Origin of the sequence: Brevundimonas sp. NPDC090276 (assembly GCF_044772165.1) — a bacterium.
Taxonomy (GTDB): Bacteria; Pseudomonadota; Alphaproteobacteria; order Caulobacterales; family Caulobacteraceae; genus Brevundimonas.
Window position 1 is genome coordinate 1 of the sequence record NZ_JBIVYK010000004.1, and the last position, 41,692, is coordinate 41,692.

At 65.2% G+C, this 41,692-nt stretch carries 36 protein-coding genes and 1 tRNA gene; 27 read left to right on the forward strand and 10 right to left on the reverse strand.

Going from position 1 to position 41,692, the window contains the following annotated elements; genetic code table 11:
• The first annotated feature begins 205 nt into the window (after positions 1-205).
• Both ACIQTU_RS15190 and ACIQTU_RS15195 read left to right on the forward strand, forming a co-directional pair.
• Positions 206-1,777, forward strand: coding sequence for an ATP-binding protein (locus ACIQTU_RS15190; RefSeq protein ID WP_400549016.1), 1,572 nt, complete (start codon positions 206-208; stop codon positions 1,775-1,777).
• Positions 1,778-2,086: 309 nt separating this feature from the next.
• Entirely contained in the window at positions 2,087-3,403 is a 1,317-nt protein-coding gene (locus ACIQTU_RS15195) for a hemolysin family protein (protein WP_400549019.1), read from the forward strand.
• Positions 3,404-3,682: 279 nt separating this feature from the next.
• Here ACIQTU_RS15195 and ACIQTU_RS15200 read toward each other — a convergent pair whose 3' ends face one another.
• Together ACIQTU_RS15200 and cydD are read right to left on the reverse strand one after the other, a co-directional pair.
• Positions 3,683-5,344: an amino acid ABC transporter ATP-binding/permease protein gene (locus ACIQTU_RS15200; protein WP_400549022.1), complete on the reverse strand. Its 1,662-nt coding sequence runs from the start codon at positions 5,342-5,344 to the stop codon at positions 3,683-3,685.
• Positions 5,341-6,957: a thiol reductant ABC exporter subunit CydD gene (cydD, locus tag ACIQTU_RS15205; protein WP_400549025.1), complete on the reverse strand. Its 1,617-nt coding sequence runs from the start codon at positions 6,955-6,957 to the stop codon at positions 5,341-5,343. The genes ACIQTU_RS15200 and cydD overlap by 4 nt, the downstream gene beginning before the upstream one ends.
• A 218-nt stretch (positions 6,958-7,175) precedes the next feature.
• On the opposite strand from cydD, the gene ACIQTU_RS15210 reads away from it, so the two are divergent.
• From ACIQTU_RS15210 to ACIQTU_RS15225, 4 genes are all read left to right on the forward strand, one after another.
• Positions 7,176-8,741 carry a cytochrome ubiquinol oxidase subunit I gene (locus ACIQTU_RS15210; protein WP_400549107.1) on the forward strand — a complete coding sequence of 522 codons (1,566 nt, stop codon included), beginning with the start codon at positions 7,176-7,178 and terminating at the stop codon, positions 8,739-8,741.
• A gap of 26 nt (positions 8,742-8,767) precedes the next feature.
• Positions 8,768-9,916, forward strand: a complete 1,149-nt coding sequence (gene cydB, locus ACIQTU_RS15215; protein ID WP_400549028.1) for a cytochrome d ubiquinol oxidase subunit II — start codon at positions 8,768-8,770, stop codon at positions 9,914-9,916.
• A 22-nt stretch (positions 9,917-9,938) separates the two neighbouring features.
• Entirely contained in the window at positions 9,939-10,058 is a 120-nt protein-coding gene (cydX, locus tag ACIQTU_RS15220) for a cytochrome bd-I oxidase subunit CydX (RefSeq protein ID WP_024355286.1), read from the forward strand.
• 169 nt (positions 10,059-10,227) lie between these two features.
• The gene (locus ACIQTU_RS15225) at positions 10,228-10,881 is read left to right on the forward strand and encodes an OmpW family protein (RefSeq protein WP_400549031.1); all 654 of its coding nucleotides are present in this window, start codon (positions 10,228-10,230) and stop codon (positions 10,879-10,881) included.
• A gap of 66 nt (positions 10,882-10,947) precedes the next feature.
• Here ACIQTU_RS15225 and ACIQTU_RS15230 read toward each other — a convergent pair whose 3' ends face one another.
• Both ACIQTU_RS15230 and ACIQTU_RS15235 read right to left on the reverse strand, forming a co-directional pair.
• Complete coding sequence (locus tag ACIQTU_RS15230) at positions 10,948-11,691, reverse strand: Crp/Fnr family transcriptional regulator (RefSeq protein WP_400549034.1); 744 nt, start codon at positions 11,689-11,691, stop codon at positions 10,948-10,950.
• A gap of 67 nt (positions 11,692-11,758) precedes the next feature.
• Entirely contained in the window at positions 11,759-12,142 is a 384-nt protein-coding gene (locus ACIQTU_RS15235) for a hypothetical protein (RefSeq protein ID WP_400549037.1), read from the reverse strand.
• A 98-nt stretch (positions 12,143-12,240) separates the two neighbouring features.
• Here ACIQTU_RS15235 and ACIQTU_RS15240 point away from each other — a divergent pair, with 98 nt between their 5' ends.
• From ACIQTU_RS15240 to ACIQTU_RS15270, 7 genes are all read left to right on the forward strand, one after another.
• Complete coding sequence (locus tag ACIQTU_RS15240; RefSeq protein ID WP_400549039.1) at positions 12,241-12,777, forward strand: pyridoxamine 5'-phosphate oxidase family protein; 537 nt, start codon at positions 12,241-12,243, stop codon at positions 12,775-12,777.
• 136 nt (positions 12,778-12,913) lie between these two features.
• A tRNA-Trp gene (locus tag ACIQTU_RS15245) sits at positions 12,914-12,989 on the forward strand.
• Positions 12,990-13,059: 70 nt separating this feature from the next.
• Entirely contained in the window at positions 13,060-13,359 is a 300-nt protein-coding gene (gene secE / locus ACIQTU_RS15250) for a preprotein translocase subunit SecE (protein WP_400549042.1), read from the forward strand.
• Positions 13,360-13,372: 13 nt separating this feature from the next.
• Complete coding sequence (gene nusG, locus ACIQTU_RS15255; RefSeq protein ID WP_400549045.1) at positions 13,373-13,948, forward strand: transcription termination/antitermination protein NusG; 576 nt, start codon at positions 13,373-13,375, stop codon at positions 13,946-13,948.
• A 199-nt stretch (positions 13,949-14,147) separates the two neighbouring features.
• A complete protein-coding gene (gene rplK / locus ACIQTU_RS15260) occupies positions 14,148-14,579 on the forward strand; it encodes a 50S ribosomal protein L11 (protein ID WP_400549048.1) in 432 nt (143 codons plus the stop codon).
• A 3-nt stretch (positions 14,580-14,582) separates the two neighbouring features.
• On the forward strand, positions 14,583-15,269 hold the full coding sequence (gene rplA, locus ACIQTU_RS15265; protein ID WP_400549051.1) for a 50S ribosomal protein L1: 687 nt from the start codon (positions 14,583-14,585) through the stop codon (positions 15,267-15,269).
• A 129-nt stretch (positions 15,270-15,398) separates the two neighbouring features.
• The gene (locus ACIQTU_RS15270; protein ID WP_400549054.1) at positions 15,399-16,049 is read left to right on the forward strand and encodes a hypothetical protein; all 651 of its coding nucleotides are present in this window, start codon (positions 15,399-15,401) and stop codon (positions 16,047-16,049) included.
• 52 nt (positions 16,050-16,101) lie between these two features.
• Here ACIQTU_RS15270 and ACIQTU_RS15275 read toward each other — a convergent pair whose 3' ends face one another.
• Complete coding sequence (locus ACIQTU_RS15275; RefSeq protein ID WP_400549057.1) at positions 16,102-16,713, reverse strand: NAD(P)-dependent oxidoreductase; 612 nt, start codon at positions 16,711-16,713, stop codon at positions 16,102-16,104.
• A gap of 54 nt (positions 16,714-16,767) precedes the next feature.
• Here ACIQTU_RS15275 and ACIQTU_RS15280 point away from each other — a divergent pair, with 54 nt between their 5' ends.
• The gene (locus ACIQTU_RS15280) at positions 16,768-17,184 is read left to right on the forward strand and encodes a winged helix-turn-helix transcriptional regulator (RefSeq protein ID WP_400549060.1); all 417 of its coding nucleotides are present in this window, start codon (positions 16,768-16,770) and stop codon (positions 17,182-17,184) included.
• On the opposite strand, the gene ACIQTU_RS15285 is transcribed toward ACIQTU_RS15280, so the two are convergent.
• A complete protein-coding gene (locus ACIQTU_RS15285; protein ID WP_400549063.1) occupies positions 17,181-18,347 on the reverse strand; it encodes an aspartyl/asparaginyl beta-hydroxylase domain-containing protein in 1,167 nt (388 codons plus the stop codon). The genes ACIQTU_RS15280 and ACIQTU_RS15285 overlap by 4 nt on opposite strands.
• Before the next feature lie 176 nt (positions 18,348-18,523).
• On the opposite strand from ACIQTU_RS15285, the gene ACIQTU_RS15290 reads away from it, so the two are divergent.
• From ACIQTU_RS15290 to ACIQTU_RS15320, 7 genes are all read left to right on the forward strand, one after another.
• The gene (locus ACIQTU_RS15290; protein ID WP_400549066.1) at positions 18,524-19,180 is read left to right on the forward strand and encodes a DUF47 domain-containing protein; all 657 of its coding nucleotides are present in this window, start codon (positions 18,524-18,526) and stop codon (positions 19,178-19,180) included.
• A 6-nt stretch (positions 19,181-19,186) separates the two neighbouring features.
• Positions 19,187-20,188 carry an anion permease gene (locus tag ACIQTU_RS15295; protein WP_400549069.1) on the forward strand — a complete coding sequence of 334 codons (1,002 nt, stop codon included), beginning with the start codon at positions 19,187-19,189 and terminating at the stop codon, positions 20,186-20,188.
• Positions 20,188-20,625, forward strand: coding sequence for an NUDIX hydrolase (locus ACIQTU_RS15300; RefSeq protein ID WP_400549072.1), 438 nt, complete (start codon positions 20,188-20,190; stop codon positions 20,623-20,625). The genes ACIQTU_RS15295 and ACIQTU_RS15300 overlap by 1 nt, the downstream gene beginning before the upstream one ends.
• A gap of 68 nt (positions 20,626-20,693) precedes the next feature.
• On the forward strand, positions 20,694-21,251 hold the full coding sequence (locus ACIQTU_RS15305; RefSeq protein WP_400549075.1) for a DUF2059 domain-containing protein: 558 nt from the start codon (positions 20,694-20,696) through the stop codon (positions 21,249-21,251).
• Between the two features lie 296 nt (positions 21,252-21,547).
• Positions 21,548-22,063, forward strand: a complete 516-nt coding sequence (gene rplJ / locus ACIQTU_RS15310) for a 50S ribosomal protein L10 (protein ID WP_207826342.1) — start codon at positions 21,548-21,550, stop codon at positions 22,061-22,063.
• Between the two features lie 55 nt (positions 22,064-22,118).
• The gene (gene rplL / locus ACIQTU_RS15315; RefSeq protein ID WP_207826344.1) at positions 22,119-22,499 is read left to right on the forward strand and encodes a 50S ribosomal protein L7/L12; all 381 of its coding nucleotides are present in this window, start codon (positions 22,119-22,121) and stop codon (positions 22,497-22,499) included.
• Between the two features lie 150 nt (positions 22,500-22,649).
• Complete coding sequence (locus ACIQTU_RS15320; protein ID WP_400549080.1) at positions 22,650-23,330, forward strand: type 1 glutamine amidotransferase domain-containing protein; 681 nt, start codon at positions 22,650-22,652, stop codon at positions 23,328-23,330.
• 60 nt (positions 23,331-23,390) lie between these two features.
• On the opposite strand, the gene ACIQTU_RS15325 is transcribed toward ACIQTU_RS15320, so the two are convergent.
• The 3 genes from ACIQTU_RS15325 to ACIQTU_RS15335 all read right to left on the reverse strand — a co-directional run bounded on the left by ACIQTU_RS15325 (position 23,391) and on the right by ACIQTU_RS15335 (position 27,985).
• Positions 23,391-25,370, reverse strand: coding sequence for a M61 family metallopeptidase (locus tag ACIQTU_RS15325; RefSeq protein WP_400549083.1), 1,980 nt, complete (start codon positions 25,368-25,370; stop codon positions 23,391-23,393).
• A gap of 50 nt (positions 25,371-25,420) precedes the next feature.
• Positions 25,421-27,364, reverse strand: a complete 1,944-nt coding sequence (locus tag ACIQTU_RS15330) for a M61 family metallopeptidase (protein ID WP_400549085.1) — start codon at positions 27,362-27,364, stop codon at positions 25,421-25,423.
• 99 nt (positions 27,365-27,463) lie between these two features.
• Complete coding sequence (locus ACIQTU_RS15335) at positions 27,464-27,985, reverse strand: FKBP-type peptidyl-prolyl cis-trans isomerase (RefSeq protein ID WP_400549088.1); 522 nt, start codon at positions 27,983-27,985, stop codon at positions 27,464-27,466.
• A 317-nt stretch (positions 27,986-28,302) separates the two neighbouring features.
• Here ACIQTU_RS15335 and rpoB point away from each other — a divergent pair, with 317 nt between their 5' ends.
• On the forward strand, positions 28,303-32,418 hold the full coding sequence (gene rpoB, locus ACIQTU_RS15340; protein WP_400549091.1) for a DNA-directed RNA polymerase subunit beta: 4,116 nt from the start codon (positions 28,303-28,305) through the stop codon (positions 32,416-32,418).
• Between the two features lie 100 nt (positions 32,419-32,518).
• Positions 32,519-36,715 carry a DNA-directed RNA polymerase subunit beta' gene (rpoC, locus tag ACIQTU_RS15345; RefSeq protein ID WP_400549093.1) on the forward strand — a complete coding sequence of 1,399 codons (4,197 nt, stop codon included), beginning with the start codon at positions 32,519-32,521 and terminating at the stop codon, positions 36,713-36,715.
• Positions 36,716-36,810: 95 nt separating this feature from the next.
• Here rpoC and ACIQTU_RS15350 read toward each other — a convergent pair whose 3' ends face one another.
• Entirely contained in the window at positions 36,811-37,950 is a 1,140-nt protein-coding gene (locus ACIQTU_RS15350) for a hypothetical protein (RefSeq protein WP_400549096.1), read from the reverse strand.
• 378 nt (positions 37,951-38,328) lie between these two features.
• Here ACIQTU_RS15350 and rpsL point away from each other — a divergent pair, with 378 nt between their 5' ends.
• The 4 genes from rpsL to ACIQTU_RS15370 form a co-directional block, all read left to right on the forward strand.
• Positions 38,329-38,703, forward strand: a complete 375-nt coding sequence (gene rpsL / locus ACIQTU_RS15355; protein ID WP_008260482.1) for a 30S ribosomal protein S12 — start codon at positions 38,329-38,331, stop codon at positions 38,701-38,703.
• A 78-nt stretch (positions 38,704-38,781) separates the two neighbouring features.
• Complete coding sequence (gene rpsG / locus ACIQTU_RS15360; RefSeq protein ID WP_400549101.1) at positions 38,782-39,255, forward strand: 30S ribosomal protein S7; 474 nt, start codon at positions 38,782-38,784, stop codon at positions 39,253-39,255.
• A 151-nt stretch (positions 39,256-39,406) separates the two neighbouring features.
• Positions 39,407-41,485 (forward strand): elongation factor G, encoded by a 2,079-nt coding sequence (gene fusA, locus ACIQTU_RS15365; protein ID WP_400549104.1) that lies wholly within the window; start codon positions 39,407-39,409, stop codon positions 41,483-41,485.
• Between the two features lie 112 nt (positions 41,486-41,597).
• Positions 41,598-41,692: GTP-binding protein (locus ACIQTU_RS15370; protein ID WP_132095103.1), on the forward strand; the 95-nt coding region annotated here is incomplete at its 3' end.

Below are 41,692 nucleotides of genomic sequence, written 5' to 3' on the forward strand. Positions count from 1 at the left end.
CTTTCAATCTCAAGCAGCCCGAAGGGCGGCAGGTCGCCAAACAATGATGCGGGCTCCGAGCAATCCGGGCCGTCTGGCCGTGGGGCGGGGGCGGCTTGACCTGGATCAAACTTCACCGCTTTCGGACAATAAAGTGCTGTAAAACGACGATATTAACGAAGCCGCGGTGATATCGGCGCATGGCTTCCCCGCGAAAGGGATGCACATGACTGACATTGACTGGCCGCGTCGCGCGGGCCTGTCCGGGGCGTTGGACGAGGCGGCGATCGTGGCCATCACGGACCGTGCAGGCCAGATTTTGTACTGCAATCAGAAGTTCGTCGATGTCAGCGGCTACAGTCGCGACGAACTGGTCGGTCAGAACCATCGGCTGGTCAATTCCGGCCACCATCCTCGTGAGTTCTTCCAGGCCCTGTACCGGACGATCGCCAGCGGCTCCGTATGGCGGGGTACGATCCAGAACCGCAACAAGAACGGCGAAATGTACTGGGTCGACACCACCATCGTGCCGAATCTGGGCGAGGACGGGCGTCCCGAGACCTATACGGCGATCCGGTTCGAGGTGTCGGATCACGTCCGGGCGTTGAAGGCGCTGGAGATCGCTCAGGAAGAGACGCGGCGCGCCGGCCAGGTCCGCGACCGCTTCTTCGCCAACATCAGCCATGAGGTGCGCACGCCGCTGAATGCTGTGCTGGGGTTGGCCTCGGCCTTGGCGCACACGTCGCTAACGGATCGGCAGACGCAGATGCTGTCGCTGATTACGGGGGCCGGCGACGCATTGCGACGGGTGCTGGACGACATGCTGGACCTGTCGAAGATGCAGGCGGGGCAGTTCCGACTGGCTCCGGCGCCCTTCGACTTGCGAGCTGACATCGCCGCCGTGGTCGAGATGCGGACGGCCACAGCCGAAGCGCGGGACGTGGCCCTGTCGGTAGCGTTTTCCGATGCCGCGTCTGGACGGGTTCTGGGCGACGGCGTGCGGATCACCCAGATCGTCTCGAATCTGGTTTCGAACGCGGTGAAGTTCACGCCGATAGGTTCAGTCGAGGTGCAGGTTGATCTGACGTCTGGCGACGACGGCGACCGATTGCGGATCGAGGTGCAGGACACGGGCATAGGGTTTGACACGGAGACGGCGGAGCGCCTGTTCCAACCCTTCGTCCAAGCTGATGATACGATCTCGCGCGAGTATGGCGGCACGGGGCTGGGCCTGTCGATCTGCCGCTCCCTGGCCGAGTTAATGGGCGGTCAGATCTCTGCGCGTTCGGCGCCGGGGGAGGGTAGTCGGTTCACGGTTGTCCTGCCGATCCAGCGGCTGCCGGAACTGAGTGAAGCTGGTGGTGACGCGAGCGCCCATGCGGCGGCGGGGCCGCTGCGAGTGCTGCTGGTCGAGGACAACCCGGCCAATCAGATGGTGGTGCGCTGCCTGCTGGAGCCGCTGGGCTTTGAGATCGTGACCGCCGATGATGGTCGTCAGGGCGTGGATCGGTTCCTGGACAGCGGCTTCGATATGATCCTGATGGATATGCAGATGCCGGTGATGGACGGGCTGACGGCGATCGGTCTGATCCGGGCGCATGAGGCGACGCATCGGCTGCAGCGGACGCCGGTCGTGATGCTGACGGCCAATACGACGGACGTCCACCAACAGCGGGCCATGACGGCTGGCGCGGACGCCCTGGTGGCCAAGCCAGTGACGCTGGAGATCCTGCTGGGCGGGCTGGAACTGGGCGCTTCGGCCGCCGAGGCCTGGGTGCAGCAGGCCTGCGCCGCATAAGGTTGGGGTTGCGGAACAGTTGGTCATGACTAGCGTTGGATGACGACGTTAAGGAATGGGTAACCATATATGCGACGCGCCATCCGCCTGGGTTTGTTCATCGGTCTCATCATTGGGATGAGCGCCTGTGCGACCGTCCATGACGATGCGGGCCGTCCTTCGTCGGGCGCCTATGGCTCGGTGGGGGTCGGTCGAACCTGGTGAAGCTGTGGCTGGAAGCATGAATTACTGGCGCGACCAGGCGATCAGCCTTACTATTGCCTTGCGGACGCCGGTTGTCGCGCCGCGCCGCGGGTTTCTCCCCTTTCGATGTTGACCATCGCTATCGCCGTCGTGCTGCTGCTTGTGGTGCTGAACGGCCTGTTCGCCATGACCGAGCTTGCGGTCGTTTCATCGCGTAAATCCAAGCTGCAGAGCCGCGCCGAGCGCGGAGATCGCGGGGCCCGGGCGGCCTTGAAGCTGTCCGAGGAGCCGACGCAGTTCCTCTCGGCGGTCCAGGTCGGCATCACCCTGATCGGTATTCTGGCGGGCGCCTATGGCCAGGCGACCATCGCGGGCGAACTGGACCGCATTCTGGAAGTCGCCTTCCCGGCCTTCGCGCCCTATTCGCAATTTGCTTCGACCGCCCTGGTGGTCGTCCTGATCACCTATGTCTCGCTGATCGTCGGCGAACTGGTGCCCAAGCGCCTGGCCCTGATCTTCCCCGAGACGATCGCCTCCAAGATGGCGGCGCCGATCTCGACCATGGCTCTGGTTATGAAGCCCTTCGTGTTGCTGTTGACGGCCTCGACCTCGGGCATTCTGAAGGTTCTCGGCGTCAAGGACCGTGACGGCTCGGACGTCACCCAGGAGGAGGTCGAGAGCATTCTGGCCGAAGGCGCCTCGGCGGGCCTGATCGAGCCCGAAGAGCAGGAGATGATCGAGGAGATTCTGCGCCTGGGCGACCGCACCGTGCGCGTGGCCATGACGCCGCGCCACGAGGTCTTCTGGATCGCTCTGGACGACACGGAAGATGTGTTGCGCGAGGAAATCCGGACCTGCCCTTATTCGCGCATCGTCGTGGCGCGCGAGAGCGACGTCGATAATCCGCTGGGCGTGGTTCACAAGAAGGACCTGCTTGACGCCTTGCTGACCGACGGCTCCTACGACATCGAGAAGCTGGTGGCTGAGCCGGCCTTCATCCCGCAATCGACTTCGGTGTTGAAGGCGTTGGAGATCCTCAAGGGTTCCAAGGTCCACATGGCCTTCGTCGTCGATGAGTACGGCGCCTTTGAAGGCGTGGTGACGGCGACAGACCTGCTGGAAATGATCGCTGGCGACTTCAACGAGAGTCACGACGAACTGGGTCAGTCGATCCGCAAGCGCGAGGACGGCTCATGGGCGGTCGACGGTCAGACCGATCTGGACGAGCTGGGCGACGAGCTGGGCGAGGACTTCGGGGAGCACGAGAGCTTCCACACCGTGGCCGGTCTGGTGCTGCACCACCTGTCGCGACTGCCGCAGGAAGGCGAAATCCTTCAACTGGGGCGCTTCGAGGTCGAGGTGCTGGATATGGATGATCGCCGGATCGACAAGCTGTTGTTCCGGCCGATCATTCCCGGGCAGGGACCGACCGACACCGACTGATCGACGTCGGTCCGCGGCTTTGCAGAAACGACAAAGCGCACGTCCGTTCAGCGGGCGTGCGCTTTTTTCATGGTTGGCGTCTGGGCCTCAGTTCTTGGCCTTGTCGCCCATGTTGCTCCAGACAGAAGCGAAGCCGAGAGCGGCCATGAAGACCAGGAAGGCCGAAACAATAGCGGCGATGACAGGAACGGCGTCTGCGGGCATGGGGTATCTCCTTTGATCCCAGCAAAGCCCTTTCCGGGGGAGCGCGCCTTGATGGAGATCAAAGGATTGGGAAGATCAGGCTGCGGCCTGCGTTTGCGTTTGCGACATTTGAACGGCGCCAGACGCAGACAGGCCCGTTACGGCCAGGCGCAGGTCGCACAGGGCCAAGGGGGCCGGACGGTGGCTGACCAGAATCAGGCCCTGACCTGTGCGCTCCAGGCGACAGGCCAGACGCTCCATCACCCGCGCCTCGGTGGCGGCGTCCAGACCCTCGGTCGGCTCGTCCAGCACCAGCCAGGGGGTGGGGCGCAGATAGGCGCGGGCCAGACCCAGACGACGGCGCTCGCCGCCTGACAGCCGCGCGCCGTTCTCGCCCAAGGGAGCGTTCAGACCGGCGGGGGCGGCGCGGACGCGATCGGCCAGATCGGCGTCCTCAAGCGCGGCCCACAGGGCTTCGTCCTCGGCGCTGGGCAGGGCGAGTTTCAGGTTCTCGCGCACGGTGCCGGCCAGCAGCACGGCCTGTTGCGGGGCATAGGCGAACAGGGCGCGGGCCGTGTCCGGGGAGATCTCGGCGAGATCAACGCCGCCCAGGGTCGCCTCGCCGGCAAAGGGAGAGCGCAGATGCATCAGCCGTTCGATCAGGGTGGTCTTGCCGGCGCCGGAGGGACCTGTGATGGCCAGACGTTGTGTCGGCGTCAGGCGGAGGTCCGGCCCCGATAGGCCGATGACCGGCGCGACGGGCTGAGTGGGCGCCGTCGTGGGCGCCTCCAGCAGATCGCCCAGGCGCTCGACCGCCGCCTTAACCGCACCGTTATGGCGGAAGGCGGTCAGCAGGGCGCCGGCGCTTTCGACCGTGGTCACGGCGGCCAGGATCGCCAAAGCGATCAGGGGCGGAGAGGCGGCGCCGGCGGTGGCCATCACCCCGATGACGGCCAGGGCCATGGCGGCCGACTGGGTGAGCATGATCCAGCCCCCGGCCGAGGCCAGACGCTCGGTCGCGCGCTCCAGATCCGAGCCGCGCTCGGCCAGACGGTCAACGGCCCAGGCCTTGACGCCATAGGCTTGCAGTTCGGGCGCGGCGGCGGCGAAGGCGGCGAACTCGGTCTTCAGGTCGCCCGACGCGGCCTGCACCGCGCGTCCGGCCGGCTCCGCCAGCCAGCGGCCGACGAGACCCGCGGCCAGCATGCCTAGGGCGCTGGCGGCGGCGATGGCCAGGGCGGTCGTCCAGCCGGTCAGCAGGGCCAGGCCGAGACCGGCGAACAGGCCGGCGACAGCGCCCCAGGGCGCGGACAGGCGCACGAAGCGGTTCTGGATCGCGTCCACGTCCTGCACCATCCGCGACGAGGCCTCGCCGCCCGCCAGGCTCAGGGCGCGCGTCGCGGGGCCGCGCGCGATCCCTTCGAACAGCTGAGGGCGCAGGGCGGCGAGCGCCTTGAGCGCGGCGTCATGGCCGGTGACCCGTTCGGCGTAACGCGAGCCGGTGCGGACAATGGCGAAGAAGCGGATCAGAGCGCTGGGCACCATGAAGTTGAAGCTGTAGGCAGCGGCCGATCCCGCCAGCCCGGCCAGGGCCGAGGCGGTGATGAACCAGCCGGATACGCCCAGTAGAAGCACGGCGGCGGCCGACACCAGGGCGGCGGTGACGGCGGCGGTCAGCAGGCGCGCACCCTGCTGGCGCTCCTGGGCCCGGATCAGGGCCTTGAGGCGGGCGACGCCGGACGGGCTCGGACCGCTCACAGGCGCACCACGACGTCGGCCAGTTCGGCGACGGCCTCGGAATGGGTGGCGATCAGGGTGGTGCGTCCCTCAGCGGTCGCGCGAATGACGGGCAGCAGGGCGGCCTCGGACGAGGCGTCCAGATTGGCGGTGGGCTCGTCCAGCAGCAGGATGGGCGCGGGCTTGAGGAAGGCGCGGGCGAGGCCCAGACGCCGCCGCTCGCCGCCTGACAGACCGCCGCCGCGTTCGTCGATGACCCGGTTCAGGTCGCCCGTGAAGCCGGCGCGGGCGGCAGCCTCCATGACGCGCCACGACGGCGCGCCGCGCCAGGCCAGGGCGATGTTCTCGCCCAGGGTCCCGGGCACCACGACGGGCGCCTGACCGGCCCAGGCGATCCAGGCGGTCAGGTCGGGATGTTCGGACAGACGGAAATCATCGACTTCGACCTCGCCGCCGCTCAGCGGCGATAGGCCGAGGAAGAGATGCAGCAGGCTGCTCTTGCCTGAACCGCTGGCGCCCAGCAGGGCCACCGTGGCGCCGGGGGCGACTGCCAGATTGAACCCGGTCAGGATCGGCGCGCCTGCCTCATAGGCGATGGCCACGTCGCGAAAAGCGATAGCGGGCGCGCTGGCGGGAACCGGCGGAGGCGCGGCGACGGGCACGGCGCTCTCGGTCAGCTTCCTCAGGCTGGGCACAGCGGATTCGGCGGCTTGGCGGTCGTGATAGGCGGCGGCCAGGCGGCGCATGGGAGCATAGACCTCGGGCGCCAAGGCCAGCAGGAAGAAGGCGCGGGTCAGGCTGAGCTGCTCAGGCGCGGGGAAGGGCAGCAGCTTCAGCAGGTTGAAGCCGCAATAGACGGCGACCAGGGCCACGGCGAGCGCCGAGAAGAACTCCAGGATGGCCGAGGACAGGAAGGCGATCTTCAGCACCTTGCCCGTGCGGCGCGCCAGGTCGTTGGACGCGCGGGCGATCACCGCCGTCTGCTGGGTCTCGGCCTGGAAGGCGAGAATGGCGGGCAGGGCGCGGATGCGGTCGAGAAACAGGCCGGATAGCCGTTCCAGCGCCTGGAACTGACGCCGGCTCTCGGCGCCGGCCGCCATGCCGGTCAGGGCCATGCCGATGACGAAGGGGGCCAGGGTGAACAGGAAGATGCCGGCGGTGAAGGGGCTGACCACGGCGGCGACGGCGATCAGCAGCAGGGGCGTCACGGCGGCCGCCATGCGGGCGGGCAGGAAGCGCGAGACATGGCCGTCCAGCGCCTCGACACCCTCGACGGTCGCGGTCATGGTTTCAGCGTCAGACAGGCGGCCAGAGAAGGCGCCGTTCAGGACCTGACGCCGCAGGTCCCCCTTGACCGCCCGGGCCGCGCGCGCGGCCACTACGCTTGCGATCTGGGTCAGTCCCCCGCGCGCCAGCAAGGAGGCGATCGCCAAGGCCGCGCCGGGCACGGCGTGGCTGAACCCCTGCGGCAGAGCGCCGACGGCCAGTCCAAGGCCCGCCGCGAAACCCACGGCCGGAACCGCGTCGGCGATCACCAGCCCGCTGGCCAGGGCCATGATCCGCTTGCGGGGCGACAGGGCCGTCTTCAGCCATTGGGCTGGGGTGGCGTCTGCTTCGATCGGCTGGGCCGTCATCGTCTCTCCTGCTCCGTCCGCGCGAACAGACATAAACCAGCGCGAAGGCGCATTGGGCGAATCGTCCTTGTGACGAAACAGCCTTGGGCGAAACGCCGTCTAGAGCGAGTCGTACAGCTTGAGCTTTGATACGGATCAAGGCGCGCCAAAGAGCGTTGCCTTAGGTTATAGTAGAACGCCGGTCGATGGGGGCTGGCGGTCAGGAGCCTGAGCCCATGATCGACCTGGCGGTCGTAGACCTTTCACGCCTTCAGTTCGCACTGACGGCGCTATACCACTTTCTGTTCGTGCCCCTCACATTGGGCCTCTCCTTCATGCTGGTTATCATGGAGAGCATCTATGTGATGACGCGGCGGCCCATCTGGCGGACCATCACCCGCTTCTGGGGCACGCTGTTCGGCATCAACTTCGTGCTGGGCGTGGCTACGGGCCTGACCATGGAATTCCAGTTCGGCATGAACTGGTCCTACTACTCCCACTATGTCGGCGACATCTTCGGGGCCCCGCTGGCCATCGAGGGGCTGATGGCCTTCTTCATGGAAGCGACCTTCGTCGGCCTGATGTTCTTCGGCTGGGACAAGTTGAAGCCGCACGCCCACCTGTTCGTCACCTTCATGGTGGCCCTGGGCACCAACCTGTCGGCTCTGTGGATTCTGGCCGCCAACGGCTGGATGCAGAACCCGGTCGGCGCCGCCTTCAACCCCGACACCATGCGGATGGAAGTCACCGACTTCATGGCGGTGATCTTCAACCCGGTGGCCCAGGCCAAGTTCGTTCACACCGTCAGCGCCGGCTATGTCTGCGCCGCCGTGGTCGTGCTGGGCATCTCGGCCTTCTATCTACTGAAGGGCAAGCACGTCGGTTTCGCCAAGCGGTCGATGACCGTGGCCGCCGCCTTCGGCCTGCTGTCGTCGCTGTCGGTCGTCGTCCTCGGCGATGAGTCGGGCTATGCCCTGACCGACAACCAGAAGATGAAGCTGGCCGCCCTGGAAGCCATGTGGCGCACCGAACCGGCGCCCGCTGGCCTGACGGCCTTCGGCATCCCCAGCATGGAAGACCGGCACACCCACTTCGAGGTCAAGATTCCCTATGTCCTGGGCCTGATCTCGACGCGCAGCATCGACAAGCCCGTCATCGGCATTCTGGAACTGGTCGCCGTCGCAGAGGACCGCATTGAACGCGGCGTCGTCGCCTATGACGCCCTGGAGAAGGTCAAGGCCGATCACACCGACATGGCCGCCCGCGCCCAGTTCGAAACCGTGCGCAACGACCTGGGCTACGGCCTGCTGCTGAAACGCTATGTCGCCGATCCGCGTCAGGCCACGCCCGAGCAGATCAAGCAGGCGGCCTGGGATACGGTGCCCAACGTGCCGCTGATGTTCTGGGTCTTCCGCATCATGGCCGGCATCGGCTTCGTGATGATCGGCCTGTTCGCCACGGCCTTTGTCCTGTGCACCCTGCGCAAGCACGAGACCAAGTGGTTCCTGCGTCTGGCCGTCCTGGCCATTCCCCTGCCGTGGATCGCCATCGAGTCCGGCTGGCTTCTGGCCGAGGTGGGTCGTCAGCCCTGGGCCGTGGAGGGCGTCCTGCCGACCTTCCTCGGCGCCTCGAGCCTCAGCGTGCCGCAACTGTGGACCACCATCGTCTGCTTCACCCTGCTCTACGGAGCCCTGGCTGTGGTGGAGGTCGGTCTGATCCTGCGCACCGTCAAGAAGGGCCCGTTCGCCGAACAGGAAGCCCGTGAAGCCGACGCCAGCACGGAAGGCGAACCGGCGGTCGCCTGACCCCCGGTCGTTGAAGGAAAAGAGAGATGGAACTTCCCCTCGACTACACCACGCTCCGCCTGATCTGGTGGGGACTGCTGGGCGTGCTGCTGATCGGCTTCGCCCTGACGGACGGCTTCGACATGGGTGTCGGCGCCCTGCTGCCCTTCGTCGCCAAGACGGATGAAGAACGCCGAATGGTGATCAACACCATCGGTGCGACCTGGGAGGGCAACCAGGTCTGGTTTATCGTCGGCGGCGCCGCGATCTTCGCCGCCTGGCCCCAAGTCTACGCCGTCAGCTTCTCGGGCTTCTACCTGGCCATGTTCCTGGTCCTGTCCGCGCTGATCCTGCGGCCCGTGTCCTTCAAGTACCGCTCCAAGCGGCCCGAGGCGCGCTGGCGCTCCATGTGGGACTGGGGCCTGTTCATCGGCAGCTTCGTCCCGGCCCTGGTGTTCGGCGTCGCGGTCGGCAACGTCCTGATGGGGGCGCCCTTCCGTCTGGATGGTGACCTGCGCTCCTTCTACGAAGGCAGCCTGCTGGGCCTGTTCACGCCCTTCACCCTGATCTGCGGCCTGCTGTCGGTCTCCATGCTGGTGCTGCACGGCGCGGCCTGGCTGTCGGTCAAGGGCGAAGAGGGCGTGGTGCTGAAGCGCGCTCGCGCCATCGGCACCGCGGCTGGTCTGGCCAGTCTGGTCCTGTTCGCTGTCGGCGGCGCCATGGTGGCCTTTGGCGACATGGGCTTCCGCATCACCGGCGCGGTCGACACCGGCGGCGTGTCCAACCCGCTGCGCACCGCGGTCGAGGCCGCGCCCGGCGCCTGGATGGACAACTACGGCCGTTATCCGTGGATGATCATCGCCCCGGTTCTGGGCTTTGCGGGCGCCGCGATCGGTCTGTTCGGCATGTGGCGGAAGTCGGCGGCCCTGGCCTTCGGCGGCTCCTCGGCCTCGGCGGTGGGGATCATCTCGACCGTTGGCCTGTCGATGTTCCCCTTCATCCTGCCCAGCTCGATCAACGCCCAGTCCAGCCTGACCGTGTGGAATGCCTCGTCCAGCCACACCACCCTGTTCATCATGCTGATCGTGGTCGCGGTCTTCCTGCCCTTCGTCCTGCTCTACACCTCCTGGGTCTACAAGGTGCTGTGGGGCCGTTCGACCGAGGCAGAACTCAAGACCAACCCCGACCTCTACTGATCCCGCGAAAGGAGATCATTCCATGTGGTATTTCGCCTGGATCCTGGGCCTCGGCCTAGCGGTGGCCTTCGGCGTCCTGAACGGCCTCTGGCACGAGTTCCGCCTGTTCGACGAAGGGGATGAGGGACACTCTGAGCCCTGATCCCTCGATCAACGAAATCAGCCTCTCCGATCTCGGTCGGGGAGGCTTTTTCTTGCATATTTCCCGAGGCTTGCGCTGGATCAAGGCGTCAGAACAGGGGGCGTGGGACAGTGTTTTCGACATCGAAGCCGGACCCTCCTCGATCCGGCGATTGTCGGGAATGATACCGATGAAAACCGCCGCCGCCCTTCTGGCCGCCGCCAGCGTCCTGACACTGGCGGGCGCCGCCTCGGCCCAAACCGCCGTCCCCGAGCCGGTCGGCAAAGGCACGCTGATCGTCACCGCCCGCATGACCGGCGTACTGCCGCAAGCTGACGACGCCATCGTCACCGCCGCGGGCGCCGACAGCGGCCTGAAGGTCGATGTGGGCGACGACTGGATGCCGACCCTGGGTTTCACCTATTTCGTGGCCGACCACTGGGCGGTCGAGGCCATTCTCGGCGCGACCCAGCATGAGGTCCGCGCCAAGGGCGGGGCGACCGATGTGGCCGTGCACGAGACCTGGGTCCTGCCGCCGGTCGTGACGCTGCAATACCGTCCGACGCCGAATTCGACGATCAGCCCTTATGTCGGCGCCGGCGTCAGCTACATGGCCTTCTTCGAGGGCAAGGATAAGAACGGCTTCGAGGTCGATCTGGACAACGGCTTCGGCGTCGCCCTGCAGGCCGGGGCGGACTGGAACCTGTCGGGCCCGTGGACCCTGAACCTCGACGCCAAGAAGGTGTGGTTCGACACGGACGCCACGATCAACGGCGGCGCGCTGAAGAGCAGCGTCAGTCTTGATCCGTGGGTCGTGTCGGTGGGCGTCGGCCGGAAGTTCTAGGACTTCCACGTCGATGCGGGGCGGGGGTGCGGGTCGTCAGCCTGCGCCCCCATCGCCCCTCTGATGTCAGGCGGCGCCTTCGCCCAATGCTTTCAACGCTTCGGGATCGGGCAAGGCCACGTCGTTGTTCGGCAGCAGCTGGATCAGGCCCGAGGTCTTGAACTGGGTGAAGACCCGGCTGACCGTCTCGATCGTCAGGCCCAGATAGTCGGCGATGTCGAGGCGGGTCATGGGCAGGTGAACCCGGCCTTCCGCGCCGCCCAGCTGCACCTGTCGCGCCGACAGACGGGTCAGGAAGCTGGCGATGCGTTCGCGCGCCGTCTTGCGGCCCAGCAGGACGATCTGTTCCTGCGCCGCCATCAGTTCGTCGCCGGCCATGGCCACCAGGCGGTGCTCCAGCGCGGGCAGGGCGTTCAGCAGTTGATCGAAGTCGCCGCGTCGGAAGCGGCAGGCGCTGAGCGGCGTCAGGGCCTCTGCGGTGAAGCTGGAGGGGCCGCGTCCGCCCAGACCCAGAAAATCGCCCTGAAACAGGAAGCCGGTGATCTGGCGGCGCCCATCGGGCAGCAGACGATACAGCTTCACCGCGCCATCGACGACGTTGAAGACGAAGGGATTGGGATCGCCTTCATGGAACAGGGCCTGTCCCGGCTGTGCCGACACCGTCTCGCTGGCGCAGGCCATGCTCTGCAGTTCGTGGCCCTTCAGGTCGGCGCAGACGCCGAGCGGCCGCGCCCCGCAGGTCGCGCAGGGGTGGACGTCTTCCAGCCGGACATCTGCGGTCTCGGCCAGGGCGGCGTTATGAGCGGGCATGGTCGACTCCAGCATACGGCCACAGCTTAGCTGAAGGGCGAGGGCTTACGAAATAGGGCAGGCTGTCCTAGGCGGCGTCGGCGTAACGCAGCTTGGCGCCGAGGCGATGGGCCAGAGCCGTCAGCTCGACGGCCAGGCTTTGTCGGACCAGCGGCCTCACGCCCATTTCGCGCACCACGAAAGGACCGGCCCACAGGGTTTCTCCGTACTCCAGGTCCGGCTGGCGCCACCAGCTGACGAAGCCCAGGACCCCGCCGCGCTGGGAGCGGGCGCTGAGGATGCCGCGGCTGTCCGGGGCGGCGCGCCAGTCATGCAGGAAGGTGCGCCATTGCTCGGCGTCGAGATCGGGTCGCCACATGCGGGCGAGTGCGAACTCGGCCGGAGCCTCGGCCTCGGTCAGGGGAACGACGTCCAGACGCGGGGCGTCGGGCATAAGGCGGGACTCGGTCATGCGGCCATTTCGCGCTGCGGGGGCCAAATCGCCTTGATCTGTGTCAAGGTGAACCCGGCGGCGCCGCCGCAGGTTCTCTCAGCCAAGGAGTTCAGATCATGACCGTAGAGCCGACATCCAGCGTGATCCCGATCCACGGGGGCGCGGTGGCCGCGATCCTGAAGCTGCTGGACGGCCAACGGCTGATGACCCTGGCCTCCAATCGCGCCGACGGACGGCCCCAGGCCAGCACGCTGGGCTATCTGAACGACGGGCTGAACCTCTACTTCGTCACCGCCCGCGATAGTGAGAAGCTGCGCAACATCACCGCCGACCCGCGCGTCGGCGTCGCCGTGCGCGGCGTGGCGGGAGAAGGGGAGGCGGTCGGCCTGTCCATCGACGGCCGGGCCGAGGAGGTCACCGACGGCGACGAGGTCCAGCGCCTGAACGATCTGATCATCAAGCGCTCGCCCGACATCAGCCCCTGGGCGCCGGGCGGCGATTCGGTGGCGGTGGTGAAGGTGATTCCCGAACAGGTCGAAGCCGTAGCGGTGGTGGACGGCCGCAGCCGCGCCCAGACCTTTTCGATTGGCGATCCCGACCGCGTCGTGCACGGCGTCAGCTATGAACCGAGCGCGGTAGCGCGGCTGTTCTGAACAAACCTGCGCATCTGTCGACAGTTATCGCGAAACGCCCCTTGAAATGCCGTCAGGCGTCAGGCATATGCGCCGCTCTGGCGAGGTTAGCGCCGTCGAGCTTGCTCACGGCGCATTGATCTTTGTCCGGGACACTAGGAGTGTAGCTCAGCTGGTAGAGCATCGGTCTCCAAAACCGAGGGTCGTGGGTTCGAGTCCCTCCGCTCCTGCCATTCCCCCTGTCGCGGTCGCTTGGGAGTTCCCATGTGAGGCGACAGGTTCCAGAGGTTGAAGAGACGTCATATGGCCAAGGCGAAGACCCCCGGCGGTCGCCGCACCGTGGGAAACCAGACCGCAGCCGCCGCGCAAGGCGCCGCAACGGTCGCTGTAGACGCGCCTGCACCCAAGAAGAAGACGTCGCCTGCCCAGTTCTTCAGCCAGGTTCGCGCTGAAGCCCGCAAGATCGTCTGGCCCAGCCGCAAGGAGACCTGGATCACCTCGGTGATGGTCTTCATCATGGTGCTGATCGCCTCGGCCTTCTTCTGGATCGTCGATACGGGGCTGGGCTTCGCGTCCCGCTTCATTCTCGGCCTCGGCCAATAAAGGAGACGCGCACATGACTGATGCAGCGCCCAAGCCGGCGGCCAATCCCCGCCACAAATGGTATATCGTCAACGCCTACTCGAACTTCGAAAAGAAGGTCGCAGAGCAACTGCGTGAGCAGGCGAAGCAGCAAGGCCTGGAAGACAGCTTCTCCGAAATCCTGGTTCCGACCGAGGAAGTCGTCGAGATCCGTCGTGGCCGCAAGGTGAACTCGGAGCGCAAATTCTTCCCCGGCTACGTGCTGGTGAAGATGGAGATGACCGACAACACCTATCACCTGGTCAAGAACACGCCGAAGGTCACAGGCTTCCTGGGCGCCGCGGGCGGCACCAAGCCCCTGCCGGTCTCGGAACGTGAAGTTCAGAACATCATCGGTCAGGTGGAAGAGGGCGTCGAGCGTCCGAAGCCCACCATCCGCTTCGACATCGGCGAGACCGTCAAGGTCATCGATGGTCCCTTCGCCAGCTTCGACGGTCAGGTCGAGAGCGTCGACGAAGACAACGCCCGCCTGCGCGTGGCCGTGTCTATCTTCGGTCGTCCGACCCCGGTGGATCTGGAATACAACCAGGTCGAAAAGACCGCCGGCTAAGGCGGCGCTTTTCGGATCAGACACTCGAGGGCCGCGTTTTGCGGCCCTCGTTTGCGTTTGCAGGGCCGCCCTGCTAAACGCGCGCCTTCGCCAGTCGGCCCTTGAGTCGATCGGCGGCAAATCCGTGGGAGGCAGCCATGCCAGACCACGGCTCACCGGCCTCGAGGTTCTGCCCCGGGGTCATCCATAGGAGAGACCAATGGCCAAGAAGATTCTCGGCTATATCAAACTGCAAGTTGCGGCCGGTTCGGCCACGCCTTCGCCCCCGATCGGCCCGGCACTGGGTCAGCGCGGCGTCAACATCATGGGCTTCTGTAAGGAGTTCAACGCGCGCACCGAGAAGGTGGCCAAGGGTACGCCCCTGCCGACCGTCATCACGGTCTATCAGGACAAGTCCTTCACCTTCATCACCAAGACGCCGCCGGCGACCTGGTATCTGAAGCAAGCCGCCGGCATCAAGTCGGGCGCCAAGCTGGTTGGTCGCGAGATCGCCGGCAAGATCACGCAGGCGCAAGTCCGCGAGATCGCTGAAGCGAAGATGAAAGACCTGAACGCCAACGACATGGATGCTGCCATGCGCATCATCGAAGGTTCGGCCCGCGCGATCGGCATCCAAGTGGTGGAGGGCTAATCCATGGCTAAGCAAACCAAGGCTCACAAGGCCCGCACCGGCGTCACCCAAGAGCTGATGTCGTTCTCGGACGCCATCAAGCTGGTCAAGGACAACGCCAAGGCCAAGTTCGACGAGTCGATGGAAATCGCCGTCAACCTGGGCGTCGACCCGCGTCACGCCGACCAGCAGGTCCGCGGCGTGGTCAACCTGCCGTCGGGCACCGGCCGTGACGTCCGCGTCGCCGTCTTCGCCAAGGACGCCAAGGCTGATGAAGCCCGCGCCGCTGGTGCTGAGTACGTCGGCGCCGAGGATCTGTACGAGCAGATCAACGGTGGTCTGATGGACTTCGACCGCGTTATCGCTTCGCCCGACATGATGGCCCTGGTCGGCCGTCTGGGTAAGGTCCTGGGCCCGCGCGGCCTGATGCCGAACCCCAAGGTCGGCACCGTGACCCCGAACGTCGCCCAAGCCGTCAAGGACGCCAAGGGCGGCGCCGTGGAGTTCCGCGTCGAGAAGGCCGGTATCGCTCACGGCGGCATCGGCAAGGTCTCCTTCACGCAGGAAGCCCTGGAAGCCAACGTCAAGGCGTACGTGGACGCCCTGAACAAGGCCAAGCCCTCGGGCGCCAAAGGCACCTATGTGAAGCGCATCACCCTGTCGTCGACGATGGGGCCGGGCTTCAAGGTCGATCCGGCTTCGCTGGTCTGATCTCAAGCCTCGCGCTGAAATGACGAAGGCCCCGGAGAGCGATCTCCGGGGCCTTTTTCTTGCGTGCATTTCGCATTTTCGATTTCGACAAAACGATGTTATTTCGCCTCCCTTCAAAGAGGGGGAGCTATGATCAAGCGTATTGGAATGCTGGTGCTTGCAAGCGCAGCCTTGTCAGGTTGTGCGGCCAAGACCGTGCCGCTCGATGTCAGTCAGGTTGAAAATTTTGGCCAGAGAAGCCTGGTCTCAGTGAACCAGCCCGCGCCCGTGTTTCTACCGATGCGACCGAGCACCGGGGCGCTTGGGATGGTCGGCGCGGCGATGATGCTGTCGGAAGGGCAAACCTATGCTGAGGCCTACCACGTCAAGGATCCGACGCCTTCGCTTGAAGCTGACCTGACGCGCAGGCTGCAGGCGCGATATCGAATTGCGGCTGGAGAGCCGATGACAATGGCGGACACCGACGCAAAGGCGGGCTATCCCGTGGCGAACGGAACCCTCTATGTGGACGCGAGGACCTTCAGTTGGGGCTATGCCTACTTCCCATTCAATTGGGGGCGTTACACGGTGCGCTACGGCGCCTGGATGCAGGTGATCGACGGCGCCACGAGCAAGGTCATTGCTCAGCATCAGTGCTTAGAAGACTCCCATAAGGATGGCTCCACTGCGCCGACATTGGATGAGCTTTTGGCGGATCGCTCGGCGCTTCTGAACGCGGAACTGGAAAAGCTGGCCCTTGTCTGCGCAGCACAGTTCGAAGCAGCCGCTCTGGCTGCATAGCCCGCTGATGATTTGCTGGCGGAGGGGCCGCAAAGCCGCCCCTCCGCCATTCTCAGTAGCCGACGGTGAAGCGTTTCCGGCTGTGTTTCGGCGTCTCGATTTCGTCGACCATGGCGATGGCGTAGTCGGGGAAAGAGATGGCGCTGCTGCCGTTGGCGGCTGCCAGCAGTGCATCGTCGCCCAGACGGAACTGGCCGGTCCGTTCGTCGCCGTCGAAGACGGCCGAGGGCGACAGGAAGGTCCAGTCCAGATCCTCCTCCTGACGCAGGCGATCCAGGAAGCGCCCGCCCGCTGCAGCCTCGGCCTTGTAGATTTCGGGGAAGTCCGGGGTGTCGATCACCTTCAGGCCCGGCGCGACCTCCAGGCTACCGGCGCCGCCGACCACCAGATAGCGCGGTACGCCCGCCGTTTTGACGGCGCGAATCAGGATTTCAGGATCGCTATCCGTGAACATGACGGCGCTGACCACGGCGTCCGCATCCTTGAGGAGAGAGGGCAGGGTGGCGGCGTCGTTCACGTCGCCGCTGACGGCGGTGATGCCCTCGTCGGACGGGATACGGGCCGGGTTGCGGGCCACGCCCGTGACTTGATGGCCGCGGCGGGCCAGCTCCTTGGCGATTTCCGATCCGGCGCGACCGCTGGCGCCGAGGACTGTGATCTTCATGGGGAGGACTCCAATGGTTACCAATGGAGACCAGGTGTGGTAATGGAAGCGACCATGCAAGAAGGCACCGACACCTCATCAGGTCACCCGGCGGTAACCGCAGGGGTCGAATGGCGCGGCGATGTCTACGCCGCCAACTGTCCCACGCGGCTGCTGCTGGACCGCATTGCGGACAAGTGGACCGTGCTGTTGCTGACGACGCTGGCGGACGAGCCGATGCGCTTCAACGCCTTGAAGCGCCGCATCGAGGGCGTGTCACAGAAGATGCTCAGTCAGACCCTGCGCCAGATCGAGCGGGACGGCCTGGTGACGCGCACGGTTGAGGCGACGGTTCCTGTTTCGGTCACCTATGCGATCACGCCGCTGGGCCAGACCTTGGTTCAGGCGTTGCAGCCCATGATTGACTGGGCCGAGACGAAGATGCCCGAGGTCGGCCTGGCGCAGGCGGCCTATGATCAACACGCTGCCTAGGCGGCGAGGAAGTCGCGTTGGGCCTTCATCATTTCGGTGATCAGGATCTTTTCCTTGTCTTCCAGATAAGGATTCCAAACGTCGAAGATCAGGATGACGCGAAGGGCGTCGGCGTCGTTCCAGGCTTCGTGCTCGATGGTGTCGTCGAACACCCAGGCCTTGCCCACTTCCCACTCTCTCGTGGTGTTGCCGACGCGGAAGCGCGCCGGGCCGGGCAGGATGATGGGCAGATGGACCAGCAATCTTACGTTGGACGAACCGGTATGGGCTGGAATGTGGGTGTGGGGCTCCAGCGCCGAGAACATGGCCGTGGGAGCGAAACCGTCTTGATCAGCCATGGGCAGACTTTCCAGCAAGGCGGCGGTACGCGGGCAGCGGTCGCAGAATGCATCCTGACGCTGACCGTCCTTCCAGAGGAATAGAGAGCTCCATTTGCGCGAGTGGTTCAGTTCGGCCCACTGATTGACCGGGGCGCCCTTGGGGTAGGCGATATAGGGGGCGAAATCGTCAAGCGCGGTCTCCAGCAACGCCGCCAGTTCTTCCTGGATGACCGTCGTGGCCTCCTCCAGTCTGGGGAGCCAGGGAAACAGGCTGCGATCGTAGAAGGGAATTACTGGCAGGCGAGGGTAGTTCAGCAGCAGAGGCTGTTGCTTGGGCGGCTGGAGTAGGCCGGCGTAGATTTCCAGACCTTCATCGAAACGATCCAGCGCTGCTTCGTCGACGTTGGCGCGAAGCCCAACCAGACGTTGCCGCATGAAGTCGCCCAGGGCCCGTGCATGCTGGTCCACCATGCGGGCGGCATAGTCCATCTGCGCCATAACGCCGGGCGGGCAGTGGGCGGGAGGCGGGGCGATCTTCAGGGCGTTGCGATAGACATCGACGGCCGCTTTGGGCCGGTTGATCTTTTCCAGCATGGCGCCCTTTGCCAGCAAGGCAGTGAAATCATAGGGCTTCATGTCCAGCGCCTCGTCCAGGACGGCAAGTGAGGCGTGGAAATCGCCCAGCAGGCGGAGCGCGACGGCACGGTTCAGCGTGGCGTTGTGCGTTCGCCCCAAGGCGTCAGCCTGGTCCAGCAGCGTCAGGGCTTGTTGCGGGTCGCGCCTGGCCAGAGCCTGGCCGGCCTGAATCAGGAACTGTTCCTGCGCAGGACTGTAGTCTGGCATGTGCGTTCCCCAATTTCGCCACAAGCATGAACAACATGTAATGTTACGCGGCCGCGCGGCGCGTCAACGGCGATTGTGGGAAACCATGATTTCCGTGTTCGGACGACTTGACGGCGAGGGGGTAATTCCGGTCTTGGGGCGGCAGTCGCCGTGCGCGGCCCTTTCGGAGACGACTGATGCTGAGCTGGTTCCAGGCGCTGCTGCCCAAGGAAGACAACTTCTTCCGTTTGTTCGACGCCCACGCCGCCACCCTGGTGAAGGGCGCGCAGGCCCTGCGCGGCATGATGGACGGTGGCGAGGCCACGCCGGACTGGTGCCAGAAGATCGTCGATCACGAGCATGAGGCCGACGATGTCGCGCGCGAAGTTCTGTTCGCCGTGCGCCGCAGCTTCATCACCCCGTTTGACCGTTCGGACATTCGTGGCCTGACCAACTCGCTGGACGACACCATCGACCAGATGCAGAAGACGGCCAAGGTCGTGACCCTGTACGAGGTGCGCGAGTTCGCGCCCAAGATGCGCGAGCTGGCCGACATCGCCGTTCAGTGCGGCGCCCTGACGGCCGAGGCGGTGTCCCTGCTGCCGGCCATGCGCAAGAATCACGAGCGTCTGAACGAACTGACCGAACAGATCGCCAAGCTCGAAAGCCAGAGCGATACCCTGTACGACGAGGGCATGAAGGCGCTCTACGAACTGCACCGCCACGACATGACCGGCGGCAATACGCTGTGGTTCATCATCGGCGGCGAGGTCTATGATCACCTGGAAAAGATCATCGATCGCTTCGAGGATGTGGCGAACCGCATCAACGGCGTCCTGGTCGAGCACCTGTAGGGTCCGATGGATCACGCCCTCCTGATCCTGATCTTCCTGATCGGCGTCGCCCTGCTGTTTGACTTCCTGAACGGTCTGCACGACGCGGCCAACTCCATCGCCACCATCGTTGCGACGCGGGTCCTGCCGCCGATCTATGCGGTTGGCTGGGCGGCCTTCTTCAACTTCATCGCCTTCCTTTTCTTCGGCCTGCACGTGGCCGACACGATCGGGCGGGGCATCATTTCTCCCGACGTCATTTCGGATCAGGTGATCTTCGGCGCCCTGATGGGGGCGATCAGCTGGAACGTCATCACGTGGCTGGCGGGCATCCCGTCTTCCAGCTCGCATGCCCTGGTCGGCGGCCTGCTGGGCGCGGGCATCGCCAAGGCGGGGACCAGCGCGGTCGTCATCGCCGGCGTGCTGAAGACCGTGGGCGCCATCTTCATGTCGCCGGCCATCGGCTTCCTGCTGGCGCTCCTGCTGGTGCTGATCGTGTCCTGGCTGTTCGCCAAGGCCAATCCCGCCTTTGCGGACCGGATTTTCCGCGGGCTGCAATTCGTCTCGGCCTCGGCCTATTCTCTGGGGCATGGTGGCAATGACGCGCAGAAGACCATGGGGATCATCGCCATCCTCCTGTACTCGCGCGGCATGCTGGGCGGCGAGTTCCACGTGCCCTTCTGGGTGGTCATCACCTGTCAGGCGGCCATCGCCCTGGGCACCCTGTTCGGCGGCTGGAAGATCGTCCACACCATGGGATCTCGCATCACCCGTCTGAGCCCGCAGCAGGGCTTCTGCGCTGAAACCGGCGGAGCCATTACCCTGTTTGCGGCCACCAGCATGGGCATCCCGGTGTCGACCACCCACACCATCACCGGCGCCATCGTCGGCGTGGGCGCCGCCAAGCGGGTCTCGGCCGTGCGCTGGAGCGTGGCGCGCAGCATCGTCACCGCCTGGTTCATCACCATGCCTGCCGCTGCGGCCATCGGCGCCATCTTCTACTTCCTCGGCGGCTTCTTCCTGACCTGATGACTGGGCCGGCCCGAACAGAGACCTCCGAGACCCGTCAGGTCGCGGCCTTGCCCTGGCGTCAGGGTGAGAGCGGCGTGGAGGTGATGATGATCACCTCGCGCGAGACGCGCCGGTGGGTCATTCCCAAGGGCGGTCGCATGGTCGGCAAGACCGATCCCCAGGCGGCGGCCCAGGAGGCCTATGAAGAGGCGGGCGTCCAGGGCGAGACGCTGGACGCCGTCGTCGGCCATTTCCGATACGGCAAGCGGCTGAAGACCGGCGCCGTCCAGGCCTGCGTCGTGGCCGTCTATCCGCTGGAGGTCCTGATCCAACTGGGCGCCTGGCCCGAGGACCAGCAGCGTCGGCGTCGCTGGATGCCGCAGGCAGAGGCGGCGGCCTCGGTCGACGAGGCCGATCTGGCCCAACTGATCCGGGACTTCAGGCCGACATCCTGAGGTCTAAGCCGTTCCGGCCTTGTGAAGAACGATGAACTCTGAGCGTATGCCGCCCCATTGGAGGGGCTATGCATAATCTCAATCTGATCATCGCCGTTTCGGCTTTTCTGCTGGCGGGGACGGCCCAGGCTCAGGACGAGGCTCGGCCTCAACCTTCGGCGTCTGGACTGGTGCGCGTGGTGATGCAGGACGACCCGCGTCCGGCCCTGGCTGACAGGCTGGTTCGGTTGACCCTGCGCGGCATGGACAAGTTCACTCAGGAAACCATCACGCAGCAGTTGGAAGCCGCCGGCGACGCCATGCCGGAAGATCAGCAGCGCTGGCTGCGCCGCAATGCGCCTTCGATCGTCGAGACAAATCTGCGTCCGATGATCGCCACCATCACCCAAGAGTATGCTGCGCGCTTCTCCGAGGCGGAACTGAACGCCCTGATCGCCTTCTATGACGGGCCTATGGGGCAGGACATCGCGCGCAAGCAGATGGAGTTGGGCGGCTCATTGGGCGAGGCTATGCAGACCTTCCAGGTCAGTTTCCTGACCGAGTTGATGACCAAGTTCTGTGGCGAGTTCGATTGCAAGGGACAGGAGGTCAAGGGCGCGCCCTCGGCAAAGGCTCCGCGCCATTGATTTCCCCGCTCAGCCGTGTATAGAGCGCGGCTTCTCGTCAGGGCTTCGGCCTTGGCGGATCCTGTCCGAGAACTTCGGGACGTGGGGGCCGCCTGCGTCATAATCGTCCAGAGAGCCCTCTGGCGCCGTGGGGAGATGGGGATGCAAAGACCTTCATCCAGCCGTTTTCGGCCGGATAGGCCTGCTTCCTTCGGACAATAAGACCGGCCTGAACGCTGTGCAGCGATGCATGGCGCTTAAGCCAAATCCGTCGTCGGGAATTAGCCCGGCGGCGAATACCAAAACTGGAGACCGCAATGGACCGCGCACAAAAAGCCGAGTCGATCGAATCGCTGAAAAGCGTGTTCGCCGACGCGGGCGCCGTGGTCGTGACCCACAACCTGGGTCTGACCGTTGCGGAGATGGAAGACCTGCGTGGTCGCCTTCGTAAAGAAGGCGGCGCGTTCAAGGTGGTGAAGAACCGTCTGGCGCTGAAGGCGCTGGGCGTCGAGGAAGGCTCTGCCTACCACGATCTGTTCAAGGGTCCGGTGGGCATCGCCTACGCCGCTGATCCGGTCACCGCTGCGAAGGTCGCGGCTGAATTCGCCAAGGGCAACGACAAGTTCAAGCTCATCGGCGGTTTCATGGGCGACAAGGTGCTGGACGCTGCTGGCGTCGACGCCCTGTCCAAGCTGCCGTCGCTGGACCAACTGCGTGGCAAGCTGATCGGCCTGCTGCAAGCCCCGGCGACCAAGGTCGCTGGCGTTCTGCAAGCACCCGCCGGCCAACTGGCTCGCGTCTTCAACGCGTACGCGACCAAAGACGCCGCCTAAGCCTCGTCATCTCTGCATATCTCTCTGAACCTCATCCTACCGAAGGAAGACTAAAATGGCTGATCTCGCCAAGATCGTTGAAGAACTGTCGGCTCTGACCGTCCTGGAAGCCGCTGAACTGTCGAAGCTGCTGGAAGACAAGTGGGGCGTCTCGGCCGCCGCTCCGGTCGCCGTCGCCGTCGCCGGTGGCGCCGCTGCTCCGGCTGAAGCCGCTGAAGAGCAAACCGAGTTCACCGTTGTCCTGGTTGACGGCGGCGACAAGAAGATCAACGTGATCAAGGAAGTCCGCGGCGTCCGTACGGACCTGGGCCTGAAGGAAGCTAAGGACCTGGTCGAAGGCGCTCCGCAGAACGTCGTCGAGAACGTCTCGAAGCAAGTCGCTGAAGAGCTGAAGAAGAAGCTCGAAGAAGCCGGCGCCAAGATCCAGATCAAGTAAGATCGGATTTTGCGCTTCGGCCTTCGGGCCGAGGCTCAGACTTCAAGGAACGGGCCTGAGGGAAACCTCCGGCCCGTTTTCTTTTGGACGCGTCTGGCGAGGCGGGCAGGGCGGGACCATCTGTGCAGCCTCACACAAGGATGCGCCCCCATGAAGATCCTGATGGTTCTGACCTCGCACGATCAACTCGGCGACACCGGCCACAAGACCGGCTTCTGGCTGGAGGAGTTCGCCGCCCCCTATTACGCGCTGAAGGATGCGGGGGCCGAGGTCGTCATCGCCTCGCCCAAGGGCGGGCAGCCGCCGCTGGACCCCAAGAGCGACGCCGAGGACGCCCAGAGCGAGGACACCCGTCGCTTCAAGACCGACGCCGAGGCGCAGGCTGCGCTGGCGACCACGCTGAGGCTGGCCGATGTGCAGGCTGAGGATTTCGACGCTGTCTTCTATCCCGGCGGTCACGGACCGCTGTGGGATCTGGCTAATGATCCCGTCTCTATCCGCTTGATCGAGGCCGCCGCCGCCGCCGGGACGCCGACGGGCTTCGTCTGTCATGCGCCGGGCGTGCTGAAGGATGTGAAGGGTGCGGACGGGCAGCCATTGGTCAAGGGGCGGGCTGTCACGGGCTTCACCAACAGCGAGGAGGAGGCTGTGGGTCTGACCCAGGTGGTGCCCTTTCTGGTCGAAGACGTGTTGGCGGCCAAGGGCGGGCGCTTCAGCAAGGGGCCGGACTGGGGCTCATACGTCCTGACCGACGGGACGCTGGTCACGGGGCAGAACCCGGCCTCGTCGCGGGAAGCCGCCGAGGCCCTGCTGAAGCTGCTGAAGGCCTAACCGATATGAAGAAGGCCCGGGATCGCTCCCGGGCCTTTTCAGTTTCTAGCGGCGCCCCGTTTAGCGACGGCGCGGGCTGAGGATGTCGCCGATGCGGTCCGGCGTGCCGGGGATGCGTTCCAGGCGCGGGTAGCGCAGGCCGTCGTGATAGTCGAACGCGACGGTGCGGTAGCGGTCGCCGTTCTTGAGCAGAAGGCTGATCGGCTTGTCCGTACCCTTGGCGGCGGTAACGGCGTCCCGCAGGACCTCGGCTGAGGCGGCGCGGTCGTTGACGGCGACCAGTTCCCAGCCAGGACCGATGTCGGCCGCGAAGGCGCGACCGCCCCAGCGAATGCCCGTTAGCTTGTTCGACGAGGACAGGGTGAAGCCCAGAGAGTATTGGAAGTCCTTGTCCCAACCCGACTGGATGCGCTTTTCACCGGCGTTCAGGCTGTCGGTGTAGGTCAGGCGGTAGCCGCCGCGCGCCAGGCCGTCCAGCGGAGCCTTGGCGTCCGGGCCGCTGGCGTCCAGACGGGTGCGCAGGAAGGTCGCCCAGTCGTGCGGATGGACGGCGTTCAGGGCCGCGACCACGTCGTCGAAGGTATAGCCACGCGGGGCATACGAGCCGTCGTCGCCGCCGAAGAAGCCCTTGGCGAAGTCGTCCAGCGACTTCTTGCCGTTGGTCGCTTCACGAATGAGGGTGTCAGCGTCCAGCCAGATCAGCAGGGACTCACGGTAATAGTCGCCGGTGCCGCGCATCCAGGACGAATAGGGATTGCTGGTGCGGTAGCCGAGCAGGTTGTGGTTGTTGACGTCCTGCAGCGGACGCCACTCGCGGCCCGGCTGGTTGTCATAGAAGGCGGCGTTCTCGGCCAGGCTGACCAGGATGTCGTCCTTGGAGGCCAGACCCGAGCGGGCGGTCAGGACGTCGCCCCAGTATTCCGTCTGGCCCTCATAGACCCACAGAAGGGTGTTCTGGGTCGGGATGTTGTGGTTGGCGGTCAGCTCGTCGGCGGGGCGCTGGCGCTTGCCGTTCCAGGCGTGGACAAACTCGTGCGGCAGCAGGCCGACGGCGCCCAGGTCCTTGCCCCAGTTGGTGAAGAAGTCCGTCGGGACCGAGTTCTCGGATGAGCGGTGATGCTCCAGCCCGATGCCGCCCATCTTGGACGTGGCGGCGACCAGGAAGTCGTAGCGGTCGTAGGGACGGGCGCCGAACAGGCGGTCGGTCTGGGTGACCAGGTTCTCGAACCAGGCGATCTGTTCGGCGGTCGGGGCGATGTTCTTGGCTGCGTCGGCCACGATGTTCAGGTGGACGGACTCGCCCCGGGGATCGATCTCGATGCGCTGATAGTGGGCGCCGCCGAACAGGGGGCTGTCGATCAGGGTGTAGAGGTCGGTCGGGCGGAAGGTCGCCACCCCGTTCTCATAGCGCTCGGTGTCCAGAGCCACCCCGTACTTCCAGCCTTCAGGTAGACGGATCGAGGGAGCGAAGGTGATGCCGGTCGAGCGGTAGCCGGCGGGATAGAGCAGGGCCTTTTCCCATTGCAGGTTGACCATTTCGGGGGTCATGACGACGCGCCAGGTCGAGCTGTCGGGCTGGGTCAGCCACTGGAACTCGACCACGATCTCGCTGACACCCTGGGGCACATTGATGTGAAAGGCGTAGGGGTCGATGGTGTCGCGCAGCCAGTCGATCCGCTTGCCGCCGCTGGTCACGGTCACGCCCGAGATCAGCTGGATCGGGCCGGTGGCGGCGTGGTTGCCGGGCAGGAACTTGGGATAGAGCAGCACCAGCGGGCCCGCCGTAACCGGGATGGTCTGGCGGACGCGGACGATCTTCCGCTCCACGTCGGTGGCGTCGACCTCATACTTGATGACGCCGGGGTAGGTCTCGGCGGTCGGGGCCGGGATCGGCGGCAGGGCGCGGGGCAGGCCCAGGGGCGTGTTCTGGGGCGTGGGCGCGGCCGGCGCCTGCGGGCCGGTCCACTGTTGGGCAAGCGCGGTCGAGGCGACCGAGGTCAACAACAGGGCGAGGGCGGCGGCAGGCAGGCGTCGGGTCATCGGGTATCCAGAACTCAGAGGTAATCAGGCGTAAGGCTTGGCAGGCGGCGTCAGCGACGGCGAGGCGACAGGATGTCGCCCAGCCGGTCCGGCGTGCCCTCGATCCGCTCCAGATGGGGGTAGCGCAGGCCGCCGTGGTAGTCGAAGCGGACGGTCTTGAAGCGGTCGCCGTTCTTGAGGATCAGCTCGATCGGGTCGGTCGATCCCTTGGCGGCGGTGATGGCCTCCTTGAGGGCGTCAGCCGAGGCGGCGCGACCGCCGACGGCGACCACTTCCCAGCCGGAGGTCAGGCCCTGCTCGAAGGCCGGACCGCCCCACAGGACCGAGGTGATCCGGTTGGAGCCGTTCATCATGAAGCCGAGCGAGTAGGTGAAGTCGTTGCGGCCCAGCTCCTTGTGCAGGGCGCCCATGTAGCCGGACGGCTGCTCCTTGAAGACCAGGCGGTAGCCGCCGCGTTCGATGCCGTCCAGCGGGCCGCGCGAGGCGGGGCCGACCGCGTCCAGACGTTCGCGCAGGAAGGCGGGCCAGTTGTTCGCCTGCACCCCGTTCAGGGTCGAGGTGACGGTGTCAAAGGTGTAGGGAGCCGGGTTCCAGTTGCCGTCCTCGACGCCGAAGAAGGCCTTGGCGAAGTCGTCCAGCGACTTCTTGCCGCCCGTCTGTTCGCGGATCAGGGTGTCGGCGTCGAGCCAGATCAGCGAGCCTTCGCGATAGTAGTCCTCGCTGCGTTGGTAGCTGCCCCAGGGCTGCGGGCGGCGCTGGCTGATGATCGGATCGTTAGTGGTGTCCTGCATGGCGCGCCACTGGCGGCCGGGGATGTTCTGGAAGCTGGCGGCGGTCATGGCCAGGACGTCCAGGGCCTGCTGCTTGCTCATCAGGCCCGCGCGGGCGGTCAGCACCAGGCCCCAGTATTGCGTCTGCCCCTCATAGACCCAGAGCAGGGAGTTCTGCAGCGGCTCGTTGAGGTTCGGCGTCACTTGGTCGGCGGGGCGGCGCCACTTGCCGTTCCAGCTGTGGGTATATTCGTGACCCAGCAGGTCGCGGTCGGCCAGGGTGCCTTCGCGGTCGGTGAAGTATTTGGGGTCGACGCTGTTCTCGGACGAGCGCTGATGCTCCAGACCGATGCCGCCCAGCTTGTCCGTCACGGCCAGCAGGAAATCATAGTGGTCATAGTGGCGGGCGCCGAACAGGCGGTCGGCCTGCTGGACCAGGTTGCGGTGCAGTTGAATATGCTCGTCGGTGGCTTCCAGCATCTGGGCCGTGTCGGCCACGACATTGAGGCGGACCGGCGAGCGGCCACCGGGATCCAGGTCGATCTGGCGGTAGTGCTGCCCCGCGAAGACGGGGCTGTCGGCCAGGTGGTCGAGGGTGATGGGGGCGAAGGTCGCCAGGCCGTTCTCGAAGCTGACGGTGTCGAGCCCGGCGCCGTAGTTCCAGCCGGCGGGCAGCTTCAGCGTCGGCTTGAAGGTGATCTGACGCGAGTAGTAGCCCGCCGGATAGAGCAGGGCCTTCTCCCACTGGATGTTCAGCATCTCGGGCGTGACGACGACGCGGCCCTGATTGCCCTCGATCGGCGTCAGCCACTGGAAGGCGACCTCGATCTGGTTGACGCCAGCGGGGACCTCGATCTGATAGGCCCAGGGCTGGACCGTGTTGCGGACCCACTCCAGGCGCTGGCCGTTGGCGGTGAAAGTCAGCCCGCCGACGTTGGCGACGGGACCGGCGGGGCTGTGGTTGCCCGGCAGCCATTGCGGATAGAGCAGGACCATGGGCCCGGCTTGCGTGACCGGAATGGTCTGGCGCACCTGGACCAGGCGGCGGTCGATGTCAGTGGCATCCACGTCGATGCCGATGACACCCGGGTAGGCGACGTCGCGCGGGGTCGGGATGGGGGCCAGGGCGACGGGCAGGGCGGGCGTGCCGACCTGAGCCAGGGCGGGCGCGCTCATCGAGATCAGCAGGGCGGCGGCGCTGACGGCCAGGGTGAAACGCTTCATGTCAGTGGGTATCCGGCGGCGGCCACCCCAACGCGGCCCGAGCTGGGCCGCAGATCACAATTCGTCGCACCCGGCGTCAAGCCGTATGACGAAGCTGTGTCAGCCCGCCGGGGTCACTTCCAGCAGTTCGACTGTGAAGCGCAGGACCGAGTTGGCGGGGATCTCCGTGCCCATCCAGCGGGGGCCGTAGGCCAAGTCGGCGGGGATGACGAACTCGTAGGTCTCGCCCGTGCGCATCAGGGCGACACCTTCGGTCCAGCCCTTGATGACGCGGTTCAGCGGGAAGCTGGCCGGTTCGTTGCGCGAATATGAACTGTCGAACTCGCGACCGTCGATGAAGGTGCCGCGGTAGTGGACCTTGACCGTGTCGGCGGCGGTTGGCTGGACGCCGTTGGGCCTGGCCTTGCCGACGCGGCGGTACTGCAGGCCCGAGGGCGTGGTGGTCCAGCCGCGCTGCTGGCCGTTCCACATCAGATAGGCGGCCTGACCGACTTCCCAGTTTTCCTGGGTGGCGGGGCCTTGCGGCACGACCTGCGCGGTCGTGGCGGGCGCCGAGGCGCAGGCCGACAGGGTCAGGGCGAGGGCGGTCGCGACGAGCGCGGGCAGGGCGATACGGTTCATAAGGCTAGGCTTATCACGGTGATCGAAACTGTCACCTACCTGCGTTGTGGGCCTTTATTTCGCCGTCGATCAGCGTATATATGCCGCTCCGCAGATTCCATGAATCCCGCGCAAAAGCGCCGAGGCCCGGTTTGTCGCCCTCCGACCGGTGCGCAGGCGTCGCTCCTTTCCCAAGGAGCGGGCATATCAGGCGTCCTGGTCCCGCAGCGGATCGAGGGTGGGCGCCGAGAGAACTTACGGTCACGGATCGCCGGTCGGCGCGCCGTGGCTGCTGCATTGACGTCGGGCCTTCATCGGCTCGCGATTGGGAAAACAGAATGGCAAACTCCACTGACGGTCTCGCCCTGGGTAAGATCGCCTCCGCCACCTCGTTCACCGGAAAGAAGCGTATTCGTCACTCGTTCGGGCGTATCCCCGAAGCGGTGAAGATGCCGAACCTGATCGAGGTTCAGCGCGCTTCTTACGAGCAGTTCCTGCAGCGCGAAGTGCGCAGCGGTCTGCGTAAGGAGCAGGGCATCGAGGCGGTCTTCAAGTCGGTCTTCCCGATCAAGGACTTCAACGAGCGCGCCGTCCTGGAGTACGTGTCCTACGAGTTCGAGGACCCCAAGTACGACGTCGAAGAGTGCATTCAGCGCGACATGACCTATGCCGCGCCGCTGAAGGTCAAGCTGCGCCTGATCGTCTTTGAGACCGAGGAAGAAACGGGCGCCCGTTCGGTCAAGGATATCAAGGAGCAGGACGTCTACATGGGCGACATCCCGCTCATGACGGACAAGGGCACCTTCATCGTCAACGGCACCGAGCGCGTGATCGTCTCGCAGATGCACCGTTCGCCGGGCGTCTTCTTCGACCACGACAAGGGCAAGACCCACTCGTCGGGCAAGCTGCTGTTCGCCGCGCGCGTCATTCCCTATCGCGGCTCGTGGCTGGACTTCGAGTTCGACGCCAAGGACGTGGTCTACGTCCGTATCGACCGTCGTCGTAAACTGCCGGCCACCAGCTTCCTGCTGGCCCTGGGCATGGACGGCGAGGAAATCCTCAAGACCTTCTACGAGACCGTGCCCTACGAGAAGCGCGGCGAGGGCTGGGTCACCCCCTACAAGCCCGAGCGTTGGCGCGGCGTGAAGCCGGAGTTCGACTTGGTCGACGCCGACACCGGTGAAGTGGTCGCGCAAGCCGGCCAGAAGATCAGCGCCCGCGCCGCCAAGAAGCTGGCCGACGGCGGCCTGACGTCGCTGTCGCTGGCCGCTGACGCCCTGCTGACCAAGTATCTGGCCGCTGACGCCGTCAACTACGAAACCGGCGAGATCTACGCCGAGGCCGGCGACGAGCTGGACGCCGAGGCAATCGCTCTGCTGGAAGAGCACGGCTTCACCACCATCGACGTGCTGGACATCGACCACGTCACGGTCGGCGCATACATGCGCAACACCCTGCGCGTGGACAAGAACACGGGCCGTGAAGACGCCCTGTTCGACATCTATCGCGTCATGCGTCCGGGCGAGCCGCCGACCCCGGAAGCCGCCGAAGCGATGTTCAACTCGCTGTTCTTCGACGCCGAGCGCTACGACCTGTCGGCCGTCGGCCGCGTGAAGATGAACATGCGTCTGGAAACCCCCGAGGTTTCGGACGAAATCCGCGTCCTGCAAAAGGACGACGTGCTGAAGGTGCTGCAGATCCTGGTCGGCCTGAAGGACGGCCGCGGCGAGATCGACGACATCGACAACCTGGGCAACCGTCGCGTGCGCTCGGTCGGCGAGCTGCTGGAAAACCAGTACCGCGTCGGTCTGCTGCGCATGGAGCGCGCCATCAAGGAGCGCATGAGCTCGGTCGATATCGACACGGTCATGCCGCACGACCTGATCAACGCCAAGCCGGCTGCCGCCGCCGTGCGTGAATTCTTCGGCTCGTCGCAGCTGTCGCAGTTCATGGACCAGACCAACCCACTGTCGGAAATCACCCACAAGCGTCGCCTTTCGGCGCTTGGCCCGGGCGGTCTGACCCGTGAGCGCGCCGGCTTCGAAGTCCGCGACGTTCACCCGACCCACTACGGCCGTATCTGCCCGATCGAAACGCCGGAAGGCCCGAACATCGGTCTGATCAACTCGCTGGCCACCCACGCGCGCGTCAACAAATACGGCTTCATCGAGAGCCCCTATCGTCGCGTGAAGGACGGCAAGGCCACGGACGAGGTGGTCTACATCTCGGCCATGGAAGAGGCGAAGCACGTTATCGCCCAGTCCAACATCGAGCTGAAGGCAGGTGAGATCGTCGAGGACCTGGTCCCCGGCCGGATCAACGGTGAATCCCAGCTGCTGACCAAGGCCGACGTCGACATGATGGACGTGTCGCCGAAACAGGTCGTTTCGGTCGCTGCGGCCCTGATCCCCTTCCTGGAAAACGACGACGCCAACCGCGCACTGATGGGCGCCAACATGCAACGTCAGGCCGTGCCTCTGGTGCAGTCGGACGCGCCGCTGGTCGGCACCGGCATGGAAGCGGTCGTGGCCGTGGACTCCGGCGCTGTCGTGATCGCCCGTCGTGACGGCGTGGTCGAGCAGATCGACGGCACGCGTATCGTTCTGCGCGCCACCGGCGACGTGGACGCCGGCCGCTCGGGCGTCGACATCTACCGCCTGTCGAAGTTCCAGCGCTCCAACCAGTCGACCTGCATCAACCAGCGCCCGATCGTGCGCGTGGGCGATGAAGTGAAGGCCGGCGATGTGATCGCTGACGGCCCGTCGACGGACCTGGGCGAACTGGCCCTGGGCCGCAACGTCCTGGTCGCCTACATGCCCTGGAACGGCTACAACTTCGAAGACTCCATCCTGATCTCCGAGCGCATCGTGCGCGACGACATCTTCACCTCCATCCACCTCGAGGAATTCGAAGTGATGGCGCGTGATACGAAGCTTGGGCCGGAAGAAATCACCCGCGACATCCCGAACGTCGGCGAGGAAGCCCTGCGCAACCTCGACGAAGCGGGCATCGTGGCCATCGGCGCCGAAGTCCAGCCGGGCGACATCCTGTGCGGCAAGGTCACGCCGAAGGGCGAAAGCCCGATGACGCCGGAAGAGAAGCTGCTGCGCGCCATCTTCGGCGAGAAGGCTTCGGACGTCCGCGACACCTCGCTGCGTCTGCCGCCCGGCGTCGCCGGCACGGTCGTCGACGTGCGCGTCTTCAACCGTCACGGCGTCGACAAGGATGAACGCGCGGTCGCCATCGAACGCGCCGAAATCGAACGCCTCGGCAAGGACCGCGACGATGAGCTCAAGATCCTTGAGCGCAACGTCTATGGCCGCCTGAAGCCGCTGCTGCTCGGCAAGGACGCCGTCTCGGGCCCGAAGGGCATGGGCCGCGGCGAAGTGACCGAAGAGAAGCTGGCCGAAGTGTCCAAGGGCCTGTGGTGGCAGGTCGCCCTCGACGACGAGAAGGCGATGGGCGAACTCGAGGCCATGAAGAAGCAGTTCGAGGACGCCCGTAAGGCGCTCGACCGTCGCTTCGAAGACAAGGTCGAGAAGCTGCAGCGCGGCGACGAGCTGCCGCCGGGCGTCATGAAGATGGTCAAGGTCTTCGTGGCCGTGAAGCGCAAGCTGCAGCCGGGCGACAAGATGGCCGGCCGTCACGGGAACAAGGGCGTCATCTCCAAGATCCTGCCGATCGAGGACATGCCGCACCTGGACGACGGCACCCACGTCGATATCGTTCTGAACCCGCTGGGCGTGCCTTCGCGCATGAACATCGGTCAGATCTTCGAAACCCACCTGGGTTGGGCCGCCGCCGGTCTCGGCAAGCAGATCAAGGGTCTGCTGGACGAGTGGATGGACGGCGGTCTGCGCGAGGCTTTGGTCACGCGTCTGACCGAGATCTACGGCGCCGACACGCCTCTGCCGGAATCGGATGAGGACCTGATCGAGCTGGCTCAGAACCTGGCCAAGGGCGTGCCCTTCGCGACCCCGGTCTTCGACGGCGCGCACATCTCTGACATCGAGGACCTGCTGGAAACGGCTGGCCTGGACCGTTCGGGCCAGTCGATCCTGTTCGACGGTCAGACGGGCGAGCAGTTCAAGCGTCCGGTCACGGTCGGCTATGTGTACATGCTGAAGCTGCACCACCTGGTCGACGACAAGATCCACGCCCGCTCCATTGGCCCGTACTCGCTCGTCACCCAGCAGCCGCTGGGCGGTAAGGCGCAGTTCGGCGGTCAGCGCTTCGGGGAAATGGAGGTCTGGGCTCTGGAAGCCTACGGCGCCGCCTACACCCTGCAGGAAATGCTGACGGTGAAGTCCGACGACGTGGCCGGCCGTACCAAGGTCTACGAAGCGATCGTCCGCGGCGACGACAGCTTCGAAGCCGGCATTCCCGAGAGCTTCAACGTTCTCATCAAGGAAATGCGCTCGCTGGGCCTGAACGTGGAGCTGGAGAACAGCTGATCGGAAACAAAGCCCTCTCCCGCACGGCGGGGGAGGGCGGTCCGAACGCCTCTCCTCTCTGAATGAATTTTCGCGGGGCATTCCCGCAGAAGGAAAAAAGATGAACCAGGAAGTCCTGAACATCTTCAACCCGGTCCCGGTCACGCCGACCTTCGACCAGATCAAGATCGCCCTGGCCTCGCCGGAGAAGATCCGGTCGTGGTCGTTCGGCGAGATCAAGAAGCCGGAAACCATCAACTACCGCACGTTCAAGCCCGAGCGTGATGGCCTGTTCTGCGCCCGTATCTTTGGCCCGACCAAGGACTACGAATGCCTGTGCGGCAAGTACAAGCGCATGAAGTACAAGGGCATCATCTGCGAGAAGTGCGGCGTTGAAGTCACGCTGGCTCGCGTTCGCCGCGAGCGCATGGGTCACATCGACCTGGCCGCCCCGGTCGCCCACATCTGGTTCCTGAAGTCGCTGCCGTCGCGCATCTCGCTGATGCTGGACATGGCGCTGAAGGACGTGGAACGCGTCCTTTACTTCGAAAACTACATCGTCACCGAGCCCGGCCTGACCCCGCTGAAGCAGAACCAGCTGCTGACGGAAGACGAGTTCTATCGCTACCAGGAAGAGTACGGCGACGACGGCTTCACGGCTGAGATCGGCGCCGAGGCCGTCCGCAACCTGCTGATGGGCATCGACCTGAACGCCGAGGCCGAGCGCCACCGCGGTGAGCTGGCCGACAACCCGTCGGAAATGAAGGCCAAGAAGGCGTCCAAGCGCCTGAAGCTGATCGAGGCCTTCCTCGAGTCGGGCAACAAGCCCGAGTGGATGATCCTGACGATCGTCCCGGTCATCCCGCCGGAACTGCGTCCGCTGGTGCCGCTGGACGGCGGCCGTTTCGCCACGTCGGACCTGAACGACCTCTATCGCCGGGTCATCAACCGTAACAACCGCCTGAAGCGCCTGATCGAGCTGCGCGCGCCCGATATCATCATCCGTAACGAAAAGCGGATGCTGCAGGAGTCGGTCGACGCCTTGTTCGACAACGGCCGTCGCGGTCGCGTGATCACGGGCGCCAACAAGCGTCCGCTGAAGTCGCTGGCCGACATGCTGAAGGGCAAGCAGGGTCGCTTCCGTCAGAACCTGCTGGGCAAGCGCGTCGACTACTCGGGCCGTTCGGTCATCACCGTGGGCCCCGAGCTGAAGCTGCACGAGTGCGGCCTGCCGAAGAAGATGGCGCTCGAGCTGTTCAAGCCCTTCATCTATGCGCGTCTGGACGCCAAGGGCCTGTCGGGCACCGTCAAGCAGTCCAAGCGCATGGTCGAGCGCGAGCAGCCGCAGGTCTGGGACATCCTTGAAGAAGTGATCCGGGAACACCCGGTGATGCTGAACCGCGCGCCGACGCTGCACCGTCTGGGCATCCAGGCGTTCGAGCCGAAGCTGATCGAGGGCAAGGCCATCCGCCTGCACCCGCTGGTCTGCACCGCCTTCAACGCCGACTTCGACGGCGACCAGATGGCTGTTCACGTTCCGCTGTCGCTGGAGGCGCAACTCGAAGCGCGCGTCCTGATGATGTCGACGAACAACATCCTGTCGCCCGCCAACGGCAAGCCGATCATCGTGCCGTCGCAGGACATCGTCCTGGGTCTGTACTACCTGTCGCTGGTGAAGGACGGTCAGCCGGGCGAAGGCAAGCTGTTCGCCAACATGGGTGAAATCGACGCCGCCCTGGACGCTCAGGTCGTCAAGCTGCACACCAAGATCAAGGCCCGCTGGACCGAGATGAATGCGGCTGGCGAGGAGATCACCAAGGTGATCGACACGACCCCGGGCCGGATGAAGCTGGGCGCTCTGCTGCCGCTGAACCCGAACATCGGCTACCACCTGCTCGACAAGAACCTGACCAAGAAGGAAATCGGTAACCTGATCGATCAGGTCTATCGTCACTGCGGTCAGAAGGCGACGGTCATCTTCGCCGACCAGATGATGCAGCTGGGCTTCCGCGAAGCCGCCAAGGCCGGCATTTCTGTTGGTAAGGACGACATCGTCATCCCCGCCAAGAAGGAAGCCCTGGTCAACGAAACCCGCACCCAGGTCGAGGAGTACGAGCAACAGTACGCCGACGGTCTGATCACCAAGGGTGAGAAGTACAACAAGGTCGTCGACGCCTGGGCCAAGGCCACGGACAAGATCGCTGACGAGATGATGGGCGAAATCGCCCAGCCCCGCGTCCTGATCAAGGGCCAGGAGCCGGACATCAACTCCGTCTTCATGATGGCCAACTCCGGTGCCCGTGGTTCGCAGGCCCAGATGAAGCAGCTGGGCGGCATGCGCGGCCTGATGGCTAAGCCCTCGGGCGAGATCATCGAGACGCCGATTATCTCGAACTTCAAGGAAGGCCTGACCGTCCTTGAATACTTCAACTCCACCCACGGCGCCCGTAAGGGTCTGGCCGACACCGCTCTGAAGACTGCCAACTCGGGTTACCTGACCCGTCGTCTGGTGGATGTGGCGCAGGACTCCATCGTCACCGAGGAAGACTGCGGCTCGACGCGCGGCATCACCCTGCGCGCCGTTGTCGAAGGCGGCGACGTGCTGGTTTCGCTGGGCCAACGTGTTCTGGGTCGCTATGCGGCCGAGGACATCAAGGAGCCGGGCGGCGACACGGTTCTCTTCCCCGCGGACACCTACCTGCAGGAAGAAGAGATCGAGGTCATCGACAAGGCCGGCGTCCAGTCGATCAAGGTCCGTTCGGCCCTGACCTGTGAAGCCGAAGCCGGCATCTGCGGCATGTGCTACGGTCGCGACCTGGCGCGCGGCACCAACGTCAATATCGGCGAAGCGGTCGGCGTCATCGCCGCCCAGTCGATCGGCGAGCCGGGCACCCAGCTGACGATGCGTACCTTCCACATCGGCGGTACGGCCCAGGTGGCGGAAACCTCGTTCTACGAGGCGACCAACGCCGGTACGGCCAAGATCGTCGGCCCGACCGTCGTCGCCGCGCATGGCGATCTGGTGGCCCTGAGCCGCAACGTGGTCGTGGTCGTGGTCGTCGATGGCAAGGACCGCGAGACCCACAAGGTCCCGTACGGCGCCCGTATCCGCGTCAAGGAAGGCGCCGACATCGCCAAGGGCCAACGTCTGGCGGAGTGGGACCCCTACACCACCCCGATCCTGACCGAAGTCGGCGGCGTCGTTCGCTTCGAAGACCTGGTCGACGGCCTGTCGGTCCGCGAAGAAACCGACGAAGCGACGGGCATCGCCCAGCGCGTGGTTTCCGATTGGCGCGCCAGCCCCCGCGGCTCGGACCTGCGTCCGGCCATGGGCATCACGACCGGCGACACCTACGCCAAGCTGGCCTCGGGCTCTGACGCCCGCTACCTGCTGCCCGTGGGCGCCGTTCTGTCCGTGTCGAACGGCGACGAGGTCAAGCCGGGCGAGATCATCGCTCGTGTTCCGACCGAAGGCGCCAAGACCCGCGACATCACCGGCGGTCTGCCGCGCGTCGCCGAACTGTTCGAAGCTCGCCGTCCGAAGGACTGCGCCGTCATCGCCGAAATGGATGGCCGCGTTGAGTTCGGTCGCGACTACAAGAACAAGCGTCGCATCAAGATCACCCCGGAAGTGGACGCCGACGGCAACCAGGCCGAGGCAGTCGAGTTCCTGATCCCGAAGGGCAAGCACATCTCCGTCCACGACGGCGATCTGATCCAGAAGGGCGACTACATCATCGACGGCAACCCGGATCCGCACGACCTGCTGCGCATCCAGGGCGTCGAGGCGCTGGCCGAGTATCTGGTGAACGAAGTGCAGGAGGTCTACCGACTGCAGGGCGTGCCGATCAACGACAAGCACATCGAAGTCATCGTCCGTCAGATGCTGCAGAAGGTCGAGGTCATCGACTCCGGCGAAACCACCCTCATCCGTGGCGACACGGTCGAAGTGGCTGAGGCGGTGTTCGAGAACGCCAAGGTCGAGAAGCGCGGCGGCCGTCTGGCCATCACGCAGCCGGTTCTGCTGGGCATCACCAAGGCGTCGCTGCAAACGCGCAGCTTCATCTCGGCGGCGTCCTTCCAGGAAACCACGCGCGTCCTCACCGAGGCTTCGGTCCACGGCAAGAAGGACATGCTGGAAGGCCTGAAGGAAAACGTCATTGTCGGCCGTCTGATCCCGGCAGGCACGGGCGCCTATCTGCGCTCGTTGCAGAAGCTGGCGAACCAGCGCGACGCCGAACTGACGCAGGCTCGCGAAGACGCCATCGAGCCGCTGCCGGCCGATTTGGCCCTGGAACTGGAAAAGTCGGACGACTGATCCGTTTGGGAACTGAAGACTGAATAGGGGCGGCGCTGGAGACAGCGCCGCTCTTTTCTTTTGGGCCTATCGTCCTCCAAGCTGCTTGAGGCTGGCTAGCGTCGAGGGTCCGGCAACTTGTTGCTGTCCTGCTGGACGTTGGTGGTGGCGCCCTGACGCATCGACGGGTCGAGGTGGGCGCCTGCGCAGCCCGTGCCGAAGTTCGAGCCGGGGCATTCCTGGGGCGGCATGACGCCGACACCGCCGGATAGAGGACGGCGCTGCGCCTCGTAGCGCTGCATCTCGCGGGCGCCTTCACGGGCGAAGCGGGCGTCGCGAGCGGCGTTGCCGCTGCCAGTGATGGGACGCTGAGCGCCTTCGGCGGCGCGTGCATTGAATCTGTCCTCGCAGATGTCGCGCTCGCCCCGAGTGAGGACGCCGGTTGACGGGCAGCCGGCGGGCGAGACGCGCAAGGCGCGGGCGTTGCGGCCGTCTTGCCCTTCGGGGGCGAACCGCCAGGCGTCCGTGATGCCACCTGCAGCCGGCGCTGGGGCTCCGCTCGGGGCAGGCGCCGCCATGCGCGGAGCCGGAGCCGAGGGCAGGCCGCTGGCGGCCTCCGCCTCCTCCTCATCCTTGTTCTTGGCCGGGCGCGCCGGCAGTGCCGGTGTGGCGCGGCTCGGCGCGCTCTCGGTAACCGTCAGGGGCGGCGCGGGGCTTAGCGACGGCGCGACGGGCAGTGTCACGACTGGCGCGACGATCGGGGCGGGAACGGGAACCGGAGCAGGGACCGTCAGAGTGGGCGTGGGCGCCAGAGCTGGTGTCGGCGCCGGGGCAGGGATGGCCTGCGCAGCAGGCAGCGGCCTGGACGGCGCGGGAACCGGGACCGTCACGGCAATAGGAGTCGGTGCGGGCAGAGGGGCAGGGAGCGGCAGAGGCTCCCGGGCTTCAGCCTCGCTAGGGACCGGGGGCTGGGTCTGCGGCTGGACCAAGGGCTCGACCGGGCGGACAGGTTCGGGTGGCTGGGGGCGCGGTCGCCACTGGGACGGCAGGGGCGGGCGTTCGATCTCTAGCTGAATGATCGGAGGCAGCGGGCGCTCGACAGGGTGATCCTCGTCTGCCGCCAGCAGGATCATCGACCCCAGGACCGTGACGTGAAGGGCAAGCGAGGTCGCCATCATCAGGCCGCGCCGCAATCCGGGGCGAGGGCGCAGGGCGGGGCGGCGGGCCGAGGGGCGGGTCAGCACGGCGGCGGTCATGGCGACTCCTGCATCTGAGGTGATGATGCAAAGACAAGCGTGGCGATATAGGGGCGTGTTTTTGCCGTTCGCGCAACGACGATCCGTGTGTCGGGCGGGGAGCCAGGGGTGAATCACTTGACGCGTTCACCCATCACGCGTACATCGCGCGCACTTTCGAGACGTGGGCGGTTCGCTGTCTGTCGAGATCGTGACAATTGAACGGACGGGCTGTGCCCGCCGGAACGCCCAAAGCGCGCGTTCCGGCTTTTTCGTTTGGCTGTTTCGGCTCGCTCGAAAACAACACCCGGGCGTCGTTTCGGCGAGGTCCAAAAGAAGGCTCATGAGGCGCCCCGGCCGACAGGCACACGCCTCCATATCGAAAAGAGACCAAATCGTATGCCTACGATCAATCAGCTGATCCGCAAGCCGCGCAAGCCCAAGCCTACCCGTAACAAGGTCCCGGCTCTGGAAGGTTCGCCCCAGCGTCGCGGCGTTTGCACCCGCGTCTACACCACGACCCCGAAGAAGCCGAACTCGGCTCTGCGTAAGGTCGCCAAGGTCCGTCTGGCCAAGAACGGCTATGAAGCCGTTTGCTACATCCCCGGCGAAGGCCACAACCTGCAGGAGCACTCGGTCGTGCTGATCCGCGGCGGCCGCGTGAAGGACTTGCCCGGCGTTCGCTACCACATCCTGCGCGGCGTGCTCGACACGCAAGGCGTCAAGGACCGCAAGCAGCGTCGTTCGCACTACGGCGCCAAGCGTCCGAAGTAAGCGAACCGCTTTCAGGCCTGCTGGTCTGGACCCTCAGAGATTTTCCCGGCGTCTGCCGGGCACTGCAAGGAATAACCCATGTCGCGTCGTCACCGCGCCCAGAAGCGTGAAGTTCTGCCGGATCCCAAGTTCGGCGATCTGATCGTCACCAAGTTCATGAACTACGTCATGTACGAAGGTAAGAAGGCCGTCGCCGAGAACATCGTCTATGGCGCCTTCGATATCCTGGCCGAGAAGAAGAAAGACCACTCCGCGGTCGAAACCTTCCACGCCGCCCTCGACAACGTCGCTCCGTCGGTCGAAGTCCGTTCGCGCCGCGTCGGCGGCGCCACCTACCAGGTGCCGGTCGAAGTCCGCCCGGACCGTCGTCGCGCCCTGGCTATCCGTTGGTTGGTCAACGCCGCTCGCAAGCGCGGTGAAAACACCATGACGGAAAAGCTGGCTGCTGAGCTGCTGGACGCCTCGAACAACCGCGGCACCGCGGTCAAGAAGCGCGAAGACACGCACAAGATGGCCGAAGCCAACCGCGCCTTCAGCCACTACCGCTGGTAAGCGTCTTAAAACCGTCCCCCTTTGTACGTATGGGGACGGCGGCGTTCTAAAGACGATCCGGCGCGGGCGTTCAGACTGAACCGCCCGCGCCGTCATATCCGACACCAATGGGCGCTCGCCGCGTCCGGGAAGCAGCCCGAAGGCAACTCCAATGCCCCGCACACATAAAATCGAAGACTACCGCAACTTCGGCATCATGGCCCACATCGACGCGGGCAAGACGACGACGACCGAGCGGATCCTGTTCTACACCGGCAAGAACCACAAAATGGGTGAGACGCACGACGGCGCCTCGACCATGGACTGGATGGACCAGGAGCAGGAACGCGGCATCACCATCACGTCGGCCGCGACGACCGCCTTCTGGCGCGGCAAGCGCCTGAACATCATCGACACCCCCGGGCACGTGGACTTCACCATTGAAGTCGAGCGTTCGCTGCGCGTCCTCGACGGCGCTGTGACGGTGCTGGACGGCAACGCCGGCGTTGAGCCGCAAACCGAAACTGTCTGGCGCCAGGCCGACAAGTACAAGGTTCCGCGGATTGTCTTCGTCAACAAGATGGACAAGATCGGCGCCGACTTCGCCGCTTCGGTTCAGTCGATCCGCGACCGTCTGGGCGCCAAGGCTGTGCCGATCCAACTGCCGATCGGCGCTGAAAACCTGCTGAAGGGCGTGGTCGACCTGGTCGAGATGAAGGCCTACGTCTGGGAAACGGACACCGTTGGCGCCGACGCCGACATCCGCGAAATCCCCGCTGACATGGTCGAAGAGTGCGCCGCCGCTCGTCAGTACCTGATCGACAACGCTGTCGAACTCGACGACGACGCCATGGAAGCCTACCTGGGCGGCGAAGAGCCCTCGGTCGAAGTGCTGAAGAAGTGCATTCGTAAGGCTGTTCTGACCGGCGCCTTCTACCCGATCCTCGGCGGCTCGGCCTTCAAGAACAAGGGCGTTCAGCCCCTGCTCGACGCCGTCATCGACTACCTGCCGTCGCCGACCGACATCCCGGCCACCCCGGGCATCGACTACAAGACGGAAGAGCCGGTCACCCGTAAGGCTTCGGACGAAGAGCCCCTGTCGGTTCTGGCGTTCAAGATCATGGACGACCCCTTCGTCGGCTCGCTGACCTTCTGCCGCCTCTACTCGGGCGTCATGGAGACCGGCATGTCGCTGCTCAACTCGTCGCGTGACAAGAAAGAGCGCGTCGGCCGCATGCTGCAGATGCACTCGAACAACCGCGAGGACATCAAGGAAGCCTACGCCGGCGACATCGTCGCCCTGGCCGGCCTGAAGGAAACCCGCACCGGCGACACCCTGTGCGACCCGCTGAAGTCGCCCATCATCCTCGAGAAGATGGAATTCCCGGCGCCGGTGATCGAGATCTCGGTCGAGCCCAAGACCAAGGCCGACCAGGAGAAGCTGGGCGTGGCTCTGGCCAAGCTGGCTTCGGAAGACCCCTCCTTCACCGTCTCGACCGACCACGAGTCGGGCCAGACGATCCTGAAGGGCATGGGCGAGCTGCACCTGGACATCAAGGTCGACATCCTGAAGCGCACCTACAAGGTGGAAGCCAACATCGGCGCGCCGCAGGTGGCCTACCGTGAATCCCTGGGCCGCAAGGTCGACATCGACTACACGCACAAGAAGCAGACCGGCGGTACGGGCCAGTTCGCCCGCGTCATGATCACCTTCGAACCCGGTGAACCCGGTTCGGGCTTCGTGTTCGAGAACGCTATCGTCGGCGGCGCCGTGCCCAAGGAATACATCCCGGGCGTGGAAAAGGGCCTGACCTCGGCCAAGGAAAACGGCCTGCTGGCCGGCTTCCCGATGATCGATTTCAAGGCGACCCTGACGGACGGCAAGTTCCACGACGTCGACTCCAGCGTCCTGGCCTTCGAAATCGCGTCGCGCGCCGCCTTCCGCGAACTGAAGGAAAAGGGTTCGCCCAAGCTGCTCGAGCCGATCATGGCGGTTGAGGTCGTGACCCCCGAGGAATACCTCGGCTCGGTCATCGGCGACCTGAACGGCCGTCGCGGCATGATCCAGGGTCAAGACATGCGCGGCAACGCCATCGTCATCAACGCCTTCGTCCCGCTGGCGAACATGTTCGGCTACGTGAACACCCTGCGGGGCATGTCGCAAGGCCGCGCCCAGTTCACCATGCAGTACGATCACTACGAGCCGGTGCCGCAACACGTCGCCGACGAAGTGATCAAGAAGTACGCCTAAGTCCGTCATTTCGACGGACCCACTTGAAACCGGGGCGGTTTGACCACAAATCGCCCCGCCTATCCCCAAACCAAATGGACCCCCGGTTCGGGGACCCGCCAGGAGCTAGAGAATGGCCAAGGAAAAGTTCGAACGCACTAAGCCGCACTGCAACATCGGCACGATCGGCCACGTTGACCACGGCAAGACGACGCTGACGGCTGCGAT

Excerpts from the sequence above, each read along its gene's own strand:
- rplJ (WP_207826342.1), top strand. The coding sequence starts at position 21,548 with ATGGACCGCGCACAAAAAGCCGAGTCGATCGAATCGCTGAAAAGCGTG.
- rpoB (WP_400549091.1), top strand. The coding sequence starts at position 28,303 with ATGGCAAACTCCACTGACGGTCTCGCCCTGGGTAAGATCGCCTCCGCC.
- ACIQTU_RS15275 (WP_400549057.1), bottom strand. The coding sequence starts at position 16,713 with ATGAAGATCACAGTCCTCGGCGCCAGCGGTCGCGCCGGATCGGAAATC.
- ACIQTU_RS15240 (WP_400549039.1), top strand. The coding sequence starts at position 12,241 with ATGACCGTAGAGCCGACATCCAGCGTGATCCCGATCCACGGGGGCGCG.
- cydX (WP_024355286.1), top strand. The coding sequence starts at position 9,939 with ATGTGGTATTTCGCCTGGATCCTGGGCCTCGGCCTAGCGGTGGCCTTC.
- rplK (WP_400549048.1), top strand. The coding sequence starts at position 14,148 with ATGGCCAAGAAGATTCTCGGCTATATCAAACTGCAAGTTGCGGCCGGT.
- ACIQTU_RS15190 (WP_400549016.1), top strand. The coding sequence starts at position 206 with ATGACTGACATTGACTGGCCGCGTCGCGCGGGCCTGTCCGGGGCGTTG.
- ACIQTU_RS15325 (WP_400549083.1), bottom strand. The coding sequence starts at position 25,370 with ATGACCCGACGCCTGCCTGCCGCCGCCCTCGCCCTGTTGTTGACCTCG.
- rplL (WP_207826344.1), top strand. The coding sequence starts at position 22,119 with ATGGCTGATCTCGCCAAGATCGTTGAAGAACTGTCGGCTCTGACCGTC.
- ACIQTU_RS15290 (WP_400549066.1), top strand. The coding sequence starts at position 18,524 with ATGCTGAGCTGGTTCCAGGCGCTGCTGCCCAAGGAAGACAACTTCTTC.
- ACIQTU_RS15195 (WP_400549019.1), top strand. The coding sequence starts at position 2,087 with ATGTTGACCATCGCTATCGCCGTCGTGCTGCTGCTTGTGGTGCTGAAC.
- ACIQTU_RS15280 (WP_400549060.1), top strand. The coding sequence starts at position 16,768 with ATGCAAGAAGGCACCGACACCTCATCAGGTCACCCGGCGGTAACCGCA.
- rplA (WP_400549051.1), top strand. The coding sequence starts at position 14,583 with ATGGCTAAGCAAACCAAGGCTCACAAGGCCCGCACCGGCGTCACCCAA.
- ACIQTU_RS15225 (WP_400549031.1), top strand. The coding sequence starts at position 10,228 with ATGAAAACCGCCGCCGCCCTTCTGGCCGCCGCCAGCGTCCTGACACTG.
- ACIQTU_RS15300 (WP_400549072.1), top strand. The coding sequence starts at position 20,188 with ATGACTGGGCCGGCCCGAACAGAGACCTCCGAGACCCGTCAGGTCGCG.
- ACIQTU_RS15230 (WP_400549034.1), bottom strand. The coding sequence starts at position 11,691 with ATGCCCGCTCATAACGCCGCCCTGGCCGAGACCGCAGATGTCCGGCTG.
- cydD (WP_400549025.1), bottom strand. The coding sequence starts at position 6,957 with ATGACGGCCCAGCCGATCGAAGCAGACGCCACCCCAGCCCAATGGCTG.
- fusA (WP_400549104.1), top strand. The coding sequence starts at position 39,407 with ATGCCCCGCACACATAAAATCGAAGACTACCGCAACTTCGGCATCATG.
- ACIQTU_RS15285 (WP_400549063.1), bottom strand. The coding sequence starts at position 18,347 with ATGCCAGACTACAGTCCTGCGCAGGAACAGTTCCTGATTCAGGCCGGC.
- ACIQTU_RS15320 (WP_400549080.1), top strand. The coding sequence starts at position 22,650 with ATGAAGATCCTGATGGTTCTGACCTCGCACGATCAACTCGGCGACACC.
- ACIQTU_RS15235 (WP_400549037.1), bottom strand. The coding sequence starts at position 12,142 with ATGACCGAGTCCCGCCTTATGCCCGACGCCCCGCGTCTGGACGTCGTT.
- cydB (WP_400549028.1), top strand. The coding sequence starts at position 8,768 with ATGGAACTTCCCCTCGACTACACCACGCTCCGCCTGATCTGGTGGGGA.
- ACIQTU_RS15270 (WP_400549054.1), top strand. The coding sequence starts at position 15,399 with ATGATCAAGCGTATTGGAATGCTGGTGCTTGCAAGCGCAGCCTTGTCA.
- ACIQTU_RS15350 (WP_400549096.1), bottom strand. The coding sequence starts at position 37,950 with ATGACCGCCGCCGTGCTGACCCGCCCCTCGGCCCGCCGCCCCGCCCTG.
- ACIQTU_RS15305 (WP_400549075.1), top strand. The coding sequence starts at position 20,694 with ATGCATAATCTCAATCTGATCATCGCCGTTTCGGCTTTTCTGCTGGCG.
- rpoC (WP_400549093.1), top strand. The coding sequence starts at position 32,519 with ATGAACCAGGAAGTCCTGAACATCTTCAACCCGGTCCCGGTCACGCCG.
- rpsG (WP_400549101.1), top strand. The coding sequence starts at position 38,782 with ATGTCGCGTCGTCACCGCGCCCAGAAGCGTGAAGTTCTGCCGGATCCC.
- ACIQTU_RS15295 (WP_400549069.1), top strand. The coding sequence starts at position 19,187 with ATGGATCACGCCCTCCTGATCCTGATCTTCCTGATCGGCGTCGCCCTG.
- ACIQTU_RS15330 (WP_400549085.1), bottom strand. The coding sequence starts at position 27,364 with ATGAAGCGTTTCACCCTGGCCGTCAGCGCCGCCGCCCTGCTGATCTCG.
- rpsL (WP_008260482.1), top strand. The coding sequence starts at position 38,329 with ATGCCTACGATCAATCAGCTGATCCGCAAGCCGCGCAAGCCCAAGCCT.
- secE (WP_400549042.1), top strand. The coding sequence starts at position 13,060 with ATGGCCAAGGCGAAGACCCCCGGCGGTCGCCGCACCGTGGGAAACCAG.
- ACIQTU_RS15335 (WP_400549088.1), bottom strand. The coding sequence starts at position 27,985 with ATGAACCGTATCGCCCTGCCCGCGCTCGTCGCGACCGCCCTCGCCCTG.
- nusG (WP_400549045.1), top strand. The coding sequence starts at position 13,373 with ATGACTGATGCAGCGCCCAAGCCGGCGGCCAATCCCCGCCACAAATGG.